41 protein-coding genes, 1 tRNA gene and 1 pseudogene (1 of these 43 running past the window's edge) are annotated in these 44,119 nt (G+C 58.0%); 32 read left to right on the top strand and 11 right to left on the bottom strand.

All coding sequences use genetic code 11. From position 1 onward, the window contains the following. A pseudogene (locus H9X81_RS05685) lies at nt 1-460 on the bottom strand (hypothetical protein); the annotation flags it as partial. A gap of 166 nt (nt 461-626) precedes the next feature. On the opposite strand from H9X81_RS05685, the gene H9X81_RS05680 reads away from it, so the two are divergent. Both H9X81_RS05680 and deoC read left to right on the top strand, forming a co-directional pair. Next, entirely contained in the window at nt 627-950 is a 324-nt protein-coding gene (locus H9X81_RS05680) for a DUF1622 domain-containing protein (protein WP_204720463.1), read from the top strand. Between the two features lie 12 nt (nt 951-962). Next, complete coding sequence (deoC, locus tag H9X81_RS05675) at nt 963-1,616, top strand: deoxyribose-phosphate aldolase (RefSeq protein ID WP_204720461.1); 654 nt, start codon at nt 963-965, stop codon at nt 1,614-1,616. A 73-nt stretch (nt 1,617-1,689) separates the two neighbouring features. Here deoC and H9X81_RS05670 read toward each other — a convergent pair whose 3' ends face one another. Continuing rightward, nucleotides 1,690-2,247, bottom strand: coding sequence for a hypothetical protein (locus H9X81_RS05670; RefSeq protein ID WP_204720459.1), 558 nt, complete (start codon nt 2,245-2,247; stop codon nt 1,690-1,692). A 179-nt stretch (nt 2,248-2,426) separates the two neighbouring features. Between H9X81_RS05670 and H9X81_RS05665 the strand changes: the two genes are divergently transcribed. Next, nucleotides 2,427-5,171, top strand: coding sequence for a cation-translocating P-type ATPase (locus tag H9X81_RS05665; protein ID WP_204720457.1), 2,745 nt, complete (start codon nt 2,427-2,429; stop codon nt 5,169-5,171). Nucleotides 5,172-5,441: 270 nt separating this feature from the next. Here the strand turns inward: H9X81_RS05665 and H9X81_RS05660 are convergent, their stop codons facing one another. Beyond that, complete coding sequence (locus tag H9X81_RS05660) at nt 5,442-5,813, bottom strand: zinc ribbon domain-containing protein (protein ID WP_204720455.1); 372 nt, start codon at nt 5,811-5,813, stop codon at nt 5,442-5,444. A 257-nt stretch (nt 5,814-6,070) separates the two neighbouring features. Here H9X81_RS05660 and H9X81_RS05655 point away from each other — a divergent pair, with 257 nt between their 5' ends. Then, the gene (locus tag H9X81_RS05655; RefSeq protein ID WP_204720453.1) at nt 6,071-7,552 is read left to right on the top strand and encodes a glycoside hydrolase family 10 protein; all 1,482 of its coding nucleotides are present in this window, start codon (nt 6,071-6,073) and stop codon (nt 7,550-7,552) included. A 25-nt stretch (nt 7,553-7,577) separates the two neighbouring features. After that, entirely contained in the window at nt 7,578-11,057 is a 3,480-nt protein-coding gene (locus tag H9X81_RS05650; protein WP_204720451.1) for an N-acetylmuramoyl-L-alanine amidase, read from the top strand. Between the two features lie 52 nt (nt 11,058-11,109). Here the strand turns inward: H9X81_RS05650 and H9X81_RS05645 are convergent, their stop codons facing one another. Next, nucleotides 11,110-11,649, bottom strand: coding sequence for a flavodoxin domain-containing protein (locus tag H9X81_RS05645; protein ID WP_204720449.1), 540 nt, complete (start codon nt 11,647-11,649; stop codon nt 11,110-11,112). 203 nt (nt 11,650-11,852) lie between these two features. Here H9X81_RS05645 and H9X81_RS05640 point away from each other — a divergent pair, with 203 nt between their 5' ends. The 4 genes from H9X81_RS05640 (at nt 11,853) to allE (ending at nt 14,459) form a co-directional block, all read left to right on the top strand. Continuing rightward, nucleotides 11,853-12,404: a redoxin domain-containing protein gene (locus tag H9X81_RS05640; protein WP_177502863.1), complete on the top strand. Its 552-nt coding sequence runs from the start codon at nt 11,853-11,855 to the stop codon at nt 12,402-12,404. A 188-nt stretch (nt 12,405-12,592) separates the two neighbouring features. After that, a complete protein-coding gene (locus H9X81_RS05635; RefSeq protein ID WP_204720447.1) occupies nt 12,593-13,030 on the top strand; it encodes a hypothetical protein in 438 nt (145 codons plus the stop codon). Nucleotides 13,031-13,111: 81 nt separating this feature from the next. Then, the gene (locus tag H9X81_RS05630; protein WP_191392096.1) at nt 13,112-13,663 is read left to right on the top strand and encodes a peroxiredoxin-like family protein; all 552 of its coding nucleotides are present in this window, start codon (nt 13,112-13,114) and stop codon (nt 13,661-13,663) included. Between the two features lie 28 nt (nt 13,664-13,691). Next, nucleotides 13,692-14,459, top strand: a complete 768-nt coding sequence (gene allE / locus H9X81_RS05625) for a (S)-ureidoglycine aminohydrolase (RefSeq protein ID WP_191392097.1) — start codon at nt 13,692-13,694, stop codon at nt 14,457-14,459. 77 nt (nt 14,460-14,536) lie between these two features. Here allE and H9X81_RS05620 read toward each other — a convergent pair whose 3' ends face one another. Next, nucleotides 14,537-15,475, bottom strand: a complete 939-nt coding sequence (locus H9X81_RS05620) for a D-2-hydroxyacid dehydrogenase (protein WP_204720445.1) — start codon at nt 15,473-15,475, stop codon at nt 14,537-14,539. 649 nt (nt 15,476-16,124) lie between these two features. Here H9X81_RS05620 and H9X81_RS05615 point away from each other — a divergent pair. The 18 genes from H9X81_RS05615 (at nt 16,125) to H9X81_RS05530 (ending at nt 32,714) form a co-directional block, all read left to right on the top strand. Further along, nucleotides 16,125-16,454 (top strand): helix-turn-helix transcriptional regulator, encoded by a 330-nt coding sequence (locus tag H9X81_RS05615; RefSeq protein WP_177502858.1) that lies wholly within the window; start codon nt 16,125-16,127, stop codon nt 16,452-16,454. Beyond that, nucleotides 16,441-17,319 (top strand): DUF1700 domain-containing protein, encoded by an 879-nt coding sequence (locus tag H9X81_RS05610; RefSeq protein WP_177502857.1) that lies wholly within the window; start codon nt 16,441-16,443, stop codon nt 17,317-17,319. The genes H9X81_RS05615 and H9X81_RS05610 overlap by 14 nt, the downstream gene beginning before the upstream one ends. Further along, nucleotides 17,316-18,362 carry a hypothetical protein gene (locus tag H9X81_RS05605; protein ID WP_204720443.1) on the top strand — a complete coding sequence of 349 codons (1,047 nt, stop codon included), beginning with the start codon at nt 17,316-17,318 and terminating at the stop codon, nt 18,360-18,362. The genes H9X81_RS05610 and H9X81_RS05605 overlap by 4 nt, the downstream gene beginning before the upstream one ends. Before the next feature lie 150 nt (nt 18,363-18,512). Then, nucleotides 18,513-18,980, top strand: coding sequence for a hypothetical protein (locus tag H9X81_RS05600; protein WP_191392100.1), 468 nt, complete (start codon nt 18,513-18,515; stop codon nt 18,978-18,980). 172 nt (nt 18,981-19,152) lie between these two features. Further along, nucleotides 19,153-19,368 carry a hypothetical protein gene (locus H9X81_RS05595; protein WP_204720441.1) on the top strand — a complete coding sequence of 72 codons (216 nt, stop codon included), beginning with the start codon at nt 19,153-19,155 and terminating at the stop codon, nt 19,366-19,368. A 215-nt stretch (nt 19,369-19,583) separates the two neighbouring features. Continuing rightward, a complete protein-coding gene (gene yfmF / locus H9X81_RS05590; protein ID WP_204720439.1) occupies nt 19,584-20,882 on the top strand; it encodes an EF-P 5-aminopentanol modification-associated protein YfmF in 1,299 nt (432 codons plus the stop codon). 6 nt (nt 20,883-20,888) lie between these two features. After that, on the top strand, nt 20,889-22,166 hold the full coding sequence (gene yfmH / locus H9X81_RS05585; protein WP_204720437.1) for an EF-P 5-aminopentanol modification-associated protein YfmH: 1,278 nt from the start codon (nt 20,889-20,891) through the stop codon (nt 22,164-22,166). A 15-nt stretch (nt 22,167-22,181) separates the two neighbouring features. After that, nucleotides 22,182-23,210: a prolipoprotein diacylglyceryl transferase gene (gene lgt, locus H9X81_RS05580; protein ID WP_204720435.1), complete on the top strand. Its 1,029-nt coding sequence runs from the start codon at nt 22,182-22,184 to the stop codon at nt 23,208-23,210. 31 nt (nt 23,211-23,241) lie between these two features. Beyond that, a complete protein-coding gene (gene folD, locus H9X81_RS05575) occupies nt 23,242-24,108 on the top strand; it encodes a bifunctional methylenetetrahydrofolate dehydrogenase/methenyltetrahydrofolate cyclohydrolase FolD (RefSeq protein ID WP_204720433.1) in 867 nt (288 codons plus the stop codon). 117 nt (nt 24,109-24,225) lie between these two features. Next, on the top strand, nt 24,226-24,537 hold the full coding sequence (gene rplU, locus H9X81_RS05570) for a 50S ribosomal protein L21 (RefSeq protein WP_177502748.1): 312 nt from the start codon (nt 24,226-24,228) through the stop codon (nt 24,535-24,537). Between the two features lie 3 nt (nt 24,538-24,540). Continuing rightward, the gene (locus H9X81_RS05565) at nt 24,541-24,855 is read left to right on the top strand and encodes a ribosomal-processing cysteine protease Prp (protein ID WP_177502747.1); all 315 of its coding nucleotides are present in this window, start codon (nt 24,541-24,543) and stop codon (nt 24,853-24,855) included. A gap of 3 nt (nt 24,856-24,858) precedes the next feature. After that, a complete protein-coding gene (gene rpmA, locus H9X81_RS05560; RefSeq protein WP_177502746.1) occupies nt 24,859-25,143 on the top strand; it encodes a 50S ribosomal protein L27 in 285 nt (94 codons plus the stop codon). A 176-nt stretch (nt 25,144-25,319) separates the two neighbouring features. After that, complete coding sequence (obgE, locus tag H9X81_RS05555; RefSeq protein WP_177502745.1) at nt 25,320-26,591, top strand: GTPase ObgE; 1,272 nt, start codon at nt 25,320-25,322, stop codon at nt 26,589-26,591. Nucleotides 26,592-26,603: 12 nt separating this feature from the next. Beyond that, a complete protein-coding gene (locus H9X81_RS05550; protein WP_204720431.1) occupies nt 26,604-27,038 on the top strand; it encodes a Mini-ribonuclease 3 in 435 nt (144 codons plus the stop codon). A gap of 256 nt (nt 27,039-27,294) precedes the next feature. Beyond that, nucleotides 27,295-28,017, top strand: a complete 723-nt coding sequence (locus H9X81_RS05545) for a nuclease-related domain-containing protein (RefSeq protein WP_204720429.1) — start codon at nt 27,295-27,297, stop codon at nt 28,015-28,017. A gap of 158 nt (nt 28,018-28,175) precedes the next feature. Then, nucleotides 28,176-29,300 (top strand): M20/M25/M40 family metallo-hydrolase, encoded by a 1,125-nt coding sequence (locus H9X81_RS05540; protein WP_204720427.1) that lies wholly within the window; start codon nt 28,176-28,178, stop codon nt 29,298-29,300. A 161-nt stretch (nt 29,301-29,461) separates the two neighbouring features. Next, nucleotides 29,462-31,057, top strand: a complete 1,596-nt coding sequence (locus tag H9X81_RS05535; protein ID WP_177502741.1) for an ABC-F family ATP-binding cassette domain-containing protein — start codon at nt 29,462-29,464, stop codon at nt 31,055-31,057. A 112-nt stretch (nt 31,058-31,169) separates the two neighbouring features. Further along, nucleotides 31,170-32,714 (top strand): hypothetical protein, encoded by a 1,545-nt coding sequence (locus H9X81_RS05530; RefSeq protein ID WP_204720424.1) that lies wholly within the window; start codon nt 31,170-31,172, stop codon nt 32,712-32,714. Nucleotides 32,715-32,767: 53 nt separating this feature from the next. Here the strand turns inward: H9X81_RS05530 and H9X81_RS05525 are convergent, their stop codons facing one another. Together H9X81_RS05525 and H9X81_RS05520 are read right to left on the bottom strand one after the other, a co-directional pair. Further along, the gene (locus H9X81_RS05525) at nt 32,768-34,675 is read right to left on the bottom strand and encodes a PepSY domain-containing protein (RefSeq protein ID WP_204720422.1); all 1,908 of its coding nucleotides are present in this window, start codon (nt 34,673-34,675) and stop codon (nt 32,768-32,770) included. A 2-nt stretch (nt 34,676-34,677) separates the two neighbouring features. After that, the gene (locus H9X81_RS05520; RefSeq protein WP_177502258.1) at nt 34,678-35,253 is read right to left on the bottom strand and encodes an RNA polymerase sigma factor; all 576 of its coding nucleotides are present in this window, start codon (nt 35,251-35,253) and stop codon (nt 34,678-34,680) included. A gap of 79 nt (nt 35,254-35,332) precedes the next feature. Between H9X81_RS05520 and H9X81_RS05515 the strand changes: the two genes are divergently transcribed. The 5 genes from H9X81_RS05515 (at nt 35,333) to H9X81_RS05495 (ending at nt 42,449) form a co-directional block, all read left to right on the top strand. Further along, a complete protein-coding gene (locus H9X81_RS05515; protein WP_204720420.1) occupies nt 35,333-35,527 on the top strand; it encodes a hypothetical protein in 195 nt (64 codons plus the stop codon). 112 nt (nt 35,528-35,639) lie between these two features. Then, complete coding sequence (locus H9X81_RS05510) at nt 35,640-40,028, top strand: 2-hydroxyacyl-CoA dehydratase (protein ID WP_204720418.1); 4,389 nt, start codon at nt 35,640-35,642, stop codon at nt 40,026-40,028. Then, complete coding sequence (locus H9X81_RS05505; RefSeq protein ID WP_204720416.1) at nt 40,025-40,702, top strand: phosphatidic acid phosphatase; 678 nt, start codon at nt 40,025-40,027, stop codon at nt 40,700-40,702. The genes H9X81_RS05510 and H9X81_RS05505 overlap by 4 nt, the downstream gene beginning before the upstream one ends. A gap of 30 nt (nt 40,703-40,732) precedes the next feature. Beyond that, on the top strand, nt 40,733-41,368 hold the full coding sequence (locus tag H9X81_RS05500; RefSeq protein WP_204720414.1) for a TetR/AcrR family transcriptional regulator: 636 nt from the start codon (nt 40,733-40,735) through the stop codon (nt 41,366-41,368). Nucleotides 41,369-41,495: 127 nt separating this feature from the next. Then, nucleotides 41,496-42,449 carry a M14 family metallopeptidase gene (locus tag H9X81_RS05495; protein ID WP_204720412.1) on the top strand — a complete coding sequence of 318 codons (954 nt, stop codon included), beginning with the start codon at nt 41,496-41,498 and terminating at the stop codon, nt 42,447-42,449. Between the two features lie 55 nt (nt 42,450-42,504). Here the strand turns inward: H9X81_RS05495 and H9X81_RS05490 are convergent, their stop codons facing one another. The 4 genes from H9X81_RS05490 to H9X81_RS05475 all read right to left on the bottom strand — a co-directional run. Further along, a complete protein-coding gene (locus H9X81_RS05490; protein WP_204720410.1) occupies nt 42,505-43,158 on the bottom strand; it encodes a hypothetical protein in 654 nt (217 codons plus the stop codon). Nucleotides 43,159-43,242: 84 nt separating this feature from the next. Then, nucleotides 43,243-43,328: transfer RNA gene (locus H9X81_RS05485), tRNA-Leu, on the bottom strand. Nucleotides 43,329-43,523: 195 nt separating this feature from the next. Next, nucleotides 43,524-43,901 carry a metal-dependent transcriptional regulator gene (locus H9X81_RS05480; RefSeq protein WP_204720408.1) on the bottom strand — a complete coding sequence of 126 codons (378 nt, stop codon included), beginning with the start codon at nt 43,899-43,901 and terminating at the stop codon, nt 43,524-43,526. 81 nt (nt 43,902-43,982) lie between these two features. Beyond that, nucleotides 43,983-44,119, bottom strand: the 3' portion of a protein-coding gene (locus tag H9X81_RS05475) for a hypothetical protein (RefSeq protein WP_177502265.1). It continues 121 nt past the right edge of the window; only the last 137 of its 258 coding nucleotides appear in the window; its start codon lies beyond the right edge, outside the window — the gene reads right to left on this strand; the stop codon is at nt 43,983-43,985.

The following is a 44,119-nucleotide window of genomic DNA, read 5'->3' as shown; positions in this document are numbered from 1 at the left end:
CCGGGCCGGGCTCGGCGCTCTCCCCGGAGGGTTTGCTGCCCGGCGCAAACTGTGCCAGCAGCTCCCGGAGGAAGGCGGCAGCGGCGGTGAGGTATTCCTCCTCATTGCGTCCGATGGCATCCCGGGGCGTGCCCGAGTTGTCCGGCGGGTTGCCGATGCGCTCCCGGAGAAATTCCCCCAGGGTGGGGAGCTGTGCCTTCTCAGGCGCGGTTTCTTCCGGCAGTTCCCCGGTGGGCTCCTCGTGGGTAGGTTCCGGGGCATGGGACGGCTCCGGGGGCATTTCTGCCAGAGCGGGCTTTGCTGCCGGAGGGTCAGCCGGACGGGGCCTGGCTGGTTTGGGTGCCGGGGGCTGGTCGGCGGGTGATACGGGAGTCCGGCTTCGGCGATAGACCGCCATCAGATCCCGCTTATACTGCTCAATGGTCTGATCCAGCGGGCTGCCGGCGCTGTTTTTCTCCATAGTTCTGCCTCCTTGTCTGAGCGTTTTCTTTCCATGATATGAAAAACTTCCCCTCAATGTGCATGGAATCCGGGCCAGACCGGGAATTTGATGCAGATTTGACCCCTAATCTGAATGGAACCAGACGCAGGCTGCGTCAGAGAATGTGAAAAAGGAGGTGTATCAGATGCTGGAACAGCTGATCGAGCAGATCCTGCCGGTGATTATTTCAGTGATCGAACTGATCGGTATCTTTATTGTCACAGTCGGAACACTGCGTGCCTTTTTCTATTACCTGCTGGATCTGTTCAAAATCAAGAAGTATCCGGTCAAGCATGAGCTTGCCAATGCCCTTGCCACCGGACTGGAATTCAAGATGGCAGCGGAGATTCTCAAAACAGTACTGATTACCAGTCTGAGCGAGCTGACCGTGCTGGGCTGCATTATTCTGCTGCGGGCCCTGCTGTCGCTGCTGATCCATATTGAGATGAAGAATGTCGAAGAAGCCTAAGGAGGTTTTTCCATGACCAATCAGGAACTGTTTTCCTATGTAGACCACACCCTGCTCAAGCCCGAGGCCACACCCGAGCAGATTGCCGCCCTCTGTGCTGAGGCTGCGGAACATGGCACCGCGTCGGTCTGTGTCAACGGCAGCTATGTGGCGCTGGCAAAGAAGCTGCTGGACGGCAAGGCCAAGGTCTGTGCTGTAATCGGCTTCCCTCTGGGAGCCATGTCCACTGCTGCCAAGGCATTTGAGGCGGCAGAGGCCATCCGGGACGGCGCCGATGAGATCGATATGGTGATCCACATCGGACAGCTCAAGGCCGGCAACACCGACTATGTCCTGGAGGACATCAAGGCAGTAAAGGCTGCCATCGGTGATCATATCCTCAAGGTGATCATCGAAACCTGCCTGCTCACTGAGGAGGAGAAGATCACCATGTGCCGCCTGGTGACCGAGAGCGGCGCGGAATACATCAAGACCTCCACCGGATTTTCCACCGGCGGCGCCACCTTTGACGATGTGCGCCTGTTTGCCGAACATGTGGGCGAAGGTGTGAAGATCAAGGCAGCCGGCGGCATCCGCAGCCGGGAGGATATGGAGGAGTTCCTGCGGCTGGGCGCTTCCCGTCTGGGTACCAGCTCGGCAGTGAAGATCCTCTGCGGCAAGAACTGACCCATTTTACAAAATAAAAAAGGACAGATCCCCAATCCGGGGTCTGTCCTTTTTCTTATAGTGCGAAAACCGGTCAGCAGCCGGTGCGGCGGTATTCCAGCGGCAGGTCATAGCCGAAGGTACGGCGTCCGTCCTTTTCCATCGACTCGCTGACCTCCAGTACCTCATTGCTGAACCGCTCATAGAGACTAAATTTCAGTACCGGTGTAAACATGCTCTCGCTGCCGCCTTCGAACCACTCGCCGTTCTTGCGGTAGAGGGCAGGGGTGAAGGTGGCGGAGGGCCGGAGGGTCCGGTAGTCCAGGCGGCCCAGTCCGGAGGCGGTGAAGGTATCCTTGGTGTAGCCTTCGGGCATCTCATAGGAGGTCAGCTTGACGCAGTCCCCCTCCTCGGTGAACAGGAACAGATGCGGCATGGCGTTGGTGCGTCCGCCGACGGTGTAGTAGCTCTCCTCCAGCACAAATTCCCCGGCAAAGTCCTCCGGCAGATGATCGATGTGGTCGTTGATCCGGGTGTTTACATGGCGGGCTTCGGGGTATCCGGTGATCCCCTGTGCGGCAAAGCGTTCCAGCTGTACCGAGTTATCAAACGATCCGCAGAGCATTGCGGTAAATTCCCCAAGCAGTTTCATATCAATTTCCTCCCTTTGGTTGATGGCTCTACTTTACCAGCTGATTGTGTCAAACCCATGAACGAATCCCGGTGATTTTGTAAATCTGACTTAGTCAGATAAATGACAGCCCAGACATAGCGGGCGGACCGGGAGAATATAGATGGGTAAAAAGACAGGCTTTGGAAAGGAGCGAGAGTATGTCGGAAGGACAGAAGGACGCAGGACGGGTCACCGGGCTGACCGATGGGGAGGCAGCGGCGATCCGGAAAACGGCGGGACGCAATACGGTGCACCGGGGGAAGAAACAGAACCCCCTGAAGCTCTTTGCGGGACAGCTGGGGGATCTGATGACCATGATCCTGCTGGTGTGCGCGGGGCTATCCGTACTCATGGGGGAGGGCACCGAAGCACTGGCGATGATTGTCATTGTGCTGGTGAACGCCTTGATCGGCTTCCTGCAGGAGTACCGCACCGAACGCACCCTGGAGGCGCTCACCCGTCTGGCGGCGCCCACAGCCCGGGTGATCCGGCAGGGGGTGCGCAGGGAGATCCCGGCGGAAGAGCTGGTACCGGGGGATCTGGTGCTGATTGCCGCCGGGGATAAGATTCCGGCGGACTGCCGGATCATCGGCGACGGAACCGTAAGCTGTGACGAGTCGCTGCTCACCGGGGAGTCAGTGCCAGTGGAAAAGAGCCGCCTGGGGGACAGTTCTCTCAGAATGGGGACGCTGGCGGTGAAAGGGAACTGTCAGGCCGAGGTGACTGCCATCGGCATGCAGACCGAGATGGGTAAGATTGCCGGCATGCTGGAGGAGATCGCTCCGGAGATGACTCCGCTGGCCCAGCGTCTGGAACAGCTGGGGAAGGTGATTGCCGCCGGGTGTCTGGGCATCTGTGCCGTGGTGGCAGCCATCGGAATTTTCCGGGGCGAGAACCCCTTTGATATGATCCTGATGGGAATCTCCCTGGCGGTGGCGGCAGTGCCGGAGGGGCTTCCAGCCATTGTGACCGTGGCACTGGCTCTGGCGGTGCGGCGGATTCTGCGGCGGGGCACTCTGGTGAAGAGCCTGCACGCCGTGGAAACACTGGGCTGTGCCCAGGTGATCTGTACCGATAAGACCGGAACCCTCACCCAGAACCGGATGACAGTGCGGGAGCTGTGGACTGCCGGGGGTGAGCTGGAGGTCACCGGCGAGGGGGACAGCCGGGATGGAACCTTTATCCGGGGCGGACGGCAGGCCATGGAGCTGCGGGCGGACGAAGCCCTGCTGCTCACCGCCTTTGCGGCTGCCAATGCGGCAGAGATCCGGCCCGGCAAGAAAAACCGCTGGAAAACCGATGGCGAACCCACTGAAACGGCGCTGCTCATTGCCGCAGCCAAGGCGGGGCTGTACCGGAAGCCGGAGGAGGAACTGTCGGTGCGGGCGTTTGACTCCCGCCGCAAGCTCATGTCGGTGACCGTGCGGAAGCCCGAGGGCAGCTTTGTCTTTGCCAAGGGGGCGCCGGAATTCCTGCTGCCCCGCTGTACCCGCTGCCGCTCGGAAGGGCGGGATCTGCCGCTGGACGACCCGTTCCGGCGCCGGGTACAGGCCCAGGCAGACCGCTTTGCGGCAGAGGGACGCCGGGTGATTGCAGCCGCCTACAAGCCCGCCGATTCCGCTGACCCGGAGGAGGGGCTCATCTTCCTGGGGCTGGCGGCGCTCACCGACCCGCCGAGACCGGATGCGGCCCGGGCGGTACGGGAGTGCCTGTCGGCGCATATCCGTCCGGTGATGATCACCGGCGACCACAGCCTCACCGCCCGTGCTATCGCAAAGGAAGTGGGAATCCTGCGCCCCGGGGGCGAGCAGGTGCTCACCGGGCGGGAGCTGGATCAGCTCACCGAGGAACAGCTGACCCGGGAACTGCCCCGCACCGCTGTCTTTGCGCGGGTGACCCCGGCGCATAAACTGCGGATTGTCCGGGCGTTCAAGGCACAGGGACTGGTGACCGCCATGACCGGTGACGGCGTCAATGACGCACCGGCGCTCAAGGAGGCGGACATCGGCGCCGCCATGGGGGAGAGCGGCAGTGATGTGGCCCGGGAAGCCGCTGATCTGGTGCTGCTGGACGATGACTTCTCCACCCTGGTGGAGGCGGTGCGGGAGGGTCGGACCATCTATGCCAATATCCGGCGCAGCATCCGTTACCTGCTCTCCTGCAATACCGGCGAGGTGACTGCCATGCTCTTTGGCATGCTGCTGGGCATGCCGGTGGTGCTCACTCCGGTGCAGCTCCTGCTGGTAAACCTTGCCACCGATGGCCTGCCGGCAGTGGCGCTGGGGTTTGAACCGCCGGAGGAGGGGGTCATGCAGCAGAAGCCCCGGGGCCGGGAGGATTCGGTCTTTTCCGGCGGCCTGCTGGGGACCATCCTGCTGCGGGGCCTGCTCATCGGGTTCTGTACCCTGGGAGCCTACACAGCCACAGCGGCCCGGGGCGGGAGCCTGGAGGCCTGCCGCACCGCCGCACTGCTGACCCTGATCTTCACCCAGCTGATCCACTGCTTTGAGTGCAAATCCGAGCGCCGGAGCCTCTTCACTGTACCGCTCTGGAACAATCCCCGGCTGGTTCTGGCGGTGATCGTGTCGGCGCTGATGGCGGTGTTCTCGGTCACCAACCCCTGGGCCATGACAGTCATGGGAACGGTGCGCCCCGACCGGGAGATGTGCCTTGCCGTGACAGCGGCCTGCATGATCGGGCCGGTGCTGTGGGCGCTGACCGGGGTGCTGTTCCGCCCGAAATCCGATGATACCGCCGATTTTTACCGCCGGGCCGACCATCTGCGGAAGTCTGTAAAGAAAAAAGGCTTTACAGATGAAACCGCCCCGGAACAGCCCGGTGAAAGCGCCGCGGAAGCCGGAACCTCCGATCCGCCCGAGCGGTTCAGCCTGAAACGACCGTAGGTCGGAGGTAATTTCAGTGCGGGGCAGGCAGACCGGAGGCCATCCGCAGAATGCGTGCGTCCGGTGGCTGTCCTCTCTGCATCGTGCGTCACACCTGCCGCAGCGGCATGGTCTGGCGTGTGCTCTGTTACCATCCGCCCGGAGCCTGCCCGGTCCGGTATCCGGGTCAGGCGGGTTCCGGAGGAATGCTGCCCGCCGGATCGGATGCTCCCGCAGGCAGCAAAAAAGCCGTCCCCGGGAGGACGGCTTTGATGGTTCACAGAGGAAAGGTCAGAGCGGGTGACCGCAGCGGCGGCAGAAGCGGTCGCCAGGGCCGGTTTCACTTCCGCAGGACGGACAGAACCGGGTCTGGGCGATGGGACGGTTCCCGGTGGGGATCAGATGGTCCGGCGGCAGGGCGAAGTCAGGCTGGTGTTCCAGCCGGCGGCCGTCCTCCCGGGAGACCTCATAGGTCTTTCCGCAGTTCGGGCAGATTAGAAAATAGTGGATATCATACCGGAACACCGGCACAAAAAACAGATGGATATATCCATTGGTGCGGATCAGCTGCATTCCCAGACGGCTTCCGCAGCCCGGACAGACCTGATTTGTCCGCCGTCCGAGGTCTTTGCTCCCGTTTCCGGCCCCGCCGATAAAAAACATACTGTCAGCCTCCGTTCATGATTTTTTTACTTTTATTATGCCGTAAAAGATTGTATAATAGGGGTTAGTCCGGTAGAATCTGACGAATGCGGTCAAAATTCCGTATGTCCTGCCGGAGGTTCTTGTTTTAAGTATTGGAAATTTCCCCGGATTTGTCAAGGGGAATTTGGTCAGTTCCGGCAGTAATCGGGCAGGAATCCGACACCTTGTTTTTGTATGAATGTGCGCGGCGGGTCCGCCGCGAAGGAGTTTTACCCATGATGAAACGATTTCTCAGTGCGCTACTCTGCGCCTGTGTCCTGATTTCCATGACCGGCTGTGCCCAGGATCAGGAGGCACCGGAGGATCTGCTCTATTCCTCTGCGCCGATCCAGTTCAACAGCGATTCCAGCAGCGAGGAGGAGTCCTCACCGGAGCCGGAGGAGAGCCAGGCGGAGAACAGTTCCTCCGCGGCGCAGAATTCTTCCTCCCAGGCACCGTCCAGCTCGTCCTCTGCGGCTTCGTCCCAGCAGTCCTCGTCTGCGGCGCCCTCCTCATCGAGTCAGGCATCATCCAGCCAGGCGTCGTCCCAGAGTTCTTCTTCCAGCCAGCAGACCTCTTCCAAGCCCTCCGCCAACAACAGCGTGACGGCTCCTTCGGGAGAGATGCGGGCAGTCTGGTTCTCCTATCTGGATCTCTCATCGATGATCAAGCAGAAGTCCCGGTCGGAGTTTGAATCCGCCATCTCCAAGGCGTTTTCCGATGTGGCGAATGACGGCTACAACACTGTTTTTGTTCAGGTGCGTCCCTTTGGCGACGCCCTCTATGACTCGGATCTGTTCCCCTGGTCCTATACCCTGACCGGAACCGAAGGGGTCAGCCCGGGATATGACCCGCTTCAGATCATGATCGATCAGGCCCATGCCAAGGGGCTTTCGGTGGAGGCATGGGTCAATCCCTACCGCATCCGCAATTCCAGCAACGGCGGACAGGCGCTGAGCAGCGACAATCCCGCTTCGGACTGGCTGGACAGCGGCAGTGATGTGGTGATCGAATACGGCGGAGGCATCTACTACAATCCCGGCAGTGAGGAAGCCCGGGAACACATTGTAGCCGGTGTGGAGGAAATCGTCCGTAATTATGATGTGGACGGTATCCACTTTGATGACTACTTCTATCCCACCACTGACTCTGCCTTTGACGCGGATACATACAGCGACTACAAGGCATCCGGCGGCAAGCTCTCGCTGGGCGACTGGCGCCGGGACAATGTGGATCAGCTGGTGCGGGAGGTCTATTCCACCATCAAATCCATTGACAGCTCGGTGCGGTTCGGGATCAGTCCCCAGGGCAACACCAGCATCAATTACAGCGAACAGTACATTGATGTGGAGGAATGGCTCTCCAATCCCGGCTATGTGGACTATATCTGTCCTCAGGTCTACTATGGATTTGAAAACGATACCTGTCCCTTTGCGGCAACTGTGGCGGAGTGGAACAGTCTGATCCGCCGCAATGATATTGATCTCTATATCGGTATTTCTGCCAGCAAGATCGGTCTGGTGGACCAGTGGGCTGGTTCCGGCAAGAACGAGTGGGTGGAAAATGACGATATGCTGGTCCGCATGGTATCGGAGGCCCGCAAGAGCAGCCATTACAGCGGATTCTGTATGTACAGTTACCGGTCATTGTATGCGCCGGCTGCGGCGGTAGCAGATCAGGTGGAGCAGGAAAAGGAAGCTCTGTCCGAACTGATGTGACAGGCGTTTCGGAGGACGATCAAAATTGTCAAAGTTTTTGAGGAATGGAAAAATAGTGGCAGCGGTGCTGGTGGTCCTGCTTCTTGTGGTAGTGGGAGTTGCCGGTGCGCTGACCTTTCAGAAGGTTCAGAACCATGAACTGACGATCCCGGAGCATTCCGAAACCTTTCTGCCGTCGGGAGATTCATCCGAACCCTCCGGGGACAATGGGACTGACGGGGAGAACTCGGCGGAAGCAGTGACTCTGAACCGCCCGGATTATATGAAGGGCATGTATATCAAGCCGGGTGTGGATTACCTCACTGAGGGACGCACTTCGGCGGCGGATATCCAGGCGGATCTGGATGCGGCCTTTGCGTCGGTGAAGGAACTTTCGATGAATACCGTGATCCTGCCCCTGACGCTGGACGGGAAGTGCATTGCCCAGAAGAGCGGCCTGCCCTATGTGGACGATACCCTGGAGTTTGATATTCTCGAATACGCCTCCCAGAAGGCCCGGGAAAACGGACTCTATATCTATGTGATCTATGATCTGTTCACCGGTGTGCAGGATGGCAGCATTGTGGAGCTTTCCCAGATGGATTCCGCATCGATCAGCGATACAGTGGACCATGGCCTGGCGATTGCCCAGAATTATGACATCGAAGGCCTGATGGTGGACAGCTACTACAACGAAACCCAGGAGAACAGCTACCTGAACTACAAGCTCTATGGCGGCGGTATGGGCTATGAGAACTATATGAGCCAGCAGAGCCATACGGCGTTCCGGGAGCTGAGCGAGGCGATCCGTACCGATGCGCCGGGCAAGCAGATCGGCATGCTCACTGTGCCGGTATGGGCCAACAGCTCCACCGACGAAAACGGCTCGGATACCACCGCTTCCTACACCGCCAAGTACAGCGGCAATGCCGATAACCTCTCCTATCTGGAGGACGGCTATGTGGACTTTGTGGTGGTCAAGGCGGAAGGCTCCACCACCGATGCCAATATCCCCTACAAGAAGGTTGTATCCTGGTGGGGCGAACAGGCGGATGCCGCGGATGTGCCGCTCTATGTGCTGCACTTCTCAAGCAAGGCCTGTTCGGAGGAGACCGGCTGGACCGAGTATGACCAGCTGGCACTGCAGCTCATCGCTTCGGAGGATCTCGCCGGATTCACCGGGGATATGTATGATGATCTCTCCCGGTTCAAGCAGGACCTGGAGGGCAGTACCCAGGCAGTCCTGGACTACTATGATGATACCCTCAACCGGCAGCATATCCTCACCGAACTGGCGGTGACCTCGCCGGCCCAGAAGACCTATACCACCTTTGAACAGACAGTCACCTTCATGGGTGCGTCCGACCCCGGTGCGAAGATCACCATCAACGATCAGGAGATCACCACCGATGAAAACGGTTACTTCACCCTGAATATGCCGCTGTCCGAGGGGCTCAACAAGTTTGTATTCACCCATAAGGGCAAGACCGATGTCTACAACATCACCCGTCAGGTACAGGTTGTCAAGGAGGTATCGCCCACCGGCAATGTGACAGTGGACGGCGGTATGCGCATCACCATCACTGCCACAGCCTATAAGGACGCCAATGTCTATGCTGTCATCGGCGGACAGACCATCCAGCTCACCCTGGATGAAACCGGTGCCGACGGCAACGAGTACAATGATTCCTACCGGCTGTTCACCGGTTCCTATACCGCACCGGCCTCCACCGATAAGGTGCAGGAGATCGGCAATATCGTGGTCTATGGTGAGGCACAGGGCTCCACGAACAGCAAGACCGGTGCCTATATCAAGGTCAACAAACGCATTGCGGTGGAGGACGGCACTCCTGTCCGGGTTGTTGCGACCCAGGCGGAGACCTTCCCGTCCAGCACCCTCAATGACCTGTCCGAGCCGGATTACTTCCCGCTGCCCCAGGGCGCGCTGGATTACACCGTCGGCAGCGAGCTGGTCTACAAGAATGAGGATAAGACCTACACCTATTACAAGCTCGCTTCGGGTGTCCGGGTTTACCGGGACGACATCACCGGCGTTTCCAACGATGCGGCGCCGGGCGGCAACGCGGTCACCGGAGTCCAGGTCGCCAGCAACAGCCAGTTCACCGATGTGGTCTTTGATACGGCACAGCAGGTTTCGTACAGTGCCAAGTACACCGGCTCGGCCTTTACCATCGACTTCAACTATACCAACAGTGTTCCGCAGAGCCGGACGCTGGACAAGAATCCCATGTTCAGCTCGCTGACTGCGAGCAGCAATACCAAGGTTACCCTGACCCTCAACTCGTCGGGACGCTTCCTGGGATACCGGGCCTTCTACAACGACAACGGCCAGCTGGTATTCCGGTTCAACAATCCTCCGGGCGGCGCCAGCGGAGCCACCATCGTAGTCGATCCGGGTCACGGCGGCGACGATGTGGGCGCACTGGGCTTCCTGCCGGCCTATCCCGAGAGTGAGATCACCTGGGAGATTGCCCAGAAGGTGGCAGATGAACTGGAGGATCTGGGCGCCAATGTAATCCTGCTCAACACCCAGCTCTCGTCGGGCAAGTATGTGATCCAGGATCGTGTGGCAGATGCCAAGGCCAAGAATGCCCAGGTATATCTGAGCATTCACTGCAACTCCTCGCCCAGCAACAGCTCGGCAGTGGGTACCGAGGTCTACTACTTCAACGACTATTCCAAGAATCTGGCAACTTCGCTGTCCTCGTCCATTTCCAGTGCCCTGAACACCACCAACCGCGGCGGAAAGTTCGGACGGTACTATGTCACCCGTGATCCTCAGATGGTGGGTGTGCTGTGTGAAGTGGGCTTCCTCACCAATGAGAAGGAGTACAACAAGCTGCTCAGCGACTCCTATCAGCAGGATGTGGCAGAGGCCATTGCCAGCACCACCAACAAGTTCCTCAAGAACCTGGGCGGAAGCAGCAGCGGCGGAGGCTTCTCCAGCAGCGGCAACTACGGCAGCAATTCCGCCTCTTCCGGCGGCAGCTCCTCTTCGGGCGGCAGCAGCTCGTCCGGTTCCGGCAGCGGCATCTCGCTGGATGAGGACGAACTCACCCTGGCTGTGGGCAAGACAGCAACCCTGTCTGCCAGCGGCTCCGGCCTTACCTGGACCAGTGACGATGAAGATGTCGCCACCGTCAACCAGAACGGCAAGGTGACTGCGGTGGGCACCGGCGAGTGCATCATCACAGTGGAAAACAGTGATGGGGACTATGCCGACTGCTATGTCACCGTCACAGGGGAAGGCGGCGTGGAGGAGATCGAGCTCAGTGATGAATCGCTGACCCTCTATGTCGGTGAGGGGTATGAGCTGGAAGCCTATGCCTATCCCGAGGACGCCGATGATACCGAGCTGGTCTTTTCCAGCAGCAATGAAAATGTAGTGACCGTCGATGAGGACGGCTATCTGGAAGCGCTCAAGGAGGGGCGTGTCACCATCACGGTGAAAAACCCCGCTTCGGGCGTCAAGGCTACCTGTACCGTCCGGGTACGGGAGGAGTAATCCCATAGAACAGAAAAACAGAGATCCCAAACGGGATCTCTGTTTTTTATGTTTATAGACGCTTGGGGGAGAGGATCACACCCGCTATGGGCTCCAGAGCGGAGAGGTCGGTAAAATCCACTTCCTTGCCGTAGGTTTCCAGCAGCAGACGGTCCTCCTCGGTGAGGGACGCAGCCGGGCGGCGGAGCAGGGTCTGCCGGAGCATGCCCATCATCACACGGTGACGCAGGCTCAGCCTGTCGTAGCGGATGCCGCCCCGGAGGTGGTAGAACAGGGTGCGTTCCCGCACATCCGGCGGGATCTGCCGGTCCAGCGAGGCCCGGATATTGCGCACATTCTCGGGAAGGGCAGGGTCCGCCAGCCCCACTGTGACAGCCATCAGCCAGCAGTCCGGGGGCAGCAGTCGCAGGGTTTGCCGCAGTCCTGCCAGCCCTCCGGCATAGAGCCCGCCGATATGTACTGCCAGGCCGCAGCCGGTCAGGTCCCGGAGGTCTTTGGCGGCGTGCAGTTCCGCTCCGGTCTGACGGGCCAGTTCCCGTGCGTAGCGTTCGGAAGTCCCATAGCAGGACCCATAGATAATCACTGTTTTCATGCTGCTTCCTCCTGATCCGGTCGGTTCTGCTATGAGTATAACATCTGTGCGGGATCGGTGCAAATGGGGTTTGTCAAGGCAGTATTTGTTAAAAATTTTTCGAAATGTCGCCCAGTCACAAAGCGCCGCAAACTTCATTGACAATTTTCTATATAGGGTCTATACTGAAAGTACCAACAAAAATTATATTGGAGGTTTTCGATATGGCAAAGATTGAAGCTGGCTGCAAGCTTGCAGACTTTTCGTTTAACACCCCGTTTGAGAGCGATGTAAAGCTCTCTGAGAAGGCAAAGGGCGCTAAGAAGACTATTCTTCTGTTCCTGCGTTACTATGGCTGCACCCTGTGCCAGCTGGACATCCGTGAGTATGCCAACGCCTATGACCGCATCAAGGCCAAGGATGCTCAGCTGCTGGTTGTTCTGCAGAGCCCTGCTTCCACCATCAATGCCCAGATGAAGAAGGAAGACCTGCCGTTCGATATTATCTGCGATCCTGACATGGGCCTCTACAAGGAGTTCGAGCTGGGCGTAGCTGCTTCCAAGGAAGAGATGATCCGTCCTGAGGATATGCCCAAGATGGGTGAGAAGCGTGCCAAGATGGAAGAGTATGGCCTGTCCCACGGTGCTTACGAGGGCGAGGAGATGCAGTTCCCTGGCTACTTCCTGCTGGACAGCGAGCTGAATGTTCTGGAAGCCCATCGTGCTACCAGCATCCTGGACATGCCTTCTGTTGACGAAATGATCGCTAAGCTGTAAGGCTAACTTTTTGAGAAAAAGACACAATCGGGACCGGCTGTGTCTTTTTTATATCCCGGCAGCATACAGAACCAAACCGCAGCCCGGAATCCTGTGCAGCCTGCTCCTTGCAGTTTCCATTCTCCGGCGGGTACAATAAAACAGGGGGATACCCCCTCGGCTGATCCGGTTCCAAAGGAGGAGAGCGCATGAAGAAGTATACCCCGCAGGCCCTTGCGGCGGCAGAAAAATGGGCCAGGCTTACCACAGGGTTTCTGGCGGCTCTGTTTCTGTTTTACGCATACTGGATGCTGGCTGACCTGGAACTCGTCCCGACTCCTGCCTTCCTGCCGGATTTCCTGTTTGCCGGGGCAGTCCGGAATACGCTGCATACAGTTATCCTTGCCTGTGCGGCAGAGGCGGGATTCTGGTACAATCTGGCACAGGAAACCGGACGGGAAGTGCCGGCATCCACCATTCGCATTGCCCTGCTGATCCTGCTGGCGGGTGATGTTCTGCTGGCAGTCCGGAACGGGCTGGGACCTGCCGCTGTGGTCGCGTCGCTGGCAGCGGTTCTTCTGATGGATCTGCTCTTTGAACTGAGCCTGCGGCAGTTTTCCCGTGTTGACGCTGTCAGGGCTGAGTGATACAATAATGGCAAAGGCCCGCGTCTGGTCGGGCCATTTGTTTTATCGGACAAAATGTCAGATTTCAAGGAGGTTTTTTGTATGGCACAGATTGAAGCTGGTCAGAAGCTGAAGGATTATGTTTTTGACACCGCCTTTGAAAGCGATGTAAAGCTCTCGGATAAGGTGAAGAATGCGGACAAGACCATTCTGCTGTTCCTGCGGTATTATGGCTGCCGTATCTGTCAGCTGGATATGCGGGAGTATGCCGAGGCCTATGACCGCATCAAGGCAAAGAATGCTCAGCTGCTGGTAGTGCTGCAGAGCCCTGTTTCCACCATGCAGGCCCAGACCAAGCCGGGTGATGTTCCCTATGACATCATCTGCGATCCCGAGATGAAGCTCTTCAAGGAATTCGGCCTGCTGGTAGCGGCTTCCAAGGAGACCATGGTTGCCCCTGAGGAGCAGGCCGCCTATGATGAAAAGCGCAAGAAGTTCGAGGTCTATGGTCTGGTGCACGGCGCTTATGAGGGCGAGGAGCTGCAGCTGCCCGGCTACTTCCTGCTGGACCGTGAGATGAATGTGCTGGAAGCCCATCGTGCCAAGACCATGATGGACATGCCCACCATTGATGAGATGATTGCCAAGCTGTAAAAAATAAACACACAGGAGGACTGTACCCATGGGTTACCCGAGCGATATTCTGTCCACCCGGGCGGTGATCCGCCCCGGAAAGTATGTTGTGATCCCACCGGAGGGACTGGTCAACAATGTGATTCCTGGCATTGAAAACTGCCGGGTGAGCATCGTTGCCTCTCCGAAGTACGGCGCCAGTTTTGTACAGTATCTGATCACTGCCCAGCCCGGCGGCGGCACCAGCCGTCCCTTCGGTCGGGAGGAGGGCATTGAGGTGTTCTTCTATGTGCTGGAGGGCACCGGTACTGTCCGGGCCGGCGGGGAAGAGCATCCGGTGGGGGCCGGCGATTACCTCTATACCCCGGCAGGAACCGGCATGGAATTCTGCTGCACCGGGGAGGAGCCGATGCGGGCGATCCTCTATAAGCAGCGGTATATTCCGGCAGAAGGGGTAGGGGAGCCGCAGATCTGCTTCGGCAATGAGGCGGATCTGGAGGTGTTCCATCTCGACGACATGGAGAATGTGGAGATGAAGAACTTCCTGCCCACCGACCTGGCCTATGATATGAACTTCCATATCCTGTCCTTTGCGCCGGGAGCCTCCCACTCCTTTGTGGAGACCCACATCCAGGAGCACGGTATGTATATCCTCGAGGGCGAGGGTGTCTACCTGCTGGACGAGGACTGGCGGCTTATCAAGAAGGGCGACTTTGTGTGGTTCGGGCCTTACTGTCCCCAGGCCGCCTATGCAGCCGGACGCACCCGCTATACCTACATCTATTCCAAGGACTGCAACCGGGACGCTGCCATCTGACCCGTTTCCCGCAGCCTGTCCCAAGCAAAAAACCTCTGGCGAAATCAGTTCGCCAGAGGTTTTTGTTTTGTGCTGATTTACTTCAGACGGTTCTTCACCGGCTGACCGTCCAGATAGAGCCGCAGGTTTTCCAGGGCGATCTCGGCAATCTTCACCGCGGTGATCTCCAGGCTGTTGCCGCCTGCCACATGTGGGGTGATGAGCGCCCGCTTTTCCTTCCACAGCGGATGTCCGGCGGGAAGCGGTTCGGGATCGGTGACATCCAGCGCCGCGCCAAAGAGATGGCCTTCGCTCAGGGCACGGGCCAGGGCTTCACAGTCCACCGCGGTGCCGCGACCGGCATTGATGAGGATAGCATCCGGCTTCATACGCTTGATGCGCTCATAGCTCATCAGACCGTCGGTTTCCGGCGAGCGGGGGAATACCAGCGCTGCCACATCGCATTCCGCCAGCAGGTCGTCCAGCTCATCCATCGAGTGCATCGAATCAATGCCCGGGGCAGGCTTGTTCACATTCCGGCGGATGCCCAGGGTTTCAGCACCAAAGGCCTTGCAGAGCAGCGCAAAGCTGGAACCGATGTCCCCGGCGCCGCCGATGAGCACCTTGGCGCCCCGCAGGGTTTTGGCAGTGCCGGTACGCTTCCAGATCTCAGCGTTCTGGTTGTCCCGGTAGTCGGGCAGACGCTTCATCAGAGCCATCAGCATGGCGAACATGTGCTCCGAAACCGAGATGCCGTATGCGCCCACCGACGAGGAGAGCACAGCGCCTGCGGGCAGGACGCCTTCGGGCATATACTGATCGGCGCCGGCGCTGCGGGTGTGCATCCAGCGCAGGGAAGTGCCGCCTTCCCGTACAGCAGCGACCGACGGGTTGCCCAGCAGCACAGTGGCACCTTCGAGATCAGCGGCAGTGATGTCGCTGTCCCGGAAAAAAACCTGCTCCACACCGGGGGCAGCAGCCAGGAATGCTTCCTTCTGCTCCGGGGAGAGGACCAGGGCGTTGATGATTTTTTCCATGGGAAAACCTCCTTGTTCTACCGGACCGGCAGATGTTTGGGATGGGGGTGCTGTCCCGGGATTTCGGGGAGCAGCGCCCGTGCCGGACCGGAACGCTTCCTTCCGCCGGCTGACAGCATTATTATACCATGGAGCGCAGCGGAATGGTATAATTGGCCATTGGGACGGTAGCAGGCAAAGCCTGCGGATCGTCCGGCCGTAAAAATTAAGTATAATAGCTGCTTTGCAGCTATTATACCATGGAGCGCAGCGGAATGGTATAATTGGCCATCGGGACGAGTCGTCCGGCCGTAAAATAAGTATAATAGCCGCCTTGAGGCTATTATAGCATGAAATAAAGTGGAATGGTAGAATCAGTCACGATTTCAGCTGCCTGCCGGGGAATTCTGTATCACGGGAGCGGAGCTGTTCTTGTGCGTCTGCCAGCGCCTTCGGGCAGCAGGGAAACGGACACGCGAAAAAGGCTGAAATTCAGCCGATACTGTGCGATACACTGTATTATCAGTAATTTCAAATTTAATTCGGAGACAAATAAACCGCATAAATAAAGGATTTATCGGCTGTTCAAAATTTATTTACAGGGAAATTTACTGCACACTATTGTGTTTTACACAGTAGTGTGTTATACTTCAGTCATGGAGGTGAGGAAGTGAACACACAGCTTCGAAAAGGTGTGATCGAGCTCTGTATCCTGGCGCTCATCGCCCAGAAGGATATGTATGGATACGACATTGTGCGTGCCATGGAAAAGTATACCGATATCAATGAGGGGACGGTATATCCCATTCTGCGGCGCCTGACCAAGGATGGTTACTTCGCCACCTATCTGGTGGAGAGTGACTCCGGTCCGGCCCGCAAATACTATACCATGACCGACCGGGGACGCATCTATCTGAAAAAGAACATACTCGACTGGGAGGAGATTATGCTGCTGGTCAATTCTATATTGAAAGGTGAGGGGAACGATGAACAGAAGTGAGTATATCGCACAGCTGACTGCGGCGCTGCGGGGAAAGCTGGCTTTTGATGAGATCGAGGATATTGTCCGGGACTACCAGGAGTTCTTTGACGAGGGAGTCCGGCAGGGCAAGAGTGAGGAACAGGTTGCAGCCGAACTGGGCAATCCCCGGGATGTGGCGCAGCAGATTCTTTCGGAGGAGCGGGAAACCCCTTCTTCGGGCACAGCCTCCAGTGAAGGCGGCTTCCGGGACAGCTTTACCCGGGGTGCGGAAAAGGTGGCAGACAGCGCCGATCAGTTTGCCAAGAAAGCCAATGCCTTTACCCGGCGCAAGATGGAGGAGCATGAACAGCGCAAGGCCCGCCGTCAGGAGGAACGGGCCAGCCGGGCTGTCTGGGAGGACAGCAGCCGATATTCCCGGCGCTCCGGCTGTCTGGGAGCACTGCTCAAGCTGGCAGCCGCAGTGATTGCCGCTCCCTTTGCCCTGGCCTTCCTGATCTGCTGTCTGGTTGGTGTGATACTGGGCGTTGCCGGCATCGTTGCCGCCATCTGCGGATTTGTGGTACTGGGCATGGTGCTTCCGCTGATTCCGTTCACAGCCATTGCCTGCGCCGTGGCAGGACTCATCTTTGTGATCTTCTTCTGTATTACAGCGGTGATTGCGGTGTTCTGGCTGCTCAAGGCGGTGCTGGTATTTATCCGGGATCTGCTCTTCGGACGGCGCATTGATGACGACTATTTCGACCGGGCATTCCGGGTGAGCGAGGACCCCAATGCCGGCTGGCATTTCCGGTCTGACCCGGGGGCATCCGGCTCCTGGACCGCCCAGGACTCCGGCAGAACCGATTCGGACGAGGAAAATTGGAAGGGAGGCGATCAGGAATGATGAAGCGTGTTTTCAAGATCAGTCTGATCGTGACAGTTGTATCGCTGCTGATTACCCTGGTGCTGCTTCCGTTTGGCGTCCGCAGCATGCTGGACACCGCCAACAAGTGGGCAGAATACACCACCTATGAGGTGGAATATGAACAGCCGGCAGAGGGGATTACCCAGGTGAATGTGAAGTTTACCGGACGGGAGTGGATGAGCTGCGGCGTGGAGCAGCAGAGCTCGGGTGAGAATATCACCCTCTCCACCAGCGGCCTGCAGCTCTATGATATCACCACCACTTCGGAAACGGACGGTACTGTCCTGAATCTCACCGTGGATTTCCAGGTGAAGCCGGAGTTTGAACAGCTTGCCTCCCTGGCCCGGGTCTCCAATATGATCCAGACCAATCTGAAGGTGCCGCTGGGTGTGGCAGTCAGCTTTGATGAGAGCAGCTGCCAGATTTCCAGCTATGTATCCCAGGACGATCAGCACTGGGTGATGAACGGTTTCCACGACTATGCCCAGGAGCCGCTGACCTGGAACAGCACCATCCGGGAAGCACTTTACCAGTATGCTGTGGGTGCCTATACCCGTGCGGAATTCGATTCCGCCTTTGACCGGGCTGCCGCCGACATCCTGGCTGATGTGAACGATACCGTCCGCAACAGTGAACGGGCTGCCGCCTCCGAGACGACCCAGTGGGGGTATGCCGAGCCCATGGAGCCGGACTATGACAACGGCGAGAGCGCATACACCGAAGTCATCATTGATAAGGGCGAGGAGTACGGCTCCAAAACCCTGCCGGAGAACACCGCTGCACTGGTGGAGGCCTATCTCGATGCCGTACAGGAGTACCTGGCAGTATCGGTGGACTGCTGGTGTGCCATGAACTCCAATACGATCCCGGCGCTCAAGACGGTGGATACTTCACTGGATACCCTGCGCAGCCAGCGCACCGCCGCCCAGCAGAAGGTCACCGAGGCACGCCGGGCCCTGGCAGATGCCGTGGATGGCTGTGTCTACCACGAGTATATCTACTCGGCACTGCAGCTGGGCTGATCTGCCCGGATTGAATTTGCCCCCCAATATCCCGCCCCCGGGTTTCCCACAGGAGGTCCGGGGGCATTTTTTATGCTTTGACGCTCATTGACGGGCATGGAGCGCTTTGCTACAATAAAGGAAAGAGAACCAGAAAGGGGAGCGGATTCCATGACTACAATGCTGCTGATCAGTGTGATGTTGACTGCCGGACTGCTGAAGGAGAACCAGCCGGTACAGATGCCGGTGCAGGTGAGCTTCCCCAGCGGGAATATCTCGGTGCTCACCGCTCAGGCGGACGAGGGCTGGCTGGAGGTGGACCGCACCTGGCTGATTCCCCGGGAGGGCGAGGAGCCGCTGCGGGTCGGGCTGTACGGGATCTGGCAGCTGGAGGAGACCCCGGAGGGAATGCAGGCCGCTTCCCTGGGACTGTGCGACGCGTTTGCCTTCCTGGAGGAAGGGGAGGAACTGCAGAGCTTCCATGAGAGCGACACCACTGTGAATTATCCGTCGAAGAAGGTATCTGCCCAGACACGGCTGGCAGTGCGTTCCGAAGGGGACTACTGGGGGCCGGAGAGCCTTGGGTTCTCCTGGGAGCTGCCGCAGCTGACCCGCACACAGGAGGGGGAGGCAGAATGAAGGAATACCGGATGCTGGAAACCCGGAAAGGGGAAGCGGAGGCGCTGATGAACCGGATGGCCCGGGAGGGTTAGGACGTGGTGAGCGTCACCTACTGGAGCGCCTGGAAGCTCTGTCTGCTCATCACCTTTTCCCGGGAGCTTCCGCCGGAGAAAGGCGAGGGGGAACCGCGATGAAGAAACTGCTTCTGGGCCTTGGAATGCTGCTCTCCGGCACGGTGGGATTCACCGGCTGGTGCATGGCGGTAGTGATGAAGGTGGAGCCCGGGGCACGGAGCCGGATATTCGGCTGCCTTTACGGGATGGACTGGCTCCCGGTGCTGTTCTTTGCCGCCATGGCAGCTGCCGGCCTGGTGCTGGCTGTGCGGGAAGCCCGCCGGGACAGCTGATTTCCCTGCGTAAAACAGAACTCTCTCTGCCTGATGGCAAGGGGATTTTTTTCGGCTCTGTGAACAGTTGAATTTTTTGTAAAATCACCGGGTGCCCGGAAGAGGGGCTATATATCGGCGGTAAATTGTGGTATACTATACTTTACTGTGAATTTTTACGACGAGAACGGAACGGCCCGCAGACCGGGCTGATCCGATCCAAGGAGTGTGAAACAATGGCAATGAAACTGATCCGGACCCAGGCCGGGGACGGGATCTTCGTCAATCTTATAAAGGACGACCGCTTCAAGCACGACCGTATCGCGGTCAACTTCATTCTGCCGCTGGCCCGGGAAACTGCCACCGGCTATGCCCTGCTGCCCTTCCTGATGCAGCGTGGCTATGCAGGCTGCAGCGACTTCACTGCCTTTGCCCGGAAGCTGGATGAGCTCTACGGCGCCACCGTAGCGGGCAAGGTATCCAAGGCCGGCAATTATCAGATCATCACCCTGACCATCACCCATGTGGACGACCGCTATACCCTGAACGGCGAACCGCTTGCCGAGGAGTGCGCCCGTCTGCTGGCAGAGATCGTCACCATGCCCGCCATCGAAAACGGACGCTTTGATCCCGAGGCGGTCGCCACCGAGAAGAACTCCCTGGCGGACACCATTGCCGCTGAGGTCAACGACAAGCGCAGCTATGCGGTTACCCGCTGCACCGAGCTGCTCTTTGAAGGGGAGCCGCTGGCTGTCAAGCAGTACGGCTATGCCGAAGATGTGGACGCCATCACCCCCGAGAGCGCCGCTGCCTGCTATGAGGCCATGCTGTCCACCGCCGCGGTGGAGATCACCATGATCGGCCCTTCTGCGGGCGAGGCAGTGACCGGCATCTTCCGGGAGGCCTTCCAGAAGGCACTGGAGAACCGGAACCGTCAGCCCATTGACCCCGACTTCGAGATGGAGCAGAAGATCCCCACCGAAGTGCGCCGTGTCACCGAGGAGATGGATCTCACCCAGGGCAAGATGGTAATGGGCTTCTCGCTGCTTCCGGCAGAGGACAAGAAGGCTCAGGCTGTATCCCGGATCGCCACTGCCATCTATGGCAGCTCGCCCTTCTCCAAGCTGTTCATGAATGTGCGGGAAAAGCTGAGCCTGTGCTATTACTGTGCTTCCCGTACCATGGCAAGCTATGGCTATATGCTGGTGGATTGCGGTATTGAGTCCGCCAACCAGGAAAAGGCTGAGGCCGAGATCCTGCACCAGCTGGACGAGGTCTGCGCTGGCAACTTCACCGAAACCGAGATGGAAAATGCCCGTCTGGCGGTGGTCAACTCCCTGCGCACCGTGACTGACTCGCTCAGTGCCATGAGCTCCTGGCTGCTCAATGAAATCCTCCAGGGCGGCGACAGTGCCGATCCCACCGATGAGATCGAGCTTACCCAGGCAGTCACAGCCGAGGAAGTCCGGGATTATATGCGGTCGGCAAAGCTCAGCGTTGTATATCTGCTGGCCGGACCAGGGAAGGGAGAGTAAACTGCCATGAAGAAAGAAATCATTCGTTCCCAGCGGCTGGGAGAGGAGTATATCCGGGTGGAACACCCCTCGGGACTCACCATCCTGCTCTATCCCACTCCCAAGCTGGCTTCCACCTATGCACTGTTCGCCACCAAGTATGGCTCCATCGACAACAGCTTCCGCCGCAGTGATGAGTCGGAATTCGTAACGGTTCCCGAGGGCATTGCCCATTATCTGGAACACAAGATGTTCGACTGCAAGGACGGCGATGCCTTCTCCAAGTACGCCAAGACCGGCGCCAACGCCAATGCCTATACCTCCTTTGACAAGACTGCTTATCTCTTCTCCTGCACCGACCATTTTGAGGAGAGCCTGCGCATCCTGCTGGAGTTTGTCACCGAGCCCTATTTCACCGAGGCTTCGGTTGCCAAGGAACAGGGCATCATCGGGCAGGAGATCGGCATGTATGACGATGACCCCGACTGGCAGGTGTACTTTAACCTGCTCGGCGCGCTCTATCAGGAGCATCCGCTGCGCATCGACATCGCCGGTACCGTGGAGACCATCGCCAGGATCGACGCCGACCTGCTCTATCGCTGCTATGACTGCTTCTACAACCTGCACAACATGGTGCTGTCGGTAGCGGGCAACTTCGATCCGGACGCCGCTCTGCGCCTCTGTGATGAGATCCTCCAGCCGGCAGCTCCCATCACCGTGGAGCGTGCCCATGTCTCCGAGCCGGAAGCAGTGCGCACCCATCGGGTGGATGTGTCCATGCCGGTAGCCACCACCATGTTCCAGGTGGGCTTCAAGGGCGTTTCGGCGGACGAAAAGACCAACTATGAAAACCAGATCATCGACGAGGTCATTAATGAGATTGTCGCCGGTGAAGGTTCTGCCCTTTACAGGGAACTGTACGACCAGGGTCTCATCAACAACACCTTCGGTACCGAAGTGATGTGCGGACGGGACTATATGGCGCTCATCTTCGGCGGCGAGTCCAAGGACCCGGACAAGGTCTATGAGGCCATCTGCCGGGAGTTTGACCGCCTCAAGACAGAGGGCGTATCCGCCGCTGACTTCGAACGGTGCAAGAAGGCGCTGTATGGCAAGTATATCGGCATCTTCAGCAGTTCCAGCTCCATTGCCACTGTGATGATGGAAACCCACTTCTTCGGACTGGGTGCCTTTGATGTGCTGGAGGTGCTCTCCGGCCTGACACTGGAACAGCTGGAAGCCCGGCTGCGGGAAAATGTGGACACTGCCCGGAGTGCGCTGTCCATTGTCCGTCCCATGGCCTGACGGGAGGAAACTGCTTTGGTTACAACTGTTTCGTTCCCGGGACTGGGACTGGAATTTGAGCTGAACCGGGTGGCTTTTTCCATCGGCGGGTTCAATGTCTACTGGTATGGCCTGCTCATCGGCATCGGCTTCATGCTGGCAGGCACCTATGCGCTGCTCAATGCCCGGAAGGTGGGCGTGGACAGCGACCGCCTCATCGATGTGGTGATGGTGGGTCTGGTCTGCGGCGTCATCGGCGCCCGGCTCTACTATGTGATCTTCGATTGGGAGACCTTCCAGGGCGACCTCTCCAAGATCTTCGATATCCGGCAGGGCGGCCTTGCCATCTACGGCGGCATTCTGGCGGGTATGGCAGGCGGCATCATCATGGCAAAGATCCGGAAGGTCCGGGTGCGTCCCGCCATGGATCTGGCAGCAGCCGGGTTCCTGATCGGACAGGGCATCGGACGCTGGGGCAACTTTGTGAATGTGGAGGCGTTCGGTTCCAATACCAGCTCCATCCTCGGCATGACCGGCCCCAAGGTGGTGGGGTATCTCACCCAGGTCAAGAATTCCGGAGCCGCCTGGGCTCAGAATATTGACCCGCACATGCCGGTGCATCCCACCTTCCTGTATGAGTCGGTGTGGTGCCTGACCGGATTTCTGATCATTGCCCTCTGGCTGATGCGCCGCCGCAAGTATGACGGACAGGTGTTCCTGTTCTACACCGCCTGGTATGGCCTGGGACGGTTCTTCATCGAAGGCCTGCGCACCGACAGCCTGATGTGGGGCCCGGTACGGGTATCCCAGGCGCTGGCTCTGGTGGCCTTTGTGACAGCGACTGCCCTGCTCATCTGGCTGGGCCAGAAGAAGAAAAAGCTGGGGGAGGACTTCCTGCCCCTGTACATCAATACACCGGAGGGACAGGCGGTAGCAGCCGGAACCTTCTATCAGAAGGCGCCGTCGCCGGAGATCCATACAGAGCAGCCGGCAGAACAGCCCGAGAAGCCCTCTGAGCCGGAGCAGCCAGCCGCTGCCCCGGAGGAGGAGAACCGGGCTGAGTAAGCAGAAACACAGGGAAGGAGCCAGAGAAAAAATGGCACAGATCTTAGACGGAAAACTGGTGGCCCAGAAGACCCGGGAGCGGTTGCGCCGGGAGGTGGCAGAGCTGGCAGAAGAGGGGATCGTTCCGGGACTGGCAGTGGTGCTGGTGGGAAATGATGTGGGCAGCCAGGTGTATGTCCGCAACAAGACCCGGGCCTGTGAGGAGCTGGGCATCCGCTCCTGGCAGTACAATCTCCCGGAGGACACCGCCCAGGCCGCGCTGCTGGAGCTCATCGAGAAGCTCAACGCCGATCCGGAAGTGCATGGCATCCTGGTGCAGTCCCCGCTGCCGGCGCAGATCGATGAATCGCTGGTGACCAACTACATCCGCCCCGAAAAGGATGTGGACGCGTTCCATCCGTTCAATGTGGGACGGATCATGCTCGGGGACTATACCTATCTGCCCTGTACTCCGGCAGGCATCATGGAGATCCTGCGGGAATACGGCATCGACCCGGCAGGGAAGCACTGTGTGGTGGTAGGGCGCAGCCATATTGTCGGGCGTCCCATGTCCATGCTCATGCTCCATGCCAACGCCACTGTTACCATCTGCCACTCCCATACCCGGGACCTGGCCTCCCATACCCGCCAGGCGGACATCCTGGTGGCAGCGGTGGGCCGGGAGCGGTTCATCACCGCTGATATGGTGGGGGAGGGCGCTGTGGTCATCGATGTGGGCATGAACCGGGACGCTGAGGGCAAACTCTGCGGCGATGTGGACTTCGCCGGAGTGGAACCGAAGGTTTCGGCGATCACACCGGTGCCGGGCGGGGTAGGACCCATGACGATTACCGAGCTTTTGCAGAATACCGTAACAGCGGCGAAAATTTTGAGCAAAAAAGCCGAAAATCCCTCTTGACATCGGATTTTGGGAATGATAAAATAATTTTACCGCATGCCCCGGGCTATAAGTGCGCCTTGCAACAAGGGCCGCCCCATGCAGCGAGTTTTTAGAAAGAGGCAGGTGCCTGGAACAATGTACGCTATCATCGAGACTGGTGGAAAGCAGTATCGCGTATCGGAAGGCGATATTCTTTTCATCGAGAAGCTGAACGCTGAAGCAGATTCCACTGTTGAGTTCGACAGAGTAATCGCTGCCGGCAACGATGGTGACCTCAAGTTTGGTACACCCACCGTTGAGGGAGCCAAGGTTACAGCTAAGGTAATCAAGAACGGCAAGTCTAAGAAGATCACTGTCTTCACCTATCGCGCCAAGAAGGATTCGAAGCGCAAGATGGGTCACAGACAGCCCTATACCAAGGTTCAGATTGAGTCCATCTCTCTGTAAGCCATGATTACCGCTGTGTTTGCCTGTGCAGCCGATGCCGTCGCGGCAGTTACCGTATCGGGACACGCCGGTTATGCTCCCGCAGGGGAGGATATCGTGTGTGCGTCGGTATCTTCAGCCGTACAGCTCACTGCCAATGCTTTGACCGAGATCCTCGGTACCAAAGCGCAGGTAAAAGTGTCGGAAAACTCTGTGAAAATCGTACCGGCACAGGGGGACAGCCGTTCCCAGGATTTCCTTCGGGCTTTGCAGCTCCACCTGGAACTGCTTGCGGAGGATTATCCCGGTACAGTGAAAGTAACGATTTCGGAGGTGTAGAAAATGCTGAAGCTGAATATGCAGTTCTTTGCTCATAAGAAGGGTGTTGGTTCCACCAAGAACGGCCGTGATTCCGAATCCAAGCGGCTGGGTGTGAAGCGTGCCGATGGTCAGTTCGTACTGGCCGGCAACATCCTGGTTCGTCAGAGAGGCACTCATATCTATCCCGGTCAGGGCGTAGGTAAGGGTTCTGACGATACCCTGTTCGCCACTCAGGACGGTGTAGTACGTTTTGAGCGCGTTGGCAAGGATAAGAAGAAGGTTTCGATCTATCCGGTTGCTGACTAATTGGCGTCCGCAAAACTGAAAACTTGGAGCCGGTGCAGACCGGCTCTTGGGAGATGGGGCAGAGAATGGCAACAGTTCTTTGCCCTGTTTTCTGTATATACGCCCGGAAAGCGGGCAGGTTTTTTAACGGGAAGTTCATTTTTTGCGCCCCACAGACCTATGGAGGGACAACAAAGATGTTTGTAGATATCAGTAAAATCAAGATCCGTGCCGGTAAGGGCGGCGATGGTTCGGTGCATTTCCACCGGGAGAAGTATGTGGCAGCCGGCGGCCCCGATGGCGGTGACGGCGGCAAGGGCGGCGATGTGGTATTCCAGGTGGACCAGAACCTCTCCACCCTCATCGACTTCAAGTACAAGACCAAGTATGCCGCAGAGGACGGTCAGCCCGGCGCCGGCAAGAACTGCTTCGGACGGGACGGCAAGGACATCATCATCAAGGTGCCGCTGGGCACTGTCATCAAGGACGCCAATACCGGACGCATCATGGCGGATATGTCCACCCTGGAGCCGGTAGTGCTGGCAAAGGGAGGCCGCGGCGGCTGGGGCAACAGCCATTTTGCTACCCCCACCCGGCAGATTCCCCGGTTTGCCAAGCCCGGCCTGCCCGGCGAGGAATATGAGGTCACCCTGGAGCTCAAGCTGCTGGCGGATGTAGGCCTGGTAGGCTTCCCCAATGTGGGCAAGTCCACCCTGATCTCGGTGGTATCCTCCGCCAAGCCCAAGATTGCCAACTATCACTTCACCACCCTCACTCCGGTGCTGGGCGTTGTCAAGATGGGCGAGGGCAACAGCTTTGTCATGGCGGATATTCCCGGCCTGATCGAAGGCGCCAGCGAAGGTGTTGGCCTGGGCCATGAGTTCCTGCGCCATGTGGACCGCTGCCGCCTCATCGTGCATGTGGTGGATGTGTCCGGTATCGAGGGCCGTGATCCGGAAGAGGACTATGCCATCATCAACCGGGAGCTGCGTGGCTTCTCGGAGGATCTGGCAGAGCGTCCGCAGATTGTGGCGGGCAGCAAGATCGACCTTGCCACTCCGGAACAGATCGAGTCCTTCCGTGCCTTTGTGGAGGAGCAGGGCCTGGAGTTCTATCCCATTTCGGCAGCCACCCATCAGGGCGTGGACGAGCTGATGCAGGCGGTGTCCCGGAAGCTGGCTGATCTGCCGCCCATCCGCTCCTATGAGCCGGAGCCGGTGCCGCTGGAGGAGCAGGTTGTCAAGGCCGGCAACGAATTCTCGGTACACGAGGAGGACGGCGTCTATACCGTCGAGGCCGACTGGCTGGGTCAGGTACTGGGCAGCGTCAATATGGACGACTACGAAAGCCTGCAGTACTTCCAGCGTGTGCTCATCAACTCGGGCATTATTGCCGAGCTGGAGCGCATGGGCATCCAGGAGGGCGATACTGTGCGCATCCTGGACTTCGAGTTCGACTTTATCCATTGATGGGAGCATAGCATGGACGATATTTTTGATCCCGGACTGCTCCGGGAAAATCCCCGGCAGATGAGTGCCGCTACCCTGGCTTTTCTCGGGGACGCAGTCTATGAGCTGCTGGCCCGGCAGAAGCTGGCAGTGACCACCATTCCCGCCGGGAAGCTGCACCGCATGGCAATCGGCATGGTCTGTGCCGGGGCACAGTCCCAGGCCTATGAAGTGTTGGAACCGCTGCTCACTGAGGAGGAACTGGCTGTCCTCAAGCGGGGACGCAATACCCACCCCTCCCATACGGCGAAAAACGCCAAAGTAGCGGATTACCGCCGGGCCACTGGTGTGGAAGCGCTGTTCGGCTATCTGTGGCTGTGCGGGCGCACCGCCCGGCTCCGGGAGCTGTTCGACGCGGTCTGTGCCGCGGCAGAGTCCGCCTCTGCCGCCCCTGCCCAGGCAGAATAGGAAAACCGCCCGGTATCCGGTTTGCATGCCGGATTCGGGCGGTTTTTTGATATGGTGTATAGGAGAGGAATCAAAGGGGTTTGTTACTTCTTGTTTTCCATGGTGGGTTCCTTGGGCTCACAGCCGGGCTTTTCCTTCTTCTGCTCGGGCTGGGCGGGGTTCTTCTTCTGCTTGTCCTTCATCTGGTTTCACCTCCCTCATTGCACTGATAGTATTTGGCAGCCCATCGTTTTTTATACATGAACCGAGGTTTTTTATGGCAAAGATCATCCGACCCAATCTGGTCAATACCGTGCGTTCCTCTGAAATTTCCGCCTGGCTCCGCTGGGGAGCGCTGTTTGCAGTGCTGTTGGCAGGGGCAGTGGGACTGCTGCTTGCAAAACAGTATCTTCCGGCGGCAGTCTGTATCCTGATCCTGCCCATCGCTCTGCCTCTGGCAAAGAAGCAGATCGGCGTGATCCGGGCCGGGGCGGACGGCGAGGCCGAGACTCTCCGCCTGCTCCGGAAGCTGCCGGCGGACTGGACGGTGATTCCCGATGCGGTCATTGAGTACCGGGGACACCGCAGCCAGACCGACTATATCCTGATCGCGCCCACCGGAGTGCTGATCCTGGAGGCAAAGAATGTCTCAGGCAAGGTGACCGGGCGGGCCGAGGACCGGGAACTCTCCCAGTATAAGCCCTCCCGGGGCGGACGCCCGGCAGAGCAGAAACGGATGTACAACCCGCTTCTGCAGGTCAAGGGGCACCAGACCACCCTTCAGAATATTCTCCGGGCTGCGGGGCTTTCTGTGCCGGTGCGCACAGCGGTCTATTTTGCCAACCCCAATGCGGAGGTGCACATTGACGGCGCTGTGAATGTGTTCACCGTCCACGACAGCCAGTCCCTGGATCAGTCCATGCGGCGGCTGCTGGGGAATGGGGAAAAGGTGGACACCGCAGCGGTGATCCGGGCGGTAAAGCAGTCCTTTTCCAAGTAAATAAGGCCGGCCTTTCCGGGGATCTGACCGGGAGGGCCGGTTTTCTATTTTGGAAGCAGAAATGAAATCCGACTTCTCAATTCCTGCAGAATGTGGTACAATGACAGAGGAAAATTGTATCTGCTGCCGGACAGCGGGTAAAGAGGAGATGTTTGCAAATGGAAGAGCTGAAGGCCTATATCCAGGAAACTCTGCCGGAACTCAAGGAGCTGATCGTGGAGTTGTGCGGGATTCCGGCGCCGTCCCACCATGAGGAAAAGCGGGCGGAATTCTGCCGGGACTGGCTGCTGCGGAATGGTGCTTCGCCGGAGCAGGTGCACATCGATGATGCGCTCAATGTGGTCTGTGAAGTGCCGGGCGAAACCGATGAGGTGATCGTGTTCATGGCGCATACCGATACGGTGTTCCCGGATCTGGAGCCCCTGCCTTACCATGAGGAAAGCGGACGGATGTTCTGTCCGGGCATCGGCGATGATACCGCCAATCTGGCTGTGCTGCTGATGCTGGCAAAGTATGTGCTCACCCGGGGTCTGCGTTCGAAGTATACCGTAGTTTTTGCAGCCAACTCCTGTGAGGAGGGCCTCGGCAACCTCAAGGGCAGCTTCCAGCTCATGAAGGACTATGGCAGCCGCACTGTGGAGGTCACCTCCTTTGACGGCTATTACAGCGGCATCGCCAACGACGCAGTGGGCTCCACCCGGTATGAGGTGACAGTGCGCACTGAGGGCGGACACAGCTTCGGCAACTTCGGCAACCGAAATGCCATCCATCAGCTTGCCCGCATTATCAATGACCTCTATGGCATCGAGGTTCCCACCAAGGCCAAGACCACCTATAATGTGGGCATGATCCAGGGCGGCACTTCGGTGAATACCATTGCCCAGGATGCGTCGATGCTCTATGAGTACCGTTCGGAGGATCTGAGCTGTCAGGAGGAGATGCGCCGGCAGTTTGAGGGCATTATTGAAAACTACCGGGCCGGCGGCCTGGACATCGAAGTCAAGGTGCTGGGCAACCGTCCCTGTGCCGGGGAGATCGACCGGGAGCGTCAGCAGGCCCTGACTGAGGAACTCACCGCGCTGATCCTGCGGCACAGCGGGGAAGAGCCGGTGGTTTCCGCATCCTCCACCGACTGCAATGTTCCGCTTTCGATGGGCATCAATGCCATCTGCTTTGGTGTCTGCCTGGGCGGAGGTGCCCATACCCGGGGCGAGTGGATCGATGAAAAGAGCCTGCCGGTGGGCTATACCGTTGCGGGGGAATACCTGCTGCGGCGGTTCTGATACCGGCTTTGGATGGAAAAACGGCGTTTCTTTGGGAAGGAACGCCGTTTTTTGCTGCCGGAGTGATTGTCAGTCCGGGAAAACTATGATATAATACAAAACTGTATGCGGCTTTTTGAGCCTTTTCACAAATATGACTGTTAAAAAGGAGAATTTTCGGTTTGATTACTGTTACCGATCTGGGCCTCAGCTTTGGCACCGATAAGCTGTTCAGCCATGTCGATCTCAAATTTGTTCCGGGTAACTGCTACGGCGTCATCGGAGCCAACGGTGCAGGCAAGTCCACTTTTCTGAAGATCCTCTCGGGAGAACTGGAACCCACCAGCGGTTCGGTGGAGATCCCGGCCGACACCCGGATGTCGGTGATGAAGCAGGACCATTTCCAGTATGATGAGTACACAGTACTGGATACCGTCATCATGGGCAACAAGCGCCTGTATGACATTATGAAGGAAAAGGATGCCCTCTATATGAAGGAGGACTTCTCCGAAGCGGACGGTGAAAAGGCCGCCGAACTGGAAGGCGAATTTGCTGAGCTGGGCGGCTGGGACGCTGAAACCGAAGCGGCACAGCTGCTGCAGGGTCTGGGACTGGGCAATGATCTGCTGTACAGCCAGATGTCCTCGCTCAAGGCAGATGACAAGATCAAGGTGCTGCTGGCGCAGGCGCTGTTCGGCCATCCGCAGATCATTCTGCTGGACGAGCCTACCAACCATCTGGATGTAAGCGCCATCCACTGGCTGGAGGACTTCCTCTATGACTTTGTGGGTACCGTGATCGTGGTATCCCATGACCGTCACTTCCTCAACAATGTCTGCACCCATATCGTGGATATTGACTACGGCAAGATCAAGATGTATGTGGGCAACTACGACTTCTGGTATGAGTCCAGCCGTCTGGTGCAGCAGATGATCAAGGATCAGAACAAGAAGAACGAAGAGAAGATCAAGGAACTGCAGACCTTTATCCAGCGGTTCTCGGCGAACAAGTCCAAGTCCCGGCAGGCTACTTCCCGCCGGAAGCTGCTGGATAAGCTCACCGTAGAGGAGATGCCTGCTTCGTCCCGCCGGTACCCCTGGGTATCCTTCAAGGCGGAACGGGAAGTGGGCAAGGAAGTGCTGGCTGTGGAGAACCTTTCTGCGGTACAGGACGGCGTGACCCTCTTTGAGAATCTCAACTTCCGGGTGGGCCGGGAGGACAAGATCGCCATCGTATCGGAAAACGAAATGGCAGTTACCGCCCTGTTCAAGATCCTCACCGGGGAGGAGGAGCCGGCTTCGGGCAGCTTCAAGTGGGGCATCAGCACCAGCCAGTCCTATTTCCCCAAGGACAACAACGAGTTCTTTGACGGCTGCGATCTCAACCTCATCGAGTGGCTGCGGCAGTATTCCACCGACGACCATGAGAGCTATCTGCGGGGCTTCCTGGGACGGATGCTCTTCTCGGGCGATGAGCCGCTCAAGCCGGTGAAGGTGCTCTCGGGCGGTGAGAAGGTGCGCTGCATGCTCTCCCGCATGATGCTGTCCAGCGCCAATGTGCTGCTGCTTGACCAGCCCACCAACCATCTGGATCTGGAGTCCATCACCGCCCTCAACAACGGACTGATCGACTTCAAGGGCGTTATCCTCTTTGCCACCCATGACCATCAGTTCATGCAGACAGTGGCAAACCGTGTGATCGAGCTGACCCCGAACGGCTGCATCGACCGCATGGGCACCTATGAGGACTACCTGGCATTCAAGGGCCTGGAAGTCTGAGAACCCGCTTGACAGTTCCGGCGCCCCGTTCTATGATGGAGACAGGAACAGAATCGCCATAAAGAAAAGAGCAGGACTTGTTCCTGCTCTTTTTTGTTTGGAGGGAAGATGGATGAAACGAATGGTTTTGCTGGCGCTGATGCTGGCAGTGCTGTGTGCCGGCTGTACCCTGGAAAACGGGACGCCGGAGCCGGGATCTGAGACGGAGCAGTCTGTTTCACAGGAGGAAGTGTCTGAATCCGGGCCGACCGAAACCGAGCTGGAAGAGGCGGCCCGGCTGGAGATTCTGATGAAAGAGGTGCTCTGCTATGAGAGCTCCCATGGGGGCGCTCCGTATGAATATGGGCAGCCGGGATTCATCGCCTGGGATTTCGGGGAGGTTTATCTGGACCTGACCAGCAACCGGGAGGAGCCGGCGGAGGAACAGAACGCCCTGATCCAGACAATGTCCGAAGCATGGTTCGGCTGTCCGGGGGAGCAGAAGGCAAAGTATGGGTACACCAGCGCCTACTTTGTCGGAGAGCCCCGGGTAAAGGCGCGGGACTATCAGTTTTCCGATGACCGGGCGGAGGTGACTGTATCCCGCAGCTGGAAGGGGCAGAAGCTCTATGATGCCCGTTACACCTTTGTGGCGGAACCGGCCCCGGAGGGATTGGAGGGCACCTGTGCTGAAAAGCTCATCGACAACGGGAAAATCTGGCGGTTCGACCGTGTGGAGTGGCTTGGGAATGAGCATGAGGGAGAGTTTATCGAGATCTCCACCGCGGAGGATCTGCTCGACATGGCGCAAAAGATCAACAGCGGCGATCAGGAGGCAGCGCACGGGAATTACCGCCTGACCCAGGACATCGACCTGACCGGCGTGGAATGGGAGCCCATCGGCAGTCCGGGGCTTGCGCTGATTCTCGAGCGGGAGCGGATGTATGGCGTGGTGAATACCCAGGGATTCCAGGGCGTTTTTGATGGCGCGGGACATCGGATCACCGGCCTGGAATACAGCACTGAAACACGGGAGGCCGGATTCTTTGGCTGCATTGCCCCCAATGCGGAGGTCCGGGATCTCACGGTGGAAGGCACGGTTCTGAGCGCACCGGAGGATTACTGGGATTTAGGCCATGACACAGCGGCAGCAGGAGGCTTTGCGGCAGCTGTGGTCAATGGAGCCAAAGTGGAAAACTGCCACTTTATCGGAAGTGTGGACGGATATGGGACAGTGGGAGGCTTTGTGGGGCTTCTGAAAAATGATCCGGGCGCTTATAAACTGGATCTTGCAGAGCCAGTCATCAAAGACTGTACCTTCCAGGGAGAAGTGACAGCCACCTATAATTCCGGTGGATTTGTCGGGGCGGCAGAAGCTGGCATCGAGGGCTGCTCCGCCCAGGGGACTCTCACCATTCGCCCTGGTGAGGGAGAGAACAGAGCTAACAGCATCGGCGGCTTTGTGGGAAGCCTGAACGGAACGATTGTGTCCTGTCACTGCGGCATGAAAATCGACTTTGTGCTCCGGGACCCCAACTGGATGGGCAATTTTACAGGGTTCCTGTCTGACGGGGGAATGTATAGCTGTACGATGGATAAGGAGCTTATCAATCCGGAGTGGTATATGGTGGGATACCAGGATATGCTGCATCTGCCCATGGAGGTGGAACCGGTCTGAGGCAAATAAAAAAGGAAGGGTCATCGCCCTTCCTTTTTTCATGGCATCATGCCTCAGTCGTCGGTTTCCGAGTCATATTCCAGTACGGCGCCGGTGGAGCCGCTGATCTTGACTTCATATTCGGTATTGCCGGAACGCATCTCTACTTCATATTCGTTGTCGTCCTGATCGTAGTCCACCTTCACATAGTCGGCGGCGGTCAGTCCGGCACGCTCCAGGGCGATGCGCTTGGCATCCGCTTCCGAAATGGTGCTGCTGCCGCCCGAGGTCTGCCGTGCCTCCTGCTTGGATTCCAGCACAGCGCCGGTGGTGCCGTCGATCTTGTATTCATACTCGCTGTCGGCGGTGTAGAACTCGATCTCGTATTCCGCACGCCCGTCATCGTAGTCCAGCTCGGTTTTGGTGAAGGTGGCGGTGCTCAGTCCGGCGTGCGCCAGTGCCTTGGAACGGGCAGTTTCACTGTCGATGGCAGCTGCCGCAGCTGTGCTGCCCGACCCGCCCTGATTCCAGGCTTTCAGTGCCTCGAAGTCCCAGGAGAGAATGCTGCCGTCCTGGGCGTTCAGATCATAGTCATACTCCCGGTCAGCGGTGTAGAGCTCGATCTCATACTGCATCATGCCGTCGTCGTAGTCCAGCTCCACCTTCTTGAAGGTGACTTCGCTGGCGTCCATCCCCAGATGTTCCAGCACCTTCGCCTTGGCTTCCTCGGCGCTGATGTAGCTGCCGGTCTGGGTCTGGGCGGTGAAGCCTCCGATCTCGTTGTCCACGCTCAGCACCTTGCCGGTGAGGGCGTCGATCTCATAGTCATATTCCTGGGAAGCGGTGTAGAACTCAATGTCATAGACCATGGAGCCATTGTCCTGATCCAGCTTGGTCTTGATGAAGGTGACTTCGCTTTCGGTCAGTCCGGCATCGTCCAGGGCAGCCTGGCGGGCCTCCTGTGCGGTGATGTAATTGCCGCCGGCACTGACGCTTCCGCCGGAGGAGAGCTCGTATTCATAGCTCAGAACCTGACCGGTGCGGGCGTTGATGGAGTATTCATACTCCACTCCGCCAGCCAGGAATTCCACTTCATATTCCATGATGCCGCCGTCGCAGTCCAGCTCAGTGTTGATGAAGTCGGTGTCAGCCGAGGTGATTCCGGCATGTTCCAGGGCGATTTCCTCTGCCCGGGCGGTGCCGATATAACCCGACTCACTGGCAGAACCGGTGGTGGTGGTGTTGGAAAGGGCGATCTGCTTGCTGGATGCCAGCAGGTTGAGGTCGTTGATGGACATCTCCGCCAGATCCTCAGCCTTGAGCATGGGCAGCTCATTGAGGATATTGCGGATCAGGGCAGCCTTGCCCTCGGAGATGCCGTAGTCGCCTGCCATATTCTGCAGGTCGTTGTCCGAAACCACCTGCTGGGCGATCACAGAGCCGCCGAAGCTGTCCAGAGCGGCGTTGATCTCATTGGTGAGACGGTCGGTGACTTCCACCGATTTCTGATGGTCGTCACTTTCCACAGTGAGCAGAATGGAGTTGGAAAGCTCGCTCAGGTAGCCGTTCTTCACCATCGAGCCGATGATGGCATTGGTGGCGACATCCACATCCACACCCTTGAGCTTCATATCCTCCAGAATGATTTCAGCGTCCTTGTTGAGCGCTTCGGCAGAAATAACCTTTTCCGCCTTGTTGACCCGCAGCTCGATGCTGGGGTTGACATCCATCTCCACCGTATAGTTGAGGGCACGGTAGCGGTTCCACCAGAACAGGCCGCCGATCATCATACAGGCAGCTGTTCCCAGGGACAGCACCTTGATCCAGTTATTGTTGCGGCTGCGGGGATCGGATATATTCTCCATATACAGGATCTCTCCTTTCGGTTCCTTGGCACAGTCGGCCAGGATGCGGTCGAGAACATCCGGTGTCAGATGTTCCGCGGCAGTTTTCAGTTTCTGTTCCATCGGATCGTTTCGCATCTCTAAGCCTCCTTCAAGTGTTTTTGCAGTTTTTGGAGTGCCCGGTGATAGCGGGATACAGCTGCCGGCAGGGAAATATGCATCTGCTCTGCAATCTCCCGGTGTTTGAGTCCGGCAACGGCGTGCAGCATGACAATCTGCCGTTCATCGTCTTCCAGACAGCGGATGGCGGTCTGGAGGATCATGCGGTCCTCAGCAGTGGCAAAGGGATTCTCCGTTTCGGGGAATTCCAGATCCTCTGCGGAAACCTCGGTACGGCTTTTGCGGCGCAGCTGCATCAGGCACAGGTTGCGGGTCATGGTCAGAATCCAGGAGAGAGGGCGTCCGCCCCGGTCATAGCGGTCTGCCATGCGGTAAAGCTGTACAAATGTGTCATGCAGGATATCCTCTGCGTCCTGGCGATTCTTGAGAATGGAAAGCGCCAGCGCGAATACAGCGGTTTTTGAATTTTCATAGAGGACCGACATGGCGTCGGTCTCTCCTGCTGCCAGGCGCAGCAGAGCCTCATGCAGCCTTTGTTCCTGGAGCTGCCGGGCATCGGCGGCTTCGGACGGAAGGCTGGAAAAAAGAAACAGCATACAAACCCTCACCTGTCTGTAATATGCTTCTGCAATCGATTTCTTTGCAGAAAAAAGAAAAAATCCCGAAAAAAGCAGTATGATCGGACTGTCGGGATCTGCCTATATAATGATAATACATTTTATTCGGTTCTTCAACCAAAAAACCATGAATTTTCCAGGGGAGCCGGAGCCACATCCAAGGGAAACCGGCGGGATTTTGTCCACAAAAGGGGAAGTGGGTAAAAAGGAGCGCGCAGATAACCTTGATTTTTTAGGACAGTTTGTGCTATAATGCAAGCGAGTATGATTCACACAAAATTAGTATAATTTTTGGCTTTGAATTCCCGCAGAGGGATACAAAGCACCCCCTTATTGTATATCTACACCAGAAAGAGGTGCAAAGAATGAACGAACAGGATTATCTGTTGGGCATTGACGTGGGTTCCACCACCGTCAAGGTCGCCATTATGGACCAGGTCGGCGAGATTCTGTACAGTGAATACCGCCGTCATTTTGCCCGCATTCAGGAGACACTGGCTGAGGTACTGCGCCGGGCTTCCGAGAAGCTGGGAAGCATACCGGTACTGCCTGCCATCACCGGCAGCGGCGGTATGGCACTGGCTCAGGCCATGAAGATCCCCTTTGTCCAGGAAGTCATCGCCGTGAGCGAGAGCCTGGACCGCCGGTATCCCCAGACCGATGTAGCCATCGAGCTGGGCGGTGAGGATGCCAAGATCCTCTACCTCACCGGCGGACGGGACCAGCGCATGAACGGCATCTGTGCCGGCGGCACCGGTTCCTTCATCGACCAGATGGCAGCGCTGCTGGGCACCGATGCCGAAGGTCTCAATGAATATGCCAGAAACTACAAGCGGATCTATCCCATTGCCGCCCGGTGCGGTGTTTTTGCCAAGAGTGACCTGCAGCCCCTGATCAACGAGGGCGCAGCCAAGGAGGACCTGGCAGTGTCCATCTTCCAGGCGGTGGTGAACCAGACCATCAGCGGCCTGGCACAGGGCCGTCCCATCCGGGGCAATGTGGCCTTCCTGGGCGGACCGCTCCACTTTATGCCCGAGCTGCAGAAGGCCTTTGTGCGCACCCTGAAGCTCACCCCGGAACAGACCATTGTGCCGGAGAATTCCCATCTGTTTGCCGCCATGGGCAGCGCGCAGTATGCCGCAGCCAACCTGCCGGAGCAGATGACTTCCTTCCCGCTGAACGAGCTATGCGAAAAGCTGGAGAAGGGCATCCATCTGGAGGCGGAGATCAAGCGTCTGCCGCCATTGTTCCAGGACGAAGCCGAATACAATCAGTTTGTGGAGCGCCACGCCTACTACAAGATCAAGCGGGCGGATCTGGCCACAGCCAGCGGCAAGTGCTATCTGGGCATCGATGCCGGTTCCACCACCACCAAACTGGCGCTCATCAACGCCCATGGCGACCTGCTCTGGTCCTTCTATGAGGGCAATGTGGGCAGCCCGCTCAATACAGTCATCAAGGCCATGGCACAGCTGCAGAAGCTCATGCCCCCGGACCTCAAGATTACATATGCCTGCTCCACCGGCTATGGCGAACAGCTCCTCAAGGAGGCGCTGGGCCTGGACGAAGGGGAAGTGGAGACCATCGCCCATACCACAGCGGCGCTGTTCTTCGACCATCAGGTGGACTGTGTGCTGGACATCGGCGGACAGGACATGAAGTGCATCAAGATCAAGGAAGGCGTGGTGGACAGCATCACCCTCAACGAGGCCTGTTCTTCGGGCTGCGGCTCCTTCCTGGAGAGCTTTGCCAACTCCCTGGGCCTCACTGCCGAGCAGTTTGCCGAGGCGGCACTCTATGCGCCGTCCCCGGTGGATCTGGGCACCCGCTGCACCGTCTTTATGAACTCCAATGTAAAGCAGGCCCAGAAGGAAGGCGCCAGCCTGGGCGACATCTCTGCCGGCCTTTCCTACTCGGTGGTAAAGAATGCCCTCTATAAGGTGCTCAAGTGCAATACTCCCCAGGAGCTGGGCGAGCATATCGTGGTGCAGGGCGGTACTTTCTATAATAACGCGGTGCTGCGCTGCTTTGAGAATATCCTCGGCGCCAGCGTCATCCGACCGGATATTGCGGGCATCATGGGTGCCTTCGGCGCGGCGCTCATCGCCATGGACCGCTGCCACGGACGCCAGAGCAAGATGCTCTCGATGGATGAGATCCAGAACCTCACCTGGGAGAGCCGTCTGGTACGCTGCGGACGCTGTGAAAACAACTGCCAGCTTACGGTGAGCATCTTCCCGGGCGGACGGCGGTTCATCACCGGCAACCGCTGCGAGAAGGGTCTGGGGGAGGCCCATGTGGAAAACGATACCCCCAATCTGATGAAGTACAAGTTCCAGCGGATCTTTGACTATGAGCCGCTGGCTGATTCGGAAGCGCCCCGGGGCGTACTGGGCATTCCCCGGGTGCTCAATATGTATGAGAACTATCCCTTCTGGGCCACCTTCCTGCGGGAGCTGGGCTTTGCGGTGCGGCTGTCGCCCCAGAGCAGCAAGGCCATCTATGAGATGGGCATGGAGACCATTCCCAGTGAATCGGAGTGCTATCCTGCCAAGCTGAGCCATGGTCATGTGGAATGGCTCATCGCCCATGGTGTGGACCGGATCTTCTATCCCTGTGTCTACTATGAGCGCAAGGAGGACGAGAACTCCCAGAACCACTTCAACTGTCCCATGGTTATGTCCTATCCCGAGAACCTCAAGAACAACATTGAGGCGCTCTGGCAGGGCACTGTGAAGATGTACAGCCCCTTTGTGGCCTTCACCGATGAGATCACCATCACCGAGCGTCTGAAGAAGGTGATGGCGGAGAACTTCGGCATTCCCGAAGCGGAAACCGCCGCGGCAGCTTCCAAGGCCTGGGCAGAACAGCTCCGGGCCAAGGACGACATCCGCCGGGAGGGCGAACGGGTGCTGGAGTGGGTGAACGCCGATCCTGACCGTCATGGCATCGTGCTGGCGGGCCGTCCCTATCACTGCGACCCGGAGGTCAACCACGGCATTCCCGAGATGATCGCCTCCTATGGACTGGCTGTGCTCACCGAGGACAGCATTGCCCATCTGGCTCTCCAGGACGAGGACTATCTCACCCGTCCGCTGCGGGTCACCGACCAGTGGACCTATCATTCCCGTCTGTATGCGGCGGCTTCCTATGTCCGCCGGTTTGATAACCTCGACCTGGTGCAGCTCAATTCCTTCGGCTGCGGCGTGGACGCTGTCACCACCGATGAGGTGGCAGAGATCCTCATCAAGTCGGGCAAGCTCTATACCCTGCTCAAAATCGACGAGGTCAACAATCTCGGCGCGGCACGCATCCGCATCCGGTCGCTGATCTCCGCCATCAATATGCGCAAGGAAAACGGCATCGTGGCACATCCTGCCCCCACTGCCTATCACCGGGCCGAGTTCACCAAGGAGATGAAGGAAGCCGGTTATACCCTGCTCTGTCCGCAGATGTCGCCCATTCACTTCGAACTGCTCGAGCCGGTGTTCCGGCAGGCGGGCTACAACATCGTCCTGCTGGACAGCGATAACCGCAGCGCGGTGGATATGGGCCTCAAGTTTGTCAACAACGACGCCTGCTATCCGTCTCTCATCACCATCGGACAGATCATGGATGCTGTCCTCTCGGGCAAGTATGACACCAACAAGCTCGCTATCCTCATGTCCCAGACCGGCGGCGGATGCCGTGCCTCCAACTATGTGGCCTTTATCCGTCTGGCGCTGGAGAAGGCCGGGCTTTCCCATATCCCGGTGGTATCGGTGAACCTCAACGGCATGGAGAAGAACGAAGGCTTTACCTACACTGCCTCCATGATGGTGCGGGCTGCCCAGGCGGTGGCCTATGGCGATGCCCTGCAGCAGATGGTCTACCGGGTGCGTCCCTATGAGCTGGAACCCGGCTCCACCGACGCCCTCCACGACAAGTGGCGGAAGATCTGCATTGCGTCGCTGACCAAGAAGGGCTTCGGCTTCGGTGAATACAAGCGCAATATCCGGCAGATGGTCAAGGAATTTGACACCCTGCCCATCCGGGATATTCCCCGGAAGAACCGTGTGGGCATTGTGGGCGAGATCCTCGTCAAGTACATGCCCCTGGCAAACAACGATCTGGTCAAGGTGCTGGAGCGGGAGGGAGCCGAGGCCGTAGTGCCCGAGCTGCTGGGCTTCATGGAATACTGCTTCGAGAACAGCAACTTCAAGGCCGACTATCTCGGCGGCAGCAAAAAGACTGCCTTTATCTCGGAACTGGGCATCAAGGCAGTGGAGTGGGTGCGCAAGCCTGCTTCCGAGGCCTTTGCCCAGAGCAGCCGCTTCACACCGCCGGTGGACATCAAGACCATCCGCAAGTGCGCGGAACCCTACCTCTCCGCCGGCAACCAGTGCGGTGAGGGCTGGTTCCTGGCAGGTGAGATGGTGGAACTGGTGAAGAGCGGCACTCCGAATATTGTCTGTGTACAGCCCTTCGGCTGCCTGCCCAACCACATTGTGGGCAAGGGTGTCATGCGCAGCATCCAGCGGGACTATCCCCAGGCCAACATGATCGCCGTGGACTACGACCCCGGCGCCAGTGAGGTCAACCAGCTCAACCGTATCAAGCTCATGCTCACTGCAGCTGCCCGGGGCGAGCGTTCGGTGCCGGAGATTTACTTCCCCGGTTCGGAGGACGGCTGTTCCGGCTCCTGCAGCAGCTGTGGAGGCAGCTGCGGTGAACCGGTGATGGCTGGGGCTGTCCATGGCAAGTACGACCTGTGAGCACCCGGAACCGGTGGAGCCGGATCAAGGATTTTTACCGGGAGCATCCCATCGCCATCGCACTGACCTATATGCCGTTTTATCTGCTGGGCTTTTTCCTGGTGGAACAGCTGGTGGAGCCCCGGTATATCATCCACAGTGTGGTGGACGACTGGATTCCGTTCTGTGAGTATTTCATCATACCCTATGCAATCTGGTTTGTAGAGCTGGCTGTGATCCCGCTCGCCCTGCTGCGGTATGATCTCAGGCAGTATTACTACCTGTGTTTTGTGATGTTTGTGGGTATGACCACCTGTCTGCTGCTCTATGTGATCTTCCCCAATGGTCTTGATCTGCGGGTGGAGATCACCCGGCACAATCTCTTTGCCGAGATCGTCCGGCTGATGCAGCAGGTGGATACCCCCACCAATGTCTGTCCGTCTATCCATGTGGCGTCGTCCATGGCGATGGATCTGGCACTCTGCCGCAGTGTGCTGGGCCAGAAGCGCTGGGTACGGCTTGTTTCCCATGGGATTTTTATAGCGATTGTCCTGTCCACCCTGTTCCTCAAGCAGCATTCGGTGATTGATGTGTTCTGGGGAATGGCTCTTACCACACTGCTGCATGGAATCTGGAACCGGGTGGTAAGTCCCGCGGGAGAACCGGTCCGTCAGCCTGAGAAGATCCACAGCTGACCGGACAGCCAAGGCAGAGAGGGGATTTTAATGGCAAAAGAAGATAAGATACAGCAGATCCTGATCTGTGCCAAAGAGCTGTTCGGACTGTATGGCTATGATAAAGTGTCCATGCGGGACATTGCAGACCGGGCCGGAATCAGTGTGGGGAATCTGACCTACTACTACGGGCGCAAGGAACGGATCATGCTGGCGGTATTGGATCAGATCAATGAGGAGGTCAGCCGTCCGGCGGATATTCCCGGCACATTGGCGGAAGTTGATGCCATGCTGGAGCGGTTCTCCAAGATCGCGGCCCAGAGCAGCTGTCTGTTCCGGCGGTATAGCCTGGATGAGCAGCTGGGGGAGAAGATGCTCCAGTGCCAGAAGAATCTGGTGCGGGCCAACCGGGGACTGTGGGCGGAAACCCTGCGTTCCCTGGAGCGGAGCGGTCAGCTGTGCGGAGAACTGTACAGCGGACATTACAGCGAGCTGATCACAGCCATCCAGATGGTGTACCGGTACTGGGATGGCTATGCGGAGATGGAAGAGAGCATCGGAAACCGGTGTCCCCAGTTCCGTCAGTGCATCTGGAGCCTGCTGCTCCCGAACCTCACCGAAGCCGGACGCCGGGAATTTTTCGGGCATATCCTTCCGGGATTTGCGCCAGGGCGTACCGCTTCCTGAGAATCTAAATCAAAAAACGGCGTTGTCCAGAACGGGCAGCGCCGTTTTTGTGTCAATCCCTCTTGCAAAATGCCGGGAAATCCGGTACACTTGTAGTTAGTTGTAACTAATAAAAGGAGGAAACAGGATGGAATGGACAATCTGTGGGCTGACAGCGCAGCCAGGGGAGAAGGTACAGGGATATTTTGCGGGACCGGATGGGGAAAAGACCATCCCCATCTGCCTGATCCACGGGACAAAGCCGGGCAAGACGGTACTGCTCACAGCGGGAGTCCATGCCTGTGAGTATCCCGGCGCGGCGGCAGTGATGGAGCTCTGCCGGGAGCTGGAGCCCTCCCAGGTGAGCGGACGGCTGATTCTGGTGCCCATGCTCAATGTATCGTCCTTCTATGAGCGCCTGCCCTTTGTGGTAAAGGAGGATGGGAAGAATCTCAACCGGATGTTCCCGGGAGACCCCCAGGGAAGTTACAGTCAGCGGCTGGCGGCCCAGATCCAGCGGGAACTCCATGCCAAGGCGGACTATCTCATTGACATCCACAGCGGCGATGCCCCTGAACTGGTGATGCCCTTTGTCTACTATCCGGCGCTGGCCCGGCCGGAGGTACTGGCGGAATCCCAGCGGATGTGCCGGGCTATGAGTGTGGCCTGCCGGGTGGCGTCCACTTCGATGGTGGGCACCAGCGGAACAGCCGCAGCCATCGGCACACCGGCGATCCTCATTGAGCGGGGCGGGCAGAGCGGCTGCAGCCCGGAGGATCAGGCTGCGTACCGGGAGGACCTGCTGTCCATCCTGGCGGAGCTGGGCTGTCTGGAGCGTCCGGTGACCGGCAATCCCCGGCAGATGGACATCACCGAGACTGCCTACTACGATGCCGAAGCCAATGGCTGCTGGCATCTGCTGCGCCAGCCCGGTGAGGAATTCCAGGCAGGGGAATGCCTGGGACGCCTTACCGACTTCTTCGGGACTGTCCTCCAGGAGATCACCGCTCCCTGGGATGGGTTTGTGCTGTACGGCACAGTGGCGCTGGGTGTCCGGGCAGGGGATTCCCTGCTGGCACTGGCACGGCCTCCCCGCGGATAAACAGAAAAAACTCCGGCTCACGTGATGGGGCCGGAGTTTTTTGATTCAGGAGAGGTTATTCAGCGGAATCTGCCGAGGAGCTGTCCTGTGCGTCGGAGGCAGAGGAGCTCTCGGTTTCATCTGCTTCGGAGCTGTCCGCGTCGGCAGCGGTTTCACCGCCCAGATAGCCGACGATGGTGCCGCACATCTCTTCAAAAGCGGTTTCGTCCTCGGTGAGGGTGGTCAGGGTGTAGCGCATTCCATCCAGTTCCCAGGAGGCGCACAGCCGGAGGGTTTCTTCGCCGGTGTCCACCGACTCGATGGTGACAGTCACTGCGGTGCCGTCATGGGCAGTTTCGTCCAGAGTGCCCAGAGCGGTGCGCTCGCCGTTCAGACCGGAGATATCCTCATCCGATTCGCCGGTGCGCAGGGTCCATTCGCTGTCCGACATGGTAAAGACAGCCTGGGCAATGGTGCCGTCAATGACCGAATATTCGATCTCTTCCGCCTCGGCGGGAAGAACGATGTCAAAGCCCATTTCAGCCAGTTCAGCGGCAGTTTTCACCGGCTGGACCGGGTTGGGAATTTCCGCAGAGGAGTCCGGTTCACTGGAGGACTGGGAGGAAGAAGAGCTCTCCGGAGTGGAGCTTTCTGTCTGGGAACTGCTGCAGCCAGTGAGCAGCAGGGAGGCAGCCAGCATGACAGTCAGAATTGCGGAAAATGGTTTCATGGAAGAAAAACTCCTTTCAAATGAATGATACAGAGCCGGAAAAAAGAAAAAAGAGATGCTCCAACAGGAACATCTCTTTTTCTTTGGTGCGAAGGATGGGACTTGAACCCACACAGTATTGCTACCGCCAGCACCTCAAGCTGGTGCGTCTGCCATTCCGCCACCCTCGCACGGAACGATATTTATTATATCATCCCGGTTGGAAGCTGTCAATAGTTTTTCCAAGAAATCTGCATGAAAAAATGCTGAACGGTTCCAACTCAGAAGAAATGGGATATTCCTGCCGTGATCCGGCTGTCTGGGATCATCATAGAACAGGAAAATCGCCATTCCATATCCGAAGTGTAAATAATCTGAATCGGAATTTATTGGATCTGCAGGTTTTTCCGGCAGTATTCCTTGATGGCTTCGAAGGATTCCACACTCAGATCATGTTCCACACGGCAGGCGTCCTCTTTGGCAGTCTCTTCATCCACACCCAGGGCCATCAGCAGCTGGGAAATCAGCCGGTGACGCTCAAATACCCGTTCCGCAATCTCCAGACCGCTTTCAGTCAGGGTGATATAACCGCCGCCATCAATATTCACATAGCCGTTCTGCCGCAGCTTTTTCAGCGCAATGCTGACACTCGGCTTGGAGAAATTCATCAGGTTGGCAATATCCACGGCCCGGACCTGTCCCATGCTCTTATTGAGCATCAGGATACGCTCCAGGTAATCCTCTGCGGATTCACGAATTTCCATCTTATCCACCTCACTCTCTGTCTAATATGGTAACAGATGCCGTCGGATTTTGCAATCCGCCAGAAAAATGGAACTGTCCCTTTACAGTTCCACGCCATGGAACCGGAACCGTTCCAGCATTCCACTGAGCATCAGTTTTTCTGCCAGCATCCGGTTGAAGGTCACCGAACGGGTGCCGTGTCCCCGGCTGCGCTCCGCTTCCAGTTTGGCCTCCATGG

Origin of the sequence: Hydrogenoanaerobacterium saccharovorans (genome assembly GCF_016901815.1) — a bacterium.
Lineage (GTDB): Bacteria > Bacillota > Clostridia > Oscillospirales > Ruminococcaceae > Avimicrobium > Avimicrobium caecorum.
This window is presented reverse-complemented; position numbering and strand designations above follow the sequence as displayed.

Excerpts from the sequence above, each read along its gene's own strand:
- H9X81_RS05680 (WP_204720463.1), top strand. The coding sequence starts at position 627 with ATGCTGGAACAGCTGATCGAGCAGATCCTGCCGGTGATTATTTCAGTG.
- deoC (WP_204720461.1), top strand. The coding sequence starts at position 963 with ATGACCAATCAGGAACTGTTTTCCTATGTAGACCACACCCTGCTCAAG.
- H9X81_RS05670 (WP_204720459.1), bottom strand. The coding sequence starts at position 2,247 with ATGAAACTGCTTGGGGAATTTACCGCAATGCTCTGCGGATCGTTTGAT.
- H9X81_RS05665 (WP_204720457.1), top strand. The coding sequence starts at position 2,427 with ATGTCGGAAGGACAGAAGGACGCAGGACGGGTCACCGGGCTGACCGAT.
- H9X81_RS05660 (WP_204720455.1), bottom strand. The coding sequence starts at position 5,813 with ATGTTTTTTATCGGCGGGGCCGGAAACGGGAGCAAAGACCTCGGACGG.
- H9X81_RS05655 (WP_204720453.1), top strand. The coding sequence starts at position 6,071 with ATGATGAAACGATTTCTCAGTGCGCTACTCTGCGCCTGTGTCCTGATT.
- H9X81_RS05645 (WP_204720449.1), bottom strand. The coding sequence starts at position 11,649 with ATGAAAACAGTGATTATCTATGGGTCCTGCTATGGGACTTCCGAACGC.
- H9X81_RS05640 (WP_177502863.1), top strand. The coding sequence starts at position 11,853 with ATGGCAAAGATTGAAGCTGGCTGCAAGCTTGCAGACTTTTCGTTTAAC.
- H9X81_RS05635 (WP_204720447.1), top strand. The coding sequence starts at position 12,593 with ATGAAGAAGTATACCCCGCAGGCCCTTGCGGCGGCAGAAAAATGGGCC.
- H9X81_RS05630 (WP_191392096.1), top strand. The coding sequence starts at position 13,112 with ATGGCACAGATTGAAGCTGGTCAGAAGCTGAAGGATTATGTTTTTGAC.
- allE (WP_191392097.1), top strand. The coding sequence starts at position 13,692 with ATGGGTTACCCGAGCGATATTCTGTCCACCCGGGCGGTGATCCGCCCC.
- H9X81_RS05620 (WP_204720445.1), bottom strand. The coding sequence starts at position 15,475 with ATGGAAAAAATCATCAACGCCCTGGTCCTCTCCCCGGAGCAGAAGGAA.
- H9X81_RS05610 (WP_177502857.1), top strand. The coding sequence starts at position 16,441 with ATGAACAGAAGTGAGTATATCGCACAGCTGACTGCGGCGCTGCGGGGA.
- H9X81_RS05605 (WP_204720443.1), top strand. The coding sequence starts at position 17,316 with ATGATGAAGCGTGTTTTCAAGATCAGTCTGATCGTGACAGTTGTATCG.
- H9X81_RS05600 (WP_191392100.1), top strand. The coding sequence starts at position 18,513 with ATGACTACAATGCTGCTGATCAGTGTGATGTTGACTGCCGGACTGCTG.
- H9X81_RS05595 (WP_204720441.1), top strand. The coding sequence starts at position 19,153 with ATGAAGAAACTGCTTCTGGGCCTTGGAATGCTGCTCTCCGGCACGGTG.
- yfmF (WP_204720439.1), top strand. The coding sequence starts at position 19,584 with ATGGCAATGAAACTGATCCGGACCCAGGCCGGGGACGGGATCTTCGTC.
- yfmH (WP_204720437.1), top strand. The coding sequence starts at position 20,889 with ATGAAGAAAGAAATCATTCGTTCCCAGCGGCTGGGAGAGGAGTATATC.
- folD (WP_204720433.1), top strand. The coding sequence starts at position 23,242 with ATGGCACAGATCTTAGACGGAAAACTGGTGGCCCAGAAGACCCGGGAG.
- rplU (WP_177502748.1), top strand. The coding sequence starts at position 24,226 with ATGTACGCTATCATCGAGACTGGTGGAAAGCAGTATCGCGTATCGGAA.
- H9X81_RS05565 (WP_177502747.1), top strand. The coding sequence starts at position 24,541 with ATGATTACCGCTGTGTTTGCCTGTGCAGCCGATGCCGTCGCGGCAGTT.
- rpmA (WP_177502746.1), top strand. The coding sequence starts at position 24,859 with ATGCTGAAGCTGAATATGCAGTTCTTTGCTCATAAGAAGGGTGTTGGT.
- obgE (WP_177502745.1), top strand. The coding sequence starts at position 25,320 with ATGTTTGTAGATATCAGTAAAATCAAGATCCGTGCCGGTAAGGGCGGC.
- H9X81_RS05550 (WP_204720431.1), top strand. The coding sequence starts at position 26,604 with ATGGACGATATTTTTGATCCCGGACTGCTCCGGGAAAATCCCCGGCAG.
- H9X81_RS05545 (WP_204720429.1), top strand. The coding sequence starts at position 27,295 with ATGGCAAAGATCATCCGACCCAATCTGGTCAATACCGTGCGTTCCTCT.
- H9X81_RS05540 (WP_204720427.1), top strand. The coding sequence starts at position 28,176 with ATGGAAGAGCTGAAGGCCTATATCCAGGAAACTCTGCCGGAACTCAAG.
- H9X81_RS05530 (WP_204720424.1), top strand. The coding sequence starts at position 31,170 with ATGAAACGAATGGTTTTGCTGGCGCTGATGCTGGCAGTGCTGTGTGCC.
- H9X81_RS05525 (WP_204720422.1), bottom strand. The coding sequence starts at position 34,675 with ATGCGAAACGATCCGATGGAACAGAAACTGAAAACTGCCGCGGAACAT.
- H9X81_RS05520 (WP_177502258.1), bottom strand. The coding sequence starts at position 35,253 with ATGCTGTTTCTTTTTTCCAGCCTTCCGTCCGAAGCCGCCGATGCCCGG.
- H9X81_RS05515 (WP_204720420.1), top strand. The coding sequence starts at position 35,333 with ATGATCGGACTGTCGGGATCTGCCTATATAATGATAATACATTTTATT.
- H9X81_RS05510 (WP_204720418.1), top strand. The coding sequence starts at position 35,640 with ATGAACGAACAGGATTATCTGTTGGGCATTGACGTGGGTTCCACCACC.
- H9X81_RS05500 (WP_204720414.1), top strand. The coding sequence starts at position 40,733 with ATGGCAAAAGAAGATAAGATACAGCAGATCCTGATCTGTGCCAAAGAG.
- H9X81_RS05495 (WP_204720412.1), top strand. The coding sequence starts at position 41,496 with ATGGAATGGACAATCTGTGGGCTGACAGCGCAGCCAGGGGAGAAGGTA.
- H9X81_RS05490 (WP_204720410.1), bottom strand. The coding sequence starts at position 43,158 with ATGAAACCATTTTCCGCAATTCTGACTGTCATGCTGGCTGCCTCCCTG.
- H9X81_RS05480 (WP_204720408.1), bottom strand. The coding sequence starts at position 43,901 with ATGGAAATTCGTGAATCCGCAGAGGATTACCTGGAGCGTATCCTGATG.